Raw genomic sequence first — 55,889 nt, 5'->3', positions numbered from 1 at the left:
CGCCGGCGCGGGCCGGCCAGCGGCTGTCGGAATTGGCGGTCGATTTTCGTCGCCCGGGGCATGGCATCGGACCTGACCAGTACGAGACGCTGCAGGACAGCGTGCTGACGCGCGACTTGCCCGCCGGCCACTTGTTGGCCTGGGATGATCTCAAGCATGGCTAGACTGGCGCTGATCCCGGCGCGGGGCGGCTCCAAGAGGCTGCCGCGCAAGAATGCGCTGCCGTTTCTCGGGCGGCCGATGCTGGCCTACAGCGTGGAGGCGGCGTTGAGGTCGGGTTGTTTCGAGCGGGTGCTGGTGTCCACCGACGACGACGAAATCGCCCGGCTGGCGGTTGGCTGCGGCGCGGAGGTGGATCGCCGCCCGCCAGAATTGGGCAACGACACCGCCAGCGTGGCCGAGGTATGCCTGGAACTGCTGGACCGCGAGGCCGCTGCCGGACGCGCATACCAGCAATTGTGCGTGTTGTACGCGACCGCGCCCCTGCGCGGCGCCGATGACATCCGCGCGGTGATGGCGCTGCTGGAGCCGGGGTGTTGCGATTTCGCGATCGCGGCGACGACGTACACCCATTATCCATATCAGGCGTTGAAGTATGGTGAGGATGGCGCGGCGAGTCCGCTGTGGCCGGACTTGTGCAACCGCCCCAGCCAAGAGTTCGGCGCGCTGGTGGCCGGCAACGGCAGCACCTATGCCGTCGATGTTGCGGCTTTCCGCCGCGAGCGCGAATTCTATGGACCAGGCATGCGTGCCCACCTGATGCCGTTTGCGCGTTCGGTGGACATCGACACGCTGGACGATTTCCGTTTGGCGGAATGCCTGGCGCGGGGGCTGATGGGATATGCGCCGGATATTGCTGCGGGTTGATGCCGGCCTGGCTGTGGGCGGCGGGCATTTGATGCGATGCCTGGCTTTGCTTGCCCCCCGGCTCAAGGAGGGCGCCGAAGTGGCGCTGGCCAGCCGGGCGTTGCCGTCTGCGTGGCGAGCGGTGGCGGAGAAGGCGGGGTGCCGGGTATTGGACCTGGGCGAGGCAATGGATGCCGGGGCCTGTTTGGAGTGGGTGCGAGCCGGGGGCGAGTGCGGCGTGGTGGTCGACCATTACGGTCTGGACGCCGAGTGGGAGAAGGCGCTGCGGCCCGAGGCCGTTTGGCTGCTGGCATTGGATGATATGGCCGATCGCAGCCATGACTGCGATTTGCTGCTCGACCAGAATGATTGCGGGCTGGGCGGCGGGCGCTATGTAGGCAAGGTGCCGGCGGATTGCGCGTTGCTGCTGGGGCCGCGCTACGCCTTGCTCCGCCCCGAATTTGCCGAGCAGCGGGCCTATTGCGGCCTCCGGCGGAGCCTGCGCCGCGCGCTGGTGTTTTTCAGCAGCAGCGATGTCGGCGACGAAACCGGCAAGGCGCTTCGCGGAATCGCGAAGTCGGGCCTGGCGCTGCGGGTGGATGTGGTGACCGGCGACGGCCATCCTGATTTGGCCGCCATTGATCGCTTGTGCGCCGAGAAGGGATGGGCGCATCACCACCAGATCGACTACATGGCCAGTTTGATGCGCGAGGCGGATGTCTGCATCGGAGGCGCGGGATCGGCCAGCTGGGAGCGATGCGCCTTGGGGTTGCCCGCGTTGGTGGCGCAATTGGCTGATAATCAGGCCGAAGTGTGCCGGGCGTTGGAGCATGCCGGCACCGCCAGAATTTTGGGCCTCTCCGAGCAATTGGAGGAAAGCGATTATGCCCAGGCTCTGCTTTCTTTGCAGGCCGTTGACCTGAGCCGCATGTCGGAAGCCGCATTCGGTCTGGTCGATGGCCTGGGGGCGCAGCGGGCGTGGGATGTCATATCCGAATGGGAATGAGCGATGGATAGACGATTGAAGATAGGATCGCGCTGGGTGGGCGAGGGCGAGCCGGCCTTTTGCATCGCGGAAGTCGGGATCAATCACAACGGTGACTTGCAACGGGCGCTGGACATGATAGACGCGGCCAAGGCCATGGGCGCGGACGCCGTCAAGTTTCAGACTTTCAAAGCGGAAGAGTTCTGCGGCGATCCGGCGCAAACCTATACCTACCAATCGCAGGGCGGCAGCGTGACCGAACCCATGCTGAGCATGTTCAAGCGGCATGAATTCAGCGTTGAGCAGTGGCGCGCCATCAAGCAGCACTGCGACCGGGCGGGAATATTGTTTCTGTCCACGCCGCAGAATATCGGCGATTTGCGGCTATTGCTGGAGCTGGGCATTCCCGCAGTGAAAATAGGGTCGGATGATTTCACCAATCTGCCCCAGATCCGCCGCTATCGCGAGGCGGGACTGCCCTTGCTGCTGTCTTGCGGCATGTCGGATATGGCCGAGGTGCATCAGGCGCTGGATGCCGCGGGTTGGTTCGATGGGCATCCGGTCGTGCTGTTGCTGTGCACCTCGCAGTATCCAACGCCGCCGCAGGATGTGAACGTCGCCAAGCTGAGAACCCTGCAGCAGGGTTTCCCCGGCCTGATCACGGGGTTTTCCGACCACTCGCAAGGGAAGGATGCCGCGATGTTGGCGCGCGCCTTGGGCGCTTGCGTATTCGAAAAGCATTTCACGCTGGACCATGATTTGCCTGGACCGGATCATTGGTTCTCGGAGGAGCCGCTCAGCTTGCGGGCATGGCTGGACGGCATTCGTCTCGCGGACGCGTTGCTGGGAGACCCGCGCGTGCGGCCGACGCCGGCCGAGCTCGAAATGCGGACGCTGGCCCGCCGCAGCGTCGTCGCCTTGCGGGATATCGCCGCCGGCGAAACCTTGGCCGAGAGCAATATTGGCTTGCGCCGGCCGGGTGGCGGATTGCCGCCCGACATGCTGGAGCAGGTGCTGGGCCTGGCGGCCGCCGCGCCGATCCGGGCGGGGCAGAAGCTGCGTCTGGGAGACATGATGGATGGAGGGGCGCGCGATGCAGGATAAGGACGCATTCAGGCAGGCGCTGAGCGAAGGCTTCAGCGAGCTGACGGATTTTCCCGCCAATCGTTTTCATCCGCTGGTGTGGATTCACGGCGAGCCGGAAATCGGCGAGCGGACCTTCATCGGCGCGATGTCCGAGGTCAATGCCAAGGGCGCCCGCGTGACGATAGGCTCGGACTGCGATATCGCTTCTTTCGTGGCGATAAACTGCGCCGACTCGCACAAGCGTTGCCTGGGGCTGCAGGAGCATATCGATCGCCGCGACATCGCGATAGGGCACCATGTGTTCATCGGCTCGCACAGCCTGATCAAAGGGGGGGCGTCGATCGGCAATTATTGCGTGATCGCGGCGGGTACGATTGTCGATGCGGGCGTGATCCCGGACTACTCCCTGGTATACGGCAATCCGATGCAGGTGAGGGCCGGCTATTATCGCGACAAGGTAGCCGGGTGACTCGGACGCTATCCGCCCATCAGCCGGCTTATCTGCCCTGGCTGGGATATTTCGACAAGATCGCGCGCGCCGACGTGTTTGTGTTTCTCGATACTGTGCAGTTCGAGCGCAACAGCTTCATCAACCGCAACCGGATCAAGGGGCCGGGCGGCGCGCAGTGGCTGACGATACCGATCAAGAAGAAAGGCCATTTGCAGTCGACTTTGGCGGAAACGGAGATGGACGATGCCCAGCCCTGGCGCGACAAGCATTTGCGCGCCATCGCGATGAACTACGCCAAGGCCCCGGATTTTCGCGCCAAGTTCGCGAGGTTGGAGCCGCTGTACCGGATGCCGGGGAGCAATTTGGCCGAGTTCTGCTGGAGCCAGTTGCGCTTCTGGATGGGGGAGCTGGGCATCGCAACGAGACTGGAGCGCGGCGGGGGATTGCCGCCGATGGGAAGGAAGTCGGATCTGGTGCTGGACCTATGCCGCTATTTCGAGGCCGATCATTATTTGTCAGGCGCGCTGGGGCGGGATTATCTGGATGAGGCCGCATTTTCGGCTGCCGGGGTTAGCGTGGAGTATCAATCCTTTGAACCATGGCGCTATCCTCAGCTGCATGGCGAGTTCACGCCCGGCTTGTCGGTGTTGGACTGGTGGATGAATTCGGATAGTCCAGCAAGTTGGCGCGGAAGCGGGGAGCAATGAGTTTTTCGACGGAGTGGGAAGCGCAGTTCGCCGCCGGGCGGCATCTGAGCCAATGGCCTTGGTCCGACTTGGTCAGCTTGTGCATGAGGCACAGGCATGCGTTGCCTGACCACGCCCGGGTGTTGGAGCTGGGATGCGGCGTGGGCGCCAACATTCCGTTCTTTCTGCAGCAAGGCTGGCGTTATTGCGCGGCTGAGGGCAGCGCCAGCGCGGCGCAGCGGGTGCTGGCCATGTATCCGGAATTGGCGGGAAAGGTGCGCGTTGCCGACTTCACCGTCGACTTGCCGTTCGATGGCCTATTCGATTTAGTCGTGGACCGGGCGGCGTTGACGCACAATCGCGAGCGCGACATCCGCCGAGCATTGGCGAGGGTTGGCGAGTCGCTGGCGCCGGGAGGGTTGTATGTCGGCGTGGATTGGTTTTCCACCGCGCATGGCGATTACGCAGAAGGGGAGCCGGGCGAGGATGTCTGGACCCGCGGAGGATATCGAGACGGCCCATTTGCAGGGGTGGGGCGCGTGCATTTCAGCGACGCAGATCATTTGCGGGACCTGTTTGCGGGCTGGGAGTGGCTGACGCTGGAAGAGAAAAAGATCGCGCGGCATATGCCGGAACAGCGGATGCTGGCGATGTGGAGCTTTGTGGTGCGGAAACCATGATGAAACGAAAAGTGCTGGTGGTGGCGGCCCATCCCGACGACGAGGTGCTGGGGTGCGGCGGGACGATGGCTGCGCATGCCGATATGGGGGACGAGGTGCATGTGCTGATTCTGGCCCAGGGCTTGAATAGCCGGGGGGAGGCTGGCGAAGAAGCGTTCGCCGCGCTGCATGCGGCCGCCGCGCAAGCGAATCGGCTGTTAGGCGTATCGTCGCTGGCCTTGCTTGACTTCCCCGACAACCGATTGGATGGCGTCGAGTTGCTGGATCTGGTCAAGGAGGTGGAGGCGCGGGTTTCCAGCCTGTGCCCTGACATCGTCTACACCCATTTCGCCAATGATTTGAACGTCGACCATCGCGTCACCCATAACGCGGTGGTGACGGCATGCCGTCCCTTGCCCGGCCATTGCGTGCGGACAATACTCTGCTTCGAAGTGCCGTCATCCACTGAGTGGTCCGGCTCGCCGTTCGCGCCCAACTGGTTCTCCGACATCGGTGGGCAATTGGAGAGAAAACAGGCGGCTCTGGCCGCTTATGCCGGAGAAATGCGGGCGTTTCCCCATCCCCGCTCGATAGAAGGCGCCGTCCATCTGGCTGCCTGGCGCGGCGCGAGCGCGGGATTTTCCGCCGCCGAGGCTTTCGTCCTGTTTCGCCATCGCGAGATTTGAATTCCCTGGAGACAACACATCATGAGTACGAGCGAGCAGGATTTGATCAGCTGGAAGACCGATGCCTGGAAGGACCGGAATATGGTGGCTTGGTATTCTCAGCGCATGGTGCAGAATGTGGACACCAACCGTTTGAAGAATATCGTCGAAATCGAGCTGTGCGAGCGCTTTTTGAGCGGGCAGGATGTGTTGGATGTTGGCATCGGCACCGGCCGCGCTTCGTTGCCGCTGATCGCCAAGGGGTATCGGTTATCCGGGACGGACAGCTCCCAGGCGATGCTGGACGAGTGCCAGCGGTTGGCCGGCGGCCAGCCCATCACGTTGAAGCAGGGCGATGTGCAGCAGTTGCCGTTTGACGATCAAAGCTTCGACAGCCTCATTTCCCTGAATGTCATGACCCATTTCCCGCATGTGGAGAAAGTGCTGAAGGAGTGGAAGCGGGTGGTGCGTCCGGGCGGACGGCTGATTTTCGACATCTATTCATTGGACCATCTGAGCTTCGCGCGCGGACGGAACGTGACGGTGGAGGAGCTGCTGGAGCAGGGGGCGAACGCTTTCAACATGCACTTGTCCGGCGAGCGCCTATGTTCGGCTGCCAATGAGGTGGGGTTGAAGATATTGGGCATCGTGCCGTATGGCAGTTTCATTTGCGGCGAGTATCGCCATCCCGCTTTCGCCATGCCGCTGCAGAACTCGGCGTGGTGGCGGAGGCAGATGACGTGGCTGGCCAACGATGACAGCCTGCTGGAAATGGCTGTTTTCATCGAGCAGCATTTCTTCGGCTGCTTGAGCGCCATCGCCACCGGCCGTTTCATGGTGGTGCTGGAAAACAGCCAGGACGAACCGGCCAATCAGCTGTGGCTGGACCAGGACCGGCAGTTGAGCGGCTACTTGCAGAGTGCATCGCCGATTCGCTTGGATGACCTGGCGCCCTGGCTCAACCTGCCGCCGGATGAGTGGCGGCAGACTTTCGACAGCTTGTTGTCCCGGGCGCGCAATCGCGGCATCGCCTACATGCTGATGTCCAGCTGCCTGGGGCGGCTTGACGCCCTCGATTGGCAGGACCTTGCTCCATCCAATGGCGCCCGGCTGAATGGTTGGAGCACGGGAGAGTTTTGGGATCGCAATATCCAGAGCTTCGTCAAGGAATGGCATCGTTCGGATGAAATGAAACCCTATTGCGAGCTGGATGGGGAGTCGTTGCCCGCCAGCCTGGAATATCAATTGCAAAGAAATCTGGTCGCGCTGTTGTCGCAGCCGCCAGCCGGAGACGCGGAATGAAGCCGACTGCCTTGATCTATGCGCTGTGGGAAAAGAACTTGCCGGTATTGAAGCAATATCTGCAAGGGCGCACCCGGGTGGTCCTCGTGCCGGACTATATGGTCAACGACAACCTGCGGCAGGCGGTTCAGGAGGCGGGCAGCGAGTTGATATCGCTGCCGGTCTCGGCCGACTTGGGCATGGCCGCGGAAATCCAGCCCTTGCTGGAGCGGGTTGAGCAGGATGGCTTTGTTTGCGAGCTGAGCCCGGGCGCGGCCGATCCCCGGGTGAAGGAGGCTTTGCTGCAAGCGCTGCGGCGGGATTTGCCGGCAGTACGCGGCTTGTTCAAAGTGCTGGATGACATCTCGGCGATGTGCGACATCGAGATCGCGCTGCTCAATGAGGACGTGCTGCGCGACGGCAAGTCGCTGGCGCTCTGGTCGCGGCGCAAGAAAATCCCCGTGCTGCAGGTCGTGCATGGCACGGGCATGGGGCGCGATTATATCGGCGAGGAGGTGGTGTCCGATCATCTGGCGCTGCCCAGCAATCGCAGCGTCGAGTATTTCCTGGATTTGGGCGTGCCGGCGGGCAATCTCTTCGTCGTCGGCGAGGCCGGCTGGGATGTGATCCCGGTGATGAGCGCCAAGCGAGATGAAATCCGGGCCAGCATCGCCGCTTCGTTCAATCTGCCGCAGGATGGGCAGTGGATAGTCTGGGGCTCCACCTGGAATGCGGGGCTGAGCTTTTTGGACGATCGCGACTCTCTGGCGCAGATGATGGAAGCCTGCTTCGCCATCAAGCAGTTGCGGGATGGCGGCTTCGACAATGCCTGGTTGGTGTACAAGGACCGGGTGACGGCGATGGCTGGGGCGGACCAGCTGCGGGACAGCTTCTTCGTCGTGGCGGAGAAACTGGGCGTCGGGGACTGCGTCCGCTACGCGGTCAGCGATTCCAAGTACTGGGCGGCGGCAGGCGACGCGGTGGTTTCCTATGATTCGAACTTGTCGATCGAGGCGGTGCTGGCCGGCACGCCGGCCATCAATGTGCTCAGCGATTTCGGCAGCGTGGCGGGAGGAAGCTTTGGCGCCAATGATGGCGTCTTGACGCTGGAGGCCCAAGAGGTGCCGCTGGCACTGGCCAAGCTGATCGGCGATGCGCAGTTCCGCCAGGGCCTGCTCGACGCGGCGGCCGCGCGGAGGGAATTCTTCAATGCCGGAGTCGACGGCAAGGCGGCCGCCAGGTTGGTTGATCTGATTGATCAGTTGGCGCTGCGGTTCCCGGAAAAGCAAGGCCAGTATGTCTGGCAGGAATATTTGAGCGTCGAGTCGCATGACGTGACGGCGGGTTATCACACCACCGGCCGCCAGGATTTGATCGACATGATAGGAAACCGGCCCAAACTGATGCTGGACATAGGCTGCGCCGGCGGCGCCAACGGCGCGCTGGCCAAGCAGCGGTTTCCGGATTGCCAGGTTTGGGGCATCGAAACCAACAAGGCCGCCGCCGAGTTGGCCAGCCGCAAGCTGGACAAGGTATTGGTGGGCATGTTTGAGGACTTTGACCTCGAGCGGGAAGGGATCGCCAAGGGCTCGCTGGATATGGTGTTGCTGGCCGATGTGCTGGAACACATGTACGACCCGTGGCGGGTGATGGTGAAACTGCGAGAATATCTGTCGGAAAAGGGACAGGTGGTGGTCAGCATTCCCAATGTGCGCAACCTGGTGTTGATCGGGGAGCTGATGAAGGGCAATTGGACTTATGCCCGGGAAGGCTTGCTTGATATCACCCACATCCGTTTCTTCACCGAAAAGGAAATCCAGAAGTTCTGCCGCGAGACGGGCTACCGGGTCCTGGCCAAGAAAAATGCGCTCGATACGCGCTTGCTGCCGCTGATGGAGCGCGCCCAGGGTTCGCTGCCGTGCAATATCGAGGTGGAGAAGATGGTGATCAAGAACGTCACCCATGAGGAAATGCAGGAAATGTGCACGCTGCAATTCTATTTGCTGTTGGAGAAAGCCTAGCAGGCGGCGCGTAGCCGTCCCCTTACCTTGCGCCCCATGGAGGGCGCATTTGCCATATGAGGCTGAACGGAATGCAAAAGAGAAAACCGCGGGTAGGCATCCTGTCTCGGGACTTTTTCGAGTTCGCGTGCTTCAAGCTGCGCATCGCCGATCCGCTGTCGCTGCTTGCGGGCGCGATCGATACCTATTTTTACAACAATATCGAGCGGACCCGCTTTCTTGGGGACTATGCCTTTGAGGACGATGAGCATTTCATCGCCTCGATGGATTTCTTCATCGTGCAGCGCTGGTTCATCACCCATCTGTCCAAGCCGTTGATCGAGCGGATACTGGAAGCAGGGAAGCCCATCGTGCTGGAAATGGACGACTGGCTGCCAGGCTTGCCGCCAAGCAATCCGATGTATGAGGACAATTACCAGTACATCGAAAACATCAACTGGCTGATGCCGCAGTGCCAGCTGGTGACGGTGAGCACCGAGCGGATGGCCGAGAAGGTCAGGCCGATCAATCCGCGGGTGGCGGTGTTGCGCAATGCGGTGAGCCGGCATCGCGTCGTCGAGCCGATGCCGGCGCAGGACGGGCTGGTGGTGATCGGCTTTGCTGGCACCAGCACCCACGCCAAGGATCTGAGCATGATCGCGCCGGCCCTGTCGCGCATCTACAGCTACTATGCCGGTCTGGTCAAATTCGTGTTCTGGGGCGATGTGCCCCAGGCGATGGTCGGCCGCAAGGGCGTGCGTTTCGTGCCGGATTCCGTGATGTACCACGAGTATTTCGGCCAATTGGCATCCTTGCGTCTGGATATCGCCTTGGCCCCCTTGAGCCGCGACGATTTCAACGATTGCAAGTCCAATATCAAGTGGTTGGACTATTCCATCGTCGGCGCGGCATCAGTGGTGTCCGATGCGCCGCCATACGAGGATTTGAAGGGAACGGGCCTGGCCAGGGTGGTCGAAAACAAGCCGGATGCCTGGTTCGACGCCATTTCCGAACTGATCGAGAACGAGGTCGAACGCAAGGAGATGGCCAAGCGCGCTCGCGAGCAGGCCATCGGCCCGAACACGTTGGAAAGCGTGATCGGCGACTATCTGGACGCGTGGAACAGCGTGCTGCCGCAAGAGTTGCGCCAGACCATGCCGATGAAGCTTGGCAAGCCGTTCCTTGGGCGCAGCAGCAACAACGACCAGAGCAGCCAGCTCAATTACATGCGCTGGCTGAAGAACCATAACTTCCGCGAGGTGCATGCCGAGCAATTGGCCGAACGGATGATGACCGTGTGGCAAAACCGGCCGCTGTTCAACCTGATCGTGCTGGCCCCCAAGGAAAAGCAGGCGCTGTTGGGGCACTCGATCACCGCGATGGAAAAGCAGCTGTATCCGCATTGGCGTCTGTTGGTGGTGGCGGATTGGGACGCGCCCGATCCGATATTTTCCAGCAGCGGCCAATTGGGCTGGGCGCGGGTGCCGGGCATGGACGACGCCAATGCGGTGGCCGCGGCGATCAACAGCTATATAGCAGACCGGCAAGCCGACTGGACCTGGCTGCTGCCGGCCGGGTTCCGGCTGCAACCGCAGACCTTGGTGCGCATGGGAGAGGAGATACACCAACATCCGGATAAGGTCATGGTGTATTGCGACAGCGATATCGTATCGCCGATGGGCGAGCGGTTCCTGCCGGCGTTCCGTCCGGACTTCTCCCCTGAATACTTGCGGTCGATGGATTACATCAGCCATGCCGGAGCCTTTGCCACCCAGGCCCTGATCCGGATCGGCGGCGTCCAGCCTTATCCGGAAGCCTACAGCTACGATCTGGCTTTGCGGTTGTTGGAAAACTATGGCCCGTCGATGGCGGGGCATATCGATGACATGCTGCTGTCTTTGCCCTGGGTCGATCCCGAGTTTGATCATCTTGGCCATGCTTCGCGGCAGGTGGCGCTGGAAAACCATGGCCAGCGTTGCGGCTACCCGGTGGCGGTCAGGCCGGGGCTGGTGACGGGAACCTACCATTATGAATACCAGCTGCAAGGCGAGCCGCTGGTTTCGATCGTGATTCCGAACCGGGACAAGCTGGAGTTGCTCGAGCCCTGCATCGAGGGGCTGTTCAACAAGACCGACTACCAGAATTTCGAACTGCTGGTGGTGGACAACCGGTCGGAGCAGCCTGAAACGCTGGAGTACTATCAGGATCTGCAACAGCGTCATCCGGACCGGGTGCGGATTCTGCCCTACGACGCGCCGTTCAATTTCTCAGCGCAATGCAATATGGGGGTGGCCCAGTCTCGCGGCGAATACGTGCTGCTGCTCAACAACGACACCGAAGTCGTGTTGGGCAACTGGCTGACTCGCATGCTGGCGACCGCGCAGCAACCGGGCGTGGGCGCGGTGGGCGCACGCCTGTTGTATCCGGAAATCGGCCAGGTGCAGCACGCCGGCATCGTGCTTGGCATGCCTGGCGCCTTGTTCGCGGTGGCGGCGCACGCGTTCGAGTCGCAGGACATCAATCTGCCAGGCTATATGAACCGCGCGCAGACGATGCAGAATTACTCCGCGGTGACCGCCGCCTGCTTATTGATCTCCAAAGCCGCTTACCAGCAGGTGGGCGGAATGGATGAGACCAATTTTCAGGTCTGGTTCAACGACGTCGATTTCTGCGTCAAGGTGCAGCAAGCCGGATGGCGCAATGTCTACAATCCTTACGTGGTGATGTACCACCACCATGGCAAGACGATCAAGAAAGTGACCCGCGACCCACGGGTGGCCTTGGAGGCCACGGTGCGCGAGCACGACGAAATGTTCACGGTCCTGGAGCGCTGGCTGCCGCTGCTCAAGCGCGATCCGGGCTATAACCGCCATTTGTCGCTGCGCACCCGAAAAATGGAGCCGGATGCCGACCGCCATGCCTCATGGGACCCATCGATTCCCGGCCGGAAACGGGTATTGGGCATGCCGGTGCCGGGCGGCAGCGGAGAATACCGTCTCAGCATGCCGTTGTCGGTGCTGCAAGAGAAAGGCAAGCTGGATGGAGAGATTTTGCAGCCGATGCGCGGGCTGCCCTCCATCGTTGAACTGGCCCGTCTGGCGCCTGATACCTTGCTCATGCATACCGCGATTACCGACGAGCTCCAGTTCGCCATGCAGAATTACCGCCGCTTCCTGCCGCAATTGCGGATCGTGTTCGGCATCGACGACATGGTGGGCGGCTTGCCGTTGAAGAGCGATTTGTACGATCTGTGGAAGTGGCAATTCCCGGATGCCAAGCAGCGCTTGCGCCAGTCGTTGAAGCATTGCGACGCGCTGGTGGTCTCCACCGAGCCATTGCAGCATTTCTGCAAGGGCATGATAGACCGGATCGAGGTGATACCGAACCGGCTGCGCAAGAGCATCTGGCAACAGCTGAAGTCTGAGCGCCGAGCGGGCGATAAACCGCGAGTGGGCTGGGTCGGCGCGTCACAGCACCGCGGCGATCTTGAATTGCTGCTGGAGGTGATGAAACAGACCCATCAAGAGGTGGATTGGGTCCTGATGGGCATGACGCTGCCGCAGTTCAAACCCTATGTGAAGGAGTTCCACCAGCCGGTGCCGTTCTCGCAGTATCCGGAGAAGATGGCCTCCCTCAATCTGGATCTGGCGGTGGCGCCATTGGAGGTCAATCCCTTCAACGAGGCCAAGAGCAATCTGCGGCTGCTGGAGTATGGCGTGCTGGGCTGGCCGGTGGTGTGCACCGACATCTACCCCTACCAGAGCAACCAGGCGCCGGTTTGCCGCGTGCCCAACCGCGCCGAGGCCTGGGTGGAGGCGATACGCGCGCGTGTCCACGATCTGGATGCGCTGGCGAAGGAGGGAGACCGTTTGCGGGCCTGGGTCGGACGCGACTACTGGCTGGACGATCACCACGAGGATTGGCTGCGCGTGCTGCACGGCTGACCTATTCGGCAGACCCAGGGCTACCGGCCGCTCCGTCTAAATGGATGGAGGTGGCCGGTTTTTCATTCCAACTGATCCTAGAATATGAGTTGTTTATTGCTTGTAAGAATGATTAGCACCGCTCATTTTTGGTAATAATACCGTTTTCATAACAAATTCCTCCTGTCGGCCGATCTTGTCTTCAACAGGCAAGAAAATTCGATGGCCCTGTGGGCCGATAAGGGGAATGAAATGGCAATTACCGTCAACACCAACCTGTCCTCGCTGCAGGCGCAACTGAACCTCAACAACTCCAGCATGGGTCTGAACCAGTCGCTGCAGCGTCTGTCTTCCGGCTTTCGCATCAACAGCGGCAAAGACGATGCCGCCGGTTTGGCCATCTCCCAGACCCTGACCTCCGCCATCCGCGGCAACAACCAAGCGATGCGCAACGCCAACGACGGCGTGTCCGTCGGCCAGACCGCGGAAGGCGCGATGGGCCAGATCGCCAACAACCTGCAGCGCATCCGCGAAATCGCGGTGCAGGCGTCCAACGGCGGCGTCAGCGACAAGAACCGTTCGCAGCTGCAGAACGAAGTCGACCAGCTGACCCAGGAAATCTCCCGCACCATTCAGACCACCGAGTTCAACGGCACCAAGCTGCTGGCCGGCGGCGCCACGCTGACCTTCCAGGTTGGCTCCAAGGGCGCGGCGGATAACCAGATCAACATCCAGACCGTGGATTTGACCCAGTCGACCCCGAATACCCTTTCCGGCTCCACCGCAGACCTGACCAAGGCCGCTGCCGACGCCAAGACTGCGGCGACTGCCGCGGACACGGCATATCAAGCCGTTGTCGATGCGACTACCGGTAATCCGAAGCCTGGCGTGACCCAGGCGACTGCCGACGAAATGAAGCGCAAGTCGCTGAATGCGCAAAAATCCTATCTGGATCTCGATCTCGCCGCCAAGGGCAAGGCGGTGGACGATGCCGACAAAGCTTGGCAGGCGGCGGATGCCGCAGGCAAGGCGGCTGCCAAGACAGCGCTGGATAATGCCCGGACGGCGATGGATACCGCCAAGGATGCCCAGACCACGTTCAGCAACGCCAATCCGGCTATCGGCGCCAGCGGCGGCCTGCATTCCTTCAATGCTAATCTGTTGGCGGTGAAAACCGTGGATGTGACCTCGCAGGATGGCGCGGCCAAGGCGCTGAACCTGTTGGACGAAGACATCGCCAAGATTTCGGACATGCGTTCCACCTTCGGCTCGGTGATGAACCGCTTCGACGCGGTGGTGGCCAACCTGGGCAACTACACCCAGAACCTGACCGCGGCCAACAGCCGCATCATGGACGTCGACTTCGCGTCGGAAACCGCCAACCTGACCAAGGGCCAGATTCTGCAGCAGGCCGGCGGCTCCATCCTGAAGCAGGCCAACTCGTTGCCTCAGGCCGCGTTGTCCCTGTTGCAATAACAAAGGCGAAGGCGACCGGGTTGCTTAAATGGCCTGGTCGCCAAGCGGATGCGTAGGAAAGATCGAACAGGAGCGGCAGGATGAGATAAGCGGGATTTTGGTGTTGATGGCGTGTCAAGTGTGAAAATTCACACCTTCACCATAAAGTTCGGAATGCGCTAGCCGATAAGCAGTGTAAGCAAGCCTCTTTGCCCACACTGAGTATCAGGAGAGTCATCATGGCCATTACCGTCAACACCAACGTATCCTCGCTGCAAGCGCAGCTAAACCTGAACCATTCGGAGATGGCGCTGACCAAGTCGCTGCAACGTCTGTCCTCTGGCTTGCGCATCAACAGCGCCAAGGACGACGCGGCCGGTCTGGCGATTTCGCAGACGCTGACGGCTGCGATCCGCGGCAACAACCAAGCGGTCAACAACGCCAACGACGGCATTTCCGTCGGGCAAACCGCTGAAGGCGCGCTGGGTCAGATCGCCAACAACCTGCAGCGTATCCGTGAAATCGCGGTTCAGTCCGCCAACGGCTCGGTCAGCAACACTAACCGTTCGCAGCTGCAAAACGAAGTGGACCAGCTGACTCAGGAAATTTCGCGTATCGTTCAGACCACGCAGTTCAACGGCACCCAGTTGCTGTCCGGTGGCGGCAGCCTGACCTTCCAGGTAGGCTCTTCCGGCGCGGCCAATAACCAGGTGTCGATCTCCTCGGTGGACTTGACCTCCGGTGGCGTGCTGTGTAGCTACAACTCCTCGCTGAGCGCTACCGGCACCATCAGCGTGACGACGCAGTCCGGCGCGTCCGGCGTGCTGTCGGCTCTGGATTCGGATATCGCGGAAATTTCGACCGTGCGTTCCACTTGGGGTGCGGTGCAGAACCGGTTTGACGCTGTCGTGGCGAACCTGCAAAACTACGTGCAAAACCTGACTGCAGCCAACAGCCGCATCGTGGATGTGGACTTTGCGTCGGAAACGGCTAACCTGACTAAGAACCAGATTCTGCAGCAGGCGGGTGCTTCCATCCTGAAACAAGCGAATACCCTGCCCCAAGCAGCCCTGACTTTGCTGCAGTAACAGTAGTAGACTGATGGTATAGCCAGTCGCAGCTCCGGTTGGGCAGCCGGAGCTGCGGTCACGAGGAGCGTGATCATGCAAATCCCTTCCATCTTATCGCCTTCCGTCCCGACGGCATCCGCTCCAGTACAGCGTCAGCAACTGGTCGAGCTGGCGCAAGCTCCTGCGACTGATCAAAGCCAGCCGGTGTTGGCGGACACGACCCAAGCTGTTGCCGCGGTTGGGCAGAACCAGCAGCAACAAGCGACGGGGGATTCGGAGCAAAAACAGCAATCTTTGACCAAGCAGCTGGAAGATTCGGTCAAGCAGTTGAACAACACGGCTTCGTTGTATAACAGCTCCTTGCTGTTCTCTGTCGACAAGGAGACTGGCGCCACTGTGGTCAAGGTCGTCGACAAAGAGAACAACAAGGTTATTCGTCAGATTCCGTCCGAAGAAGCATTGCGCATCGCCAAGGCGATAGGCGACTTCAAGGGCCTTTTGCTGAAGGACAAAGCCTGATCCCTTTGTCCTGATGCGGCTAAACATGGGGATGACATGGCAGCCATTACCAGTTCCGTGGGTGCATTGGATGTACAAGGCATTGTCAGCCAATTGATGTCGATAGAGCGCAGGCCGCTCAATGAAAGCCTGCAGCGCGCTGATCAATACAACACCCAGCTCAGTACCGTGGGCAAGCTCAGCTCTTCGCTATCCGCTTTGCAGACGGCGTTGACTGGTTTGTCGTCTGGCCGCTTTTTGCAGGTGTTCAAGGCCACTGTCAGCGATGCTTCGATGGGGTCGGTTTCTACGACCAGCGGAGGCAGTTCCGGCACCTATCAGGTGAATGTCGACAACTTGGCGACGAGCCGCCAGTTGGTGTTCGATCATGTCGGAGCTTTGAGTCCTACGGACACGAAACCGAATATCAAGGACCCGAAGGAGAAGATCGACTCAGCGCCGGATTCCATTTCCTTTCTGGTTAATGGCAAGACGCAGACAGTCACTTTGCGAAGCAAGCCTGACGAGGCCGTGTCTTTGCAGACCATCAACGACAAGATCAATGCCGCTGGCATCGGGGTGAACGCCTCAATCGTTCAGAACAACGGCACGTACAAATTGGTGCTGAATTCAGTGGAATCCGGTACCGACAATCAATTCAAGATCGTCAGCGGTACGGGGAGCAGCGATTCTGGCAAGCCAGGCGGCTCCATGCTGGCCGGCCTGTCGCAAACCGACACGGCTGCCACCGAGTCTCAGGACGCGGCCGATGCCAAACTGACAGTGAATGGCGTGGCCATCACCGCCGGCAGCAACAAGGTGACCAGCGCGGTGCCGGGGGTGGAGATTGACCTCTATAAAAAAGGCTCGTTCACGGTTTCGATGTCGCCGGACAGCGCAGGCGTGTCCAAGAATCTGCAGTCGTTCATCGATGCCTACAACCAGATCGTCAGCGATGTCAAGGCCGCGCGTAGTGGCGCGATGAAGGGCAATGCTTCGATCCTGGATATCCAGAACAAGCTGCAACAGGTGTTGTCTACTCCTGTCGCAGGCGTTGATCCGGTCAATTCATTCGCCTATTTGTCGCAGGCAGGCATTTCGCTGCAAAAAGACGGCACATTGAAGTTGGATCAGACCGCGTTCAATGACGCGATGAAAAAAGACAAGCAGGCGGTGACGAATCTGTTTGGCAATTCCGCGAACACTGGCTTTGCCCAGAGGTTCAACACTGCTATCAATGGCATGCTGGATCCCAAAGGCGTGATTGAAACCAGTAAGGCGACAATCAAGTCGAAGGCGAGCACGGAAACCCAGCTGCAGAGTTCGTTGCAGTCCAGGCTGGACTCGAAGCAGGCGCAGTTGGTCAGGCAATATACGGCTTTGAACAAGACATTGGCAGAGATGCAGTCAGGCTCCGCGAGCTTGTTCAACCTGATTTCCAGCAGGTAAAGTTGCAGGCCGGACGGCGAGGGGCTGTCCGGTTGTTTCAGAAATGATGGTGAGCCATGCTGAATTCCCGAATGCTCAAGCAGTTTAATCAGGCATATGCTAACGATGCCTTGAAAGCTGCCGTTTATGGCGCTAGTCCCGTGGGCATTGTCGTGATGCTTTATGAAGGGGCGATCAAGGCGCTGCATGCCGCAGGCACGGCCATAGATAATGGCCGTTTCGATGAGAAGGCCAGAATGATCACCAAGACGGTTGATATTCTGGAGGGCTTGAGGATCGCTTTGGATTTGGAGCAAGGCTCGGAAGCGTCTGCCAACCTCAATGATTTGTACCTTTACATGAAGTTGAGGTTGGCGAAAGCCAGCTTGAAGAACGACAAGGACATTCTGGCGGAAGTTCGAAACTTGCTGGAGACCATTCTTCCCGCTTGGCAGCAGGTCGATCGGGCCAGCTCCGCGCAAACTGCGGATGCCGTAAGGCCGGCGGGGGGCTAGTTTCAAGGATGAAGCCGAAAGCCAAGAACGCCGCATTGGCCAGTCTGATTGAAGAGCTGGAGCCGTTGACCAGGCAACTGCTGGAGGCTGCGAATCTGCGTGATCGTCCGCGTTTTTCCCAGCTCTATGGCCAGAGCGAAGCCAGTGTGCAGCGCTTGCTGAAGGAGCTGGAGCAAGGGGGGCGCGATAGCTTGAGCGAAGAGCAAAGGGAGACCTTGCGCAGAGTGCTTATCGTCAGAGAGGAAACTCAATTGCAATTGTCGGGTTGGGCCCATCAGGTCAAAGATGAGCTGCGCTCCTTGACTCAGAGCTCCAAGCTTCATCGTCAGTACAAGGGCTGAGTGGCCGGCGAGTTTTCACGCCTGGTTTTGGCTTGGGTTGCGCCATATTTCACCATACACTTAAGTCAGTGCGGATTTCTTCCTGGGGGCAACTTCCATGTCCGGCGCCTTCTTCCCTTATCTGATGGTCTTGTTATGGCTCGTGCTGGCGGCGGCGGTTGTCTATGTGTACAGCCGGCTGCAGAGACTGGAAAGCAAGCGCGACAGCGTCACCTCTCTGTATCTGGATCAGCTGCAGCAGCAGATCAGCGCTTTGCAGCGCGATGTCTCCCGTCTGCAATCGAGAGCGGAGAGCCGCAATCAGGGCGATCCCGGACTGAGCCCGTATAATCAGGCGATAGAAATGATCCGCCAGGGCCTGACCGCCTCCGAAGTCGCTTCGCGTTGCGGCATCTCCCGCAGCGAGGCGGAATTGATCGTATCCCTTTACCGCAACAGTCCGACTTCATGATTCCATCGCTGCCCACCAACCTTCCCGTCAGCACGCAGGGATCGGCGCCAACCGCCAATCAGCCGAGGACTTCGATAGACGGCTCCCGGCTGCTGGAGGCGCTCAGCCAGCCGTCCAAGCTGCCGTCGTTGATGGTGGGAGAGCTGCTGACCGCTAAGGTGGCCGATCAGCTGGGCAATAATCAGCTGGCGGTGCTGATCAAGAACGCGCTGTTCACGCTCAGCCTCCCGCAAGGTGCCAACCCTTCCGGGGATACCCTCAATCTGCGGGTGGTGTCGCTGCAGCCATCGCTGACCTTTGCCTTGCTGGACAGCGGCAAGGATGGTGCCGCCGCCGCGCCGCAGGACGGTTCGGTCGCGGTCAAGCTCAGCCAGGCGTCGCGTTACCTGACCGCGCTGCTTACGTCTTCCGAGTCCGCAACGCCGGATGCGGCAGGCGCCTCCGCACGGGCTGCCGGCAAGCCCTTGCAGCTGGATGTTGCCCAGCAGCAGCCTGCCCAGGTAGCCAGGCAGCTGCAGCAGGACGTCAAGCAGAGCGGTCTGTTTTACGAGTCCCATCTGAAGGATTTCAGCAATGGCCAGCACCCGCTGGAGCATCTGAAGCTTGAGCCGCAAGCCAAGCTGAGCGTGCCGTTGCACATTCTGGACGATGACCAGAAAAGCAGCCAGTTCAAGCCGCAGATGCAGGAGCTGGGCAGCTTGGTGCAGCGCCAGCTGGATGGCCTGGAAAACCGGACGATGCAGTTTCAGGGCCTGGCTTGGGCGGGGCAGCCGATGCAACTGCAGATCGAGCAGGAAAAAGCCGAGAACGAGAGGCAAGGCAGCGGGGAGGAGGAGATTCCCGTGTGGAACACCAGCCTGTCGCTGGTGTTGCCGTCTTTGGGCGGCATGGGGGTCCGGTTGAGGATGGTGGGGCAGTCGGTGCAAGTGATGTTCAGCGCCGACGAAGGCGAAACCGGGCAGATGATACAGCGCAACGCGGCCCGCTTGCAGAGCGGCATGGCCGCCGCGGGTCTGAATCTGGCCAGCCTGGTAGTGAAGCAGCATGAATCAGCAGAATGACGACAAACGCCGCTCGGCGGTCGCCCTGTCCTATCGGGAGGGCCAGCATTCGCCGCGGGTGGTGGCCAAGGGGTACGGCCAGATGGCCCAGCGCATCATCGATTGCGCGCAGGATGCAGGCGTATTCGTCCACGATTCGCCTGAGCTGGTATCGCTGCTGATGCAGGTCGACCTGGACAAGCATATTCCTCCCGAGCTGTACCGCGCCGTCGCCGAGATCCTGGCTTTCATTTATTACCTGGAGCGCCAGGCCGGCGGCAAGGACACGGCGTTCGAAGACTGGTCGGCCGGACGCCGCGAGCCCGCAGGCAATCCCTGAGCGCCTCTGGCGCCGTCATCGACAATCCCCTATCCTCGTCCGATCGCTGTTTTTCTATCGGAGAGCGGAATGCGCATCGGTTATATCGGTCTGGGCATCATGGGGCGTCCCTGCGTCCTCAATCTGTTGAAGGCGGGTTTTGACGTCAGCGTGTGGGCGCGCAAGCGGCAGAGCGCGGAGGAGGTGTTGGCGGCCGGCGCAGTCTGGGCGGCTAGCCCGGCCGAGCTGGCTGGCCAGGTGGACGTGCTGGTGACCAATGTGTCGGACACTGCTGATGTCGAGGCGGTGCTGCTAGGGGAGCAGGGCGTGGCGCATGGCGCCCGGCCTGGCCTGGTATGCGTCGACATGAGCACTATCGCGCCCAACGGCGCGCGCCGCATCGCCGCCGCGCTTGAGAAAAAGGGCATCGACTTCTTGGATTGCCCGGTGTCGGGCGGCGAGGTCGGCGCGATCAACGGCACGCTGACCATCATGGTCGGGGGGAGCGCCGAGGCGTTGGATAAGGCGCGGCCGGCGCTGCAGGCGATGGGCCAGACCATTACCCACATCGGCGCCAGCGGCGCCGGCCAGGTGGCCAAGGCCTGCAATCAGATCGCGGTGGCAGTGGGGGTGGCGGCGGTTGCCGAGATCGTCAAGCTGGCGAAGGCCTGCGACGTGGATCCCGCCCCAGTGCGGGCGGCGTTGATGGGTGGTTTCGCCCAGAGCAGGGTGCTGGATGTGCATGGCCAGCGGATGATAGACGACAACTACGCGCCGGGCTTCAAGGCCAAGCTGCACGCCAAGGACATGCATATCGTGATCGATACCGCGCGCGAGCAGGGCATCCGCCTGCCGGCGGCGGAGCGCACGATGCAACTGATAGACCAGTTGGTGGCGCAAGGCGACGGCGAGCTGGACTCTTCCGCCATCGCCAGATTGATCTGGCAGCAGAACTGAGTTTTACGCCTTCAAGCAAAAGGGCCGCGATATCGCGGCCCTTTTTCATATCCGGCTCATGCGCGCATCAGGCGATGCGGTCTTTCAGCTGCTTGCTGGCGACGAAGGAAACCTTGCGCTTGGCGGCGATCTGGATGGTTTCGCCGGTCTTCGGGTTGCGGCCAGTGCGGGCGGAGGTTTCCTTGACCTTGAATTTGCCGGCCACGATGCTGATCTCGCCGTTGCTGGCCAGGGTATCCAGCAGCACTTCGTCGAAAGCGCCCAGAACGCGCAGCACATCGGCTTTGGTCAGGCCGGACTTGTCGGAGAGTAGGGCAATCAGTTCGGCTTTGGTCATGGCGATGATTCTTTCAAGAGGAGTAAAACCTCATTTTCTGCGATTTTACGCTGCGAATAAAGGTAAAAAAGAAGGGCCGGCTTGTAAATGCCCATCCCATATCCTTGACCGTGGCATGGCGGCCGCAAGAAACGGAGCGTTTCTATCTGATTTTCCATGGATTATCATGCTCGAGATAGTTTGGTTAAGTTTTGAATGCCGCCTTCGCGGCATCGAATCTCAAGGAGCGTGAATGTTGGCAGCAGCGAGAGTCGCCGTGTTGGCGGCGGTATTGGCCTTATCCTGGCAACCGGCGATGGCCAAGCGAGTGGCGGGGGCCAGCAATCTGGTGACCGAAGACAGCTACGTCAATCATGATGGCGCGCGGGTGCATAAACCCATTCACGCCAAGAGCAGGCCGGCCAACGCGACCGCCCGCTGCCGCGATGGCAGTTACAGCTTCAGCCTCCATCATCGCGGCGCCTGTTCCGGACATCGCGGCGTGGCTCAGTGGTACCGCTGACGGCTGGCGATCGAGACTAGCCCGCGGTTCTCGCGGCCATTCATTCCGGCCAGGGATGTTTGTGCGGCGGCGCGGGCAGGGCGCGGAGCCATGTCCGCGCCCTGCTTGCCAGACCGGCTTTTACAGCCTGAAGCGGGCGGTGACATGCTGCAGGTTCTGCGACAGGGCGTTGAGCTCGCTGGAGGTGGTGGCGAGCTCCTCCACCGTGGCGCTGTTCTGTTCCGCCATCTGCGACACCTGTTCCATGTTTTGCGCCAGGGTCAGGCTGGCCGCCCGTTGCTCCGCCAGGCTGGATGTGATGCTGGCGATGGTGCCGACGATGGATTGGGTGCTGCTCTCTATTTCCTGCATCGAACTGCTCGCCTCGTTGGCGCTGCCCGAGACCGCTTCCACGCTGGTCAGGCTGCCCGCCATGCTGTCCACCACCCGGTGGGCGTTCTGCTGGATCGCGCCTATCATTTGGGTGATTTCCTGAGCCGAACTGGTGGTGCGCTCCGCAAGCTTCCGAACCTCGTCCGCTACTACGGCGAAGCCGCGGCCCATTTCTCCGGCGCGGGCGGCTTCGATCGCCGCGTTCAGAGCCAATAGATTGGTCTGGTCGGCGACGTCGCGGATCACGGTGACGATATTGCCGATGCGTTGCACTTCGTCGGTCAGCGACCGCATCTGCTCCGAAGTGCTGGAGACCGACCGCGTCACGGTGCCGATCTGGCCGACGGAGGCCTGCACATTGTGGCCGCCTCGGCTGGCCAGCTCGCCGGCGGCGCGCGCCTGGCCGGATGCCTGGTCGGCGTTGTCGGCGACGTGGTTGATGCTGACCGTCAATTGCTCGATGGTCGCGGCCGCGGAAGTGGTGGCCTCGGATTGGCGCTGCGCGCCGCCGGCCACTTCTTCCGACATGCTGGCCAGTTCGCGCGCGGCGTTGGACACGTTGTGTGCGTTTTGCTGGATGTTGGACACGACCTCTCGCAGTCCCTTGCGCATTTCCTGGATGTCGCGGGCGATGGTGATCGCCTCGTCGCGCGCGACCGGCAGCGGCTCGTCGGCGCCGGACAGGTCTCCTTGTTTGATCTGCTGCACCAGTTGCGCCGACCGGTGCAGCGGCATGGTGATCAGGCGGGAGATGAACCAAGCGGCCATCGCGCCCAGCGCCAGCGCCAGCAGCGCCACCGTCGCCATCAGGTTGCGCGCCTGGTCATAGCTGTTCTGGCCGTCCTGAACCGCTTGCTGCATGCGTTCTTCCTGGTATTGGGCCAGTTCGCGCAACGTCGCCATGAAGGCGTTGTTGGCCGGAGCGAAATGCTGTTTCAGAAAAACATAGGCTTCGCCGTTTTTATTCGAGCGGGCCAGTTGATACAAAGGCGCGTATTGCTGGCCCAGCACGGTGCGCGCCTGCTTTACCTTCTCCATCAGCTCACGGCCCTTCGGCGTTACCACGACCTTGTCCAGATTGCTCAGGTTTTCGGTATTTTTCGCGCGCAGACTTTCTACCTGAGCGATTTCCGATTCGATCGTTTGCGGCTCGGTGGTGATGATGGCATTGCGCACGCTGCGGCCGATATCCAAGGTAGTGATCGTGATGCGATCGATCAGCATCACTTTGGGATAGCGATTTTCGATGATGTCCCGCGATTTCTGCTGAATGCCGTCCATTTTGAACATCGCTACGATCACCACGGCCAACAGCATCATCAGTACTGAGCCAAAGCCGATGAAGAGCTTTTGCCGGACTGTCAGTTGATAAAGCATTGTCCTTCTCCTGCATGAGGATGTAAAAAGCCATTCTTATATTAGGCGCTGAACGCCAGGGCAGCAGGTTTCAGGCATCTGCGGGTGTCTGGGGGATGGCTTGGTTGCCCGGCCCCCCTTCTGCAAAACCGTAGCGGCGAAAAGTAGAGATTTCTGGAAGATTTAAGCCCATCTGGGCAGGATGTCTGGAGAAAACAGGATTCTCCGCTCAGCCGCGGTACGACTCGAAATGAATAAAGCCCCGGCTGGCGGGGCTTTTGTGGTTTCGCTGACACGCCGTGACGCGTCATGCAAGCTTACTCGATGTTGGATCTGATTATTGAGTAGATGGCTCAAATCCTTTCCTGTAAAGGATCGAGCTATTCGCGTTTTTCTTATGGGTACACCCATGGGTACACGGAAAATGGGAGTGCTCCCTTCGAAGATGGACCTTGCTCCAGTATCTAACATCGGTATGCTGTCTGCATTTCCCAATAAGGAGATGGAAATGAGTAGGAGCCTTGTTTCGCGCGATACCTTGCTGCAAATGATCAATGAGTATCTTGGTGGTCTGCATGAATGTAGAAATTTACGAGTAACGACAGTCTTGCATGACCCTGACCGGGTACATGGTGCGAACTGGGTGACTGGTGCTATTCGAAGATCAGGTGATGATCACGATGAGGTGGCCTGTGGGGATGCAATTCGCGCCTTCATGCTGGATCTGCAGCAGAGATTTGATATTGAGCTGTAGGGGGAGAGGGATGATCCTAGGACGGGGCAGGCCCTTCCTGAGGGTATTTTCGAAAAGCAGCTGCCCCTTCGCGCGCCTGCGCGTACTGCTCCCGAAATCCCCCTTTTTTTATGGACTCAAAAAACTCGGGATGAGCTCCTTCATGGGGTTTGTTTTCGCCACAGAGGAATGAGCCAGCCAGGACGCGAGAAAGCCCGCACGCGGCGGGCTGGGCGGTAACAGGTCCACGTGGCCTTACTTCATCAGGTCGGCATAGATCCTGGCCGCCTCCATGGGGTCGATGGTGTTGACGGTCACGCTCTGCAGCGGGCCGCCGTTCTTGCCGGTCAGCTCCTGCTTGACGCGATCGGCGTACTTCTCTGGATCGCGCGCCTTCAGCAGGAAGATCAGCAGCGTGTCGCTGTACTCGCGGACGGTGCCGACCTTCTCGCCCTTGTAGAACACAGGCTTCAGCGTGCCATCCTTGGCGCGCCGGACGGCTTCGTCTTCAAGGGCTGCGGTGCCTAGGGCTATGGCCTCCTGCCAGGCGGCGGCCAAGTCCTCGTTATCTTTGCGCAGCCGGTACATGTGACGGCGGGAGATGCCGACCTTCTTTGCCGCCGCGCTGACGTTGGCGGTATCCGCCAGCACCAGCAGGAATTGCTCCAGTTTTTCAGGTGTGACATTTGAGACATTTGCCATGGGTTTCTCCTGAGAAGGGGGCGCGGGCTTCCTCAAGCCGCGCGCTCCTGAATGTGCGCCGGTTGGAAGGCGCATTGCCCGATGAAGTGCCACCGGGTGTAATCGGCCTCGCTGGCCATGTTGGAGATGCGCCACGGTCGGTATCGGGCGCCGCACATCCCTTGTGTTGAGTTCCCGCGGTGCGGTGACTGCAGGCCCACCATCTGCGCCGCGCGCTGGCGTGCATCCGGGACGGTAGCTTCTCCCTTCCAGTGGCGGCAGGCCATGCAGTCGTTCGCCATCTTGGCGCGACGCTCGGCCTCGGCACGGGGCAAGCCACCGTCGTGTTCCATGATCGCGGCTCGTTCCTCGATCGCTTCCCGGTCGTCGTCAGCTCCCACACCAGCATGATGGCGCGCGAGGTGGGCATCCAGCGCGGCCACCAGCTCCGCCACCGGCACCCCGTCGCGCTCGATCTGTGTGCGCAGCATCCCCAGCCACTCGGCACGGTCGGCGCTCTGCCAGCGCTCCAGGTTGCAGATCAGGTTGACCCGCTCCAGCAGATCGGCGGGCAGGGCGGCCGGCGGCATCGGCTGCCTCATCACCAGCGCGGTGACGATGCCGGCGGCAAAATCACCGGCCGAAGGGATACCGCCCCCCTCCAGAGGGAGGCTTGAGAGCGTTTTCTGGGGTGACTGTTTTTCGGTGGGAACAACTTCCTGAAACCCTTGCGGGGTAAGGCTTTCCGGTGTTCCCGTTTTTTGTTCCCACGTTCCCGTGTTCCCACTTTTGGCCTCTTCTGGGCTGCTTTTTCCTGACTGGTGGATGGTGGCATTGAGCCATTGCGGCAGGTTCATTCTTCGCCCTCCAGTACCGTGCTGGTCAGCACGTAGACGTTCACGGTTGCGGAATCCAGCGCCTTGATCCGCTTCTTGCGGGTGTGGCGCCGCGTGTTGCCTTCGGTGTCGCCGGCGAGCAGCCAGCCGGCGCGCAGCAGCGAGCGGGCGGCGATCAGCGGGGTGTAGCCGCGGCACAGCTCCTTCTTGAAGGGTTCGGACAACACCCAGAATTGCTGTGTGCCTTGCTCGTCTATGAAGGTGAAGCCGGCGCGGTTCAGGTAGCGGGCCAGCACTTCCGGCGCGGCGTCATGCGGCGGAAAGCGGGTGGAGCTGTGGGTCTGCATGAAACCGCTGACCTGGGCGAACAGCGCGCGGTCGTCGGCGGCCATGCCGGTATGGTTCTCGGCCAGCCATTCGCGGAAGCAGCGCCGGGCCGCCTGTACCGCCTCGCCGGGTTTCCAGCCGGTGACGCCGTAGCGCGTGGCCAGCTCGCCGGCGAAGGCCACCAGCGCGAAGCGTGCGGCCACGCGGCCCACCTCCTGCGCGGCGCCAGCCGGTACGCCCAGATACTCGATCAGGCCGGTGACCCCGTCTTTGATGTCGCGTCGGATCTCATCCATGCATTCCGGAGGTGTCAGCGCGGCGAGGAAGGCCGGGCCGGCGGTGCCGTAGTACTGGCGGGAGTAGGCCTTCATGGCGTCGGCGAAGGCCTGGCCGCCGGGGTGCTGGTGTAGCTGCTCCAGGGTGCCCATGCCGGCGCCGGCATCGGCGGGGATGGCGGGCAAGCGGGCGATCTGGCCGCCCTTGGCGCTCTTGCCGGCTTCGGCCATGTGCTGGGCCAGGTCGATCTCGCCGGCCGACAGCAGCATCACGCGCCAGGTGTGCGCCGGTCGGTTGCCACCCTCCTTGGTCATGCGCGCCTTGGCCTGGCCGTTGGCGATCAGGTAGGCGGCGCCGCCGGCGTCGGCCGGGGCGATCTGGGCCAGCTCGTCCAGGATCAGCAGATTGTCGTTGCGGCCCAGGCATAGGCCCTCGAGCCCGTTCTGGGTGGTGCGCCACTTCTTGGCGAACTGGTCGGGATTGCCCCAAACGCTGGCGGCCGGATCCAGCAAGGTGGATGTCTTACCCTTGCTGGTGGTGCCGACGAAGTGGAAACCGCCGCCCGACTCGCCGGCCATGTCTGCCAGCACGCCAGCGAAGGCCACCGAGATGGCGAACACGATGCGGCTGTTACCGGCCGCGGCGGCGGCGATGTGGGTTTGCCACTGCTGCAGCGTGCCGGAGCGGTCAAAGTCGCCGCTGTCGGCACCCTGGTAGATGACACCTTCGCCATCCTGCTCGCCGTGGACCTCCCCGGGTAGCACATAGCGCACGTTGTGCCAGCCAATGCGGGAGACGCAGCGCAGGCGCGTCGCTGCGGCCTTGCGGTGGCTCAGCACGTAGTCCACCAGCTTTTGCCTGGCCTTCGGGCTGGTCGACATGGTCAGCCCGCCGCGCACCAGTTCGCGTCGGAACTCGGCGGTGTCGCTGGCGGCCAGGATCTCCACCGGGCAGGCCCAGCGGTGCGGGTGGCCATCGTTGTCGCGCCACTCCAGCAGCCGGCCCCAATTCGATTGGCTGGCATCGCGGGTCTCGGCCAGGACGTGCAGCGGCGAGCACAGCCACCACGGTGTGGCCGGGTCTTTGCCATCCTCCGCCGGCGGCAACCAATACACGCCGTCGCGCTGGCCGGGAATGCCTTCCACCACGAAAAAAGGGGAGCCGTCAGCCGGTGCTGGCGGGGTATTTTCGGGGAAAAAGTGGGAACACTCTGAAGTGGGAACGGAAATGTGGGAACGGCTGGAATCCTTATCTGGCGCTGGTTTTAGCGGTTCTGTTCCCACTGTTCCCAGTGTTCCCACTGTTTTTGAGTCATCCTGAAAAACGCTATCGGTGACGGCTTTGAGGCCGGCGAGCTGGTGCAGGTCGTTGAAGTCGGACGGCAGTTTGTCGTCGTGCTGTTGGCGGTAGGCGGCCACCTGCTCGGCGGTGAACACCGGCACGACGGAGCGGCCCCGCGGCTGGAGCAACTGGGCGGCGCGGCCGGCGGCCTGCTGGCCGGTGAGGCTGGTGTCGCTGTCGCCGCCGAAGATCACCTCCACCGCCGGCGGCAGGGTGGCGGCCAAGCGCTCTGCAATCGTCACCAGGTTGTGGGCATTGAAGGCGACGACGACGGGCAGGCCTGTCGCCTGGTGCAGGCTGCAGCCGGTGGCCCAGCCCTCGCATAGCAGCACTTGGGCGGCGTCGCGCAGCTTTCCCAGCACCAGCGATGCGCCCTTGACCTGGCCGCCGGTCTGGAAGCGTTTGCTGCCGTCTGCGCTGATGATCTGCAGGTTGACCAGCTCGCCGCCGGCGCGCAGCGGGATCAGTAGCATGTCGCGTAGCTGGGCGGCGCCGGCCGGCACAATACCCTTGCAGGCCAAGTATCCATGCTCGGCGCTGATGCTGTGGCCGCGCTCCCACAAGCGGCCGGCCTTGGTCCTGGCCTGCTGGCGTTGCTGCTCGGCCAGCGCTTCGGCTTCGGCCTGGGCCACGGCGCGCTCGGTTTCCAGCTTGGCCCGCTCCTCCGGGCTAGGGGCTTGGTAGGGCTGCTCGGGCCGGTATCCTTGCTGGATGGCCAGTGCGAACAGGCTGGAGATGGTGACGCGGCCGGCGGGCTTGATCGACTTCCAGACGCTGCGCGCGGCCTTGGCCTGGTAGTTCTTTGCCGTCTGGCTCCAGTCGTCCCAGATTGGGAAGCCGGCCTCGCCCAGTTCGGACTTGATCGCCATCGCCATGGCCACCCAGGTTTCCCGCTCGTGCGCATCGATGTGTGCCAGCGCGGCGCGGATATGCTCAGATGTGTTGCTCATTGCGTACCCTTTGGGCGTAGTTTGCCCAGCCCATGGCGGTCCGTGGACGGCCATGGGCTGGCAGGTTCAGAGAGGAGGGTTTAGCTGGCCTGGCGAACTAGCTGCGCGTGTCGGTCGAGCTGGTCATCAGTAAGCTGTGCAGTTGCGTTGGCTAGTTCGAGGCCCCCGCCCAAGACACGTAGCAGGCTGCCAATTTGTGGGAGCAGCTCGGCCTCGTTGCCTATGTCTCTGGGGTAGCTGGTAAGTAGCTGTCCCAAGCATTGCAGGCCGTAGGCCACGTCGGTTTGCGTGATCTCGGCGCAGCTTTGGGAGAAGTGGGCGTCATCTTCTGGCAGGGTGGGCATGCAGCATCCAGCGGTGGCATTCCACGTCGAGGGGGCGTTGAGGGCGTGCAGGCTGGCGGCCATGCTGCCGATCAGGTTGCTGGGGTTCATGCGCGGGCCTCCTGTTCTACCTGGATGCCGGCCTCATGGATCAGGCGTCCCATGCATTGGGCAAGGGCATTTTGCAGCGGCTGGCCGGGGTTTTCAAAGATGGCTTCGGTTACGCCGTTGTCAAACAGGTGTACGGTGATGGTGCCAATGCGTTTGACGGGGGGCATGGGGAGGCTCTGGCTCATTTCCGGCCCCCTTTCTTCCCCGGCAGCGCGCGCGCCATGGCGATCAAGGCGGCTTCATCTCTGGCGAAGCGGCCGACGGCGCCCAGCAAGCGCATGGTCACGCTCAGGTGCTGCAGTACAGCGTCGTCTACGCCGACGTCCCGGGGGTAGTTGGTCAGCAGCTCGCCCAGCAGCGTTACCGCGGCGGTAACCTCCATTTGCAGGGCTTCGGCATGCGACCCGGCCAGCAGGCAAAGCGCGTTATCGGCAGTGTGTTCGTTGAAGGCCGCATGATTGTCTGCCAGGAACTGGATGGAGTTCTCGAGCTGGATCATGACCGCACCTCCTGCACCAGATAGCCGGAGTTGGCGGGTAGGATCACTGCGCGGCGGCCTTGCGACACCAACAGGCGCGTGAGTGCAGCGGCTTCGGCCCGGCTGGGCGTCGTGGCGATGGATACGGAATATGCGGGGAGTAGGGCGCGGAGCGCGCGCAGGGTGATGCGTGGCATGGGGTGCCTCCTTATGTCGTGAAGGCCCACCGTTCGCCGCCAAGCGAGGGTGGTGGGCGCAAGGTAAGGTTGGCGGACCGGCCATAAGGAAACCGGCGCGTGCAAGCACGCCCCTACCAAGGCCCACCATAGAAAATGGCGCACCAAGGCTGGTGACGGACGTAAAAATAGCCGCTAGGCGGCTGTCCGCCTTATGGTTCGGGCCGCCAAGCCCGACGCTGGGATTGACCAGCGCAAGGGAATTATGGCGCGGCTGGTGTGGGGTGGCAAGCGTCATTGCGTGTCACCTCATGCCGCGCGGTTCTGGCTGTCCAGCCACTCGCGCACGTCCTCGGCTTTCCAGGCGGTAACGCGATCGGATAGCTTGATGGGCGCGGGAAAGGTGCCGGCGCGAATGCGGCGCCAGAGGGTGGATGCAGAGAAAGGCAGAACGCCGGGCTTGCCGGATTTGGCTTCGCCGATCAGTAGTGGCAAGCGAACAAAGCCGGTTTGGGGAAGGGTGATGATTTGCTGCTGTCGCATATAGACTCCTTTTTCGCCTTACAAAAAAAAAGAAATCTCACGCGGACATTTATATTGAGCCGCTACGTGGCCTTACGTGTCAAGAAGTGCGATTTTGTGGATGGAGTGTGTGCCGCCGCCAAACGCACTCAGACGCAATAAGTAACAAGTTTCGAGGTTTTCCGTGAGGGTTCGGGTGGGTTCAGGTGGGTTCAGACGGGTTTGGGCGGGATCATCGATTACGCTGAGCGGGGCTTTTATGATTGTGTGGCCGTTTTACGACAATGGTCGTACACCTGACTAAAAATCAGAGAGCTGGCTGGGTGTGGATCTGCCAGGTATCAGCCCGACTTCTTCCGGCCCTTGGTAATCGGCGTCACGTTGTAGGCCTCGCCCTTGTCCAGGGCATCGAGCAACCCGGCCCACTTGTTCAGGGCGTCCCGGCGCTCGTTGAGGTAGTCGTGGCGGTTGTAGATGCCTTCCACGCCCTTGATCTTGTGATTGAGGCAGCGCTCGGCCACTACCGGGTCGACGCCCAATTCCGCCAGGTGGGTGCGCGCGGTGCGGCGTAGATCGTGGATGGTGAAGGCCGCCACGTCCGGCATGTGCGGCTTGACCTTGCCCAGCGCTGTGCCGATGGTGCCCTCGTGGATGTGCGGCACCATGCGGTGCTGCATCTTGCGGGCCGGCAGCAGCCAGTCGCTGGGGCCGGCCAGGTCGAACAGCTGCTGCAGCCATTCCACCGCCAGAGCGGGCAGGGGGATGTCGATAGGCTTGCCGGTCTTGCTGCGCTCGCCGGGCAGGTGCCAGACGCTGGCCGGCAAGTCGAACTCTTCCTTGCGCGCGGCGCACAGCTCCATCTTGCGGACGCACAGCAGCAACAGCAGGCGGATGGAGAGGTCATTCTCCACGCTGAAGCCGCGGGCCAGCTTCATGGCCTGGAACAGCTTGGCCAGTTCGTCGCGGCCCAGCGCGCGCTCGCGGGCCTCTTCCTTGCCGCCGGCGTCGCCCAGGTCAAAGGCGCTGGCCGGATTGATCTCGATGATGTGGCGCTTGATGGCGTAGTCGAACATGCGGCGGGTCCAGCGCAGCACGTCGTTGGCGATGGTGGGCGCGCCGCGCTTGACGATGGTCTGCAGCATGTCGTCGATGTGGCGGGGCTTGATGTCCTCCACCTTCATCTTGCCCAGCATGGGGCCGATGTCTTTGTCGATCCGGCGCCGTACGATGTCCGGGTGCTTCCAGCGGCCCAGGATCATCCTCTCGTAGTACTCGTTGGCCAGCGCCAGCATGGTGACGGCGTTCTTCTCTTCCTCGATCTTGGCGAGGGCCGCGGACTTCTTCTCCTGTTTCTCCGCGGCGACATCGTGGCCCAGCGCCACGCGAGCGGTGAGAGCTTTGGACGCTTCCCGGGCTTTGGCGAGCGACAGCTCGGCGTAGCTGCCGATCTGCATGGTGCGGGACTTGCCGGCGAATTTGTAGCGGTAGCGCCAGACCGGCACCTTGTCGTTCTCTCGAAAGCGCAGCCAGAGTCCATCACCATCGCCGCGGCCCTCGAATCGCTCCCCGGCCTTGATCCAGGCCTTGATCTGCATGTCGGTCAGCTTGCCCATGTCCACACCTCGAATACTGAGTAGCCCCCTCAAAGCCGCGCCGCTGCTGGATCGGGAAAATTCAGAACAGCGAATAAGGGGGGTGTACCCAAACGACCCCGCGAAAAGTGCTATGGGTACACCCTTGGGTACACGGAAAGTATGCGCTTTGTTGACACGTAATGACACGACTTGAAATGAATAAAGCCCCGGCTGGCGGGGCTTGTGTGGTTTCGCTGACACGCCGTGACGCGTCGTGAAAGATTACTCGATGTTTTGGATCTGCTCGCGCATCTGCTCGATCAGCACCTTCAGCTCCACCGAGGCCTGGGTCGTGTCGGTGGACACCGACTTGGAGCCCAGCGTGTTGGCCTCGCGGTTCAGTTCCTGCATCAGGAAATCCAGTCGCTTGCCGGACTGGCCGCCAGACTTGAGGATGCGGCGCACTTCAGAAAGGTGGGTGGTCAGGCGCGACAGCTCCTCGTCCACGTCTATCTTCTGCGCGAACAGCGCGAACTCCTGCTTCAGCCGATCCTCGTCCACGCTGCCCAGCGCTTCCTGGAGGCGGCCGGACAGCTTGGCCATGTAGTTTTCCAGAATCTGCGGCAGCTTGGGCTTGATGGCGGCGACGATGGCGTCCATCCCCTCGATGCGCTCGATCAGCACCTCTTTCAGTTTTTCGCCTTCGCGCGAGCGGGAGGCGTTGAAGTCGGCGAGCGCGGTCTGCAGCGCGTCCAGGCACAGCTGGTGCAGCACTTCCGGCGCCAGCTCATTGCTTTTGAGCACGCCGGGCCAGCGCATCAGTTCGCCGACCGACAGGCCCTTGCTTTCGCCGTTCTGCTTTTGCACCTCGCGCGAGACTTCCAGCAGGCGGCTCAGGAACGCCTGGTTCAATTCCAGCGTCGGCGCGGCGCTGTCCACCTGATTGAGGCCGACGCGGCATTCCAGCTTGCCGCGGGTGACGCGGGCGGCAATGTGTTCGCGCAATTGCGGTTCGATGATCCGCAGCTCTTCCGGCAGGCGCATCTGGATGTCCAGGTAGCGGTGATTGACGGCGCGGATTTCCAGGCTCAACATCCCGCCAGGGAATTCCCGGGTGGCGGCGGCGAAGCCAGTCATGCTCAATATCATGCGGAGCTCCTGTATCGGTATTTTCGAATGCTGGGCCCGAATTGCTTTGCTAAGCTCAATTCAGGGCCAGTGGACACTATAACAACTGCCATTCGATGACTCAATCCAGCAAGCAGACTCCGCTTCCGGCAGGCTATCGGCTCGCCGAGTACACGATTGTGCGCCAACTATCGGTGGGCGGCTTCAGCATCGTTTATCTGGCTTTGGATGATGACGATCGCAAGTTCGCCATCAAGGAATATCTGCCCCGCAACCTGGCGGAGCGCAGGCAGGACCGCGCGATAACGGTGCCGCACGAACTGGATCGCGACGCGTTCAATCTGGGGCTGAAGTGCTTTTTTGAGGAGGGTCGCTTGCTGTCGGGCATCTCCCACCCGGCGGTGGTGAGGGTGAGCAACTTCTTCCGGGCGAACCAGACGGTCTACATGGTGATGGAGTATGCCGACGGCCGCTCGCTCGGGCGGGAGCTGGAATTGGTTGGCGGGCGGATGGAGGAGAGGCTGATCCGCAAGTGGTTCGCCGCGCTGTTGTCAGGGTTGCGGGAGGTGCATAGCCAGCGGCTGCTGCATCTGGACATCAAGCCGGCCAATATCTACCTGCGGCGCAGCGGCGTGCCGTTGCTGCTGGATTTCGGCGCCTCGCGGCAGACGCTGTCGCGCAAGGACAAGCATTTCGCCGCGATGTACACGCCGGGCTTCGCCGCGCCGGAGCAGTACGAGAAAGACCAGCCGCTGGGGCCATGGACCGATATTTACGGGATAGGCGCCTGTCTGTACGTCTGCATGGGCGGTGAGACGCCGCAGGCCGCCAGAGAGCGGCGAGAACAGGATTTGCTGGTGCCGGCCAGCCAGGCTTTCCGTAGCCAGTATTCACGCGAGCTGACCGTCTTGTGCGACCGTTGCCTGTCCCTGGAGCCGAACCAGCGGCCGGCATCGGTGCTGGAGATTCAGAAGATCCTGCAGCAGACGGAGTACAGCCAACCGGAGCGCCTGGCCGCGGGAGAGGGCAATCGCCTGGTGGGCTGGATAAAAGGCCTGGCCGGCGGCCGGCATAAAGAGGGACAGGAATGAAGCTTTCTATCTTTCAGGAAAGCCGGGTGGGGGGACGCAGCTACAATCAGGACCGGCTGGCCATCGCGCATTCTCAGGAAACGGTGATGCTGGTGATGGCCGACGGCATGGGCGGACACATGCGCGGCGAGGTCGCCGCGCAGATCACGGTGGATCTGCTGTGCGAGTTGTTCTATCAGCAGGCGGCGCCGACGCTCAGCCATCCCAACCGCTTCCTGGTGAACGCCATCAGCTCGGTGCATCAGGTGATCCTGGAATACGCGGCCGATCACCGGCTGCCCGACGTGCCCAGCACCACGGTGGTGGTGGCCATTTTGCAGCACGGCTATCTGTATTGGTGCCATGTCGGCGACTCCCGGCTGTATCTGCTTGATGGCGGAGGACTGCGTCTGCGCTCGCGCGACCATTCCCAGGTGCAGCGGCTGATCGACCAGGGCCTGCTGACAGAGGAGGCTGCCAAGAATCATCCCGACCGCAACAAGATCTACAATTGCCTGGGGGCCTCGGGCGAGCCGGACATCGACATTGGCGAGCGGCAGGAAATCGGCCCGGGCTGCTCCATCATGCTCTGCACCGACGGCCTTTGGTCGCAGGTGCAGGACGCCGAGCTGGAAAAAGTGTTCTCCGGCCGCAGCGTCAACCAGGTGATGCCGGCGCTGATCAATGTCGCCGAGCGCCGCGCGGGCAACGGCGGCGACAATCTGTCGGCGGTGGCGGTGACGCTGCTGGAAGACGGTTTGGCGCTGGGCGAGCGCGACGATGTGCTGGACACGGAAAAGACGCCGCCGCAGAAGGGCGGCCGGCTGATCCTGGAGTCCAATCTGGCGACCATGCACCAGGAAATACTGGCCAGCCAGGTGGGCAAGGACAGCTGAGCGCGCGCGGCTGCTATAATCGCCACCGATATTTCTTCCTCCAAAGGCCATCATGCGACCTTCCGAACGTAGTGCCGACGCGATGCGCGTCGTGCGTCTGACCCGTTCCTATACCAAGCACGCCGAAGGTTCGGTGCTGGTGGAGTTCGGCGACACCAAGGTGATCTGCACCGCCAGCGTCGAGGAAACGGTGCCGTCTTTTCTCAAGGGCAAGGGGCAGGGCTGGGTGACCGCCGAGTACGGCATGCTGCCGCGCTCCACCGGCAGCCGGATGCGCCGCGAGTCCGCCGCCGGCAAGCAATCCGGCCGCACCCAGGAGATCCAGCGCCTGATCGGCCGCTCCTTGCGCGCGGTAACGGATCTGGCCAAGCTGGGCGAGCGCCAGATCGTCATCGATTGCGACGTGATCCAGGCAGACGGCGGCACCCGCACCGCCAGCATCACCGGCGCCTATGTGGCGCTGGCCGACGCGATCCAGGGCTTGATCGGTGCCGGCAAACTGAGCGTCAATCCCTTGCGCGACCAGGTGGCGGCGGTATCGGTCGGCGTATACCGGGGACAGCCGGTGCTGGATCTCGACTATCTGGAGGATTCGGACTGCGAAACCGATATGAACGTGGTGATGACCGGCAGCGGCCGCTTCGTTGAAGTGCAGGGCACCGCCGAGGGCGAGCCGTTCAGCGAGGAGGAGATGGCGGCGATGCTGGCGCTGGCGCGCAACGGCATTACCGAGCTGCTGGAGCATCAGCGGCAGGCATTGAAAGCTTGAAGCCCGCGGCCTGACATCCGCTGGACAGAGAAAAGCCGCCCTTGGGCGGCTTTTTCATTTCTTGGCCGATTTGGCGATGAAGGCCTGCAGCGCTTTCTGGAACACCGGCGCGGATACGCTCATATTGTCTTCCAGCTTGCGGCGGGCGGCAGGCGGCGCCGAGCTTTGCACGGCGACGATGGTGGCCTGGCCCTTGGCGTCGACGACGAAGATCGGCGAGCCGCTATTGCCTTCCAGGGTGTCGCAGCGGTGGGTCAGGCGGCCGTCGTCGCGCAGCGCGGTGGCCTTGCAGCCATGGTGGACCCGCAGGTGGCGCTGATCGTCCACCGGGTAGCCGCCCTGGGTGATAGTCCAGCGCTGCGAGGCCAGCAGCGTTTTCAATGCCTGGGCGTCGCCGGAGAACACCGGCGCCGTGCCCTGGCTGTTGCCCAGCGGCGTGGCCAGCCGCACGAAGGCGAAATCGCGCGGCGCGATGCGCGGCGGGATGTAGAGGCCGTCGCGCTTGCGGATCAGCCCTTTGAGGAAGGTCTTGTCCACCTGCACTTCCTTGATGCGGCTGAGCGCCGTGTACTCGTCGCCCCACAGACCGACGGTGAAGCTGGTGGCGGGATCGAAACGGCCTTTCTCGTCGATGAAGCAGTGGCCGGCGGTCAGCACCACGTCGGGCGCCACCAGGGTGCCGGTGCAGATGGTGCGGGAGCGGGTTTCCAGCTGGCCGACGCTGCGCCAGGGCGCGCGTTCGGGTTTTTCCAGCACGCGGTCGTCCTTGCCGAAGAACAGGATCTTGTGCTCTTTGCTCAACGGAGCGGATTGGGCGAGGGCGGGGATCAGGGCGAGGCAGAGGGCAATGCGCGGCAGCTTCATCGTGGTGGCACCTGGAAATGGAAACGGGGCGCCGAAGCGCCCCGTGCAATGCTATGCCGCCGAGTGATCAGACGGCGTCGGCACTGGAATTACTTGGCAGCGGAAGCGGCCTTCTTCTTGCCGGCTTTCTTGGCCGGAGCGGAAGCTTCTTTCTTGGCAGCTTGAGCTTTTTGAGCAGCGGAAGCTTCTTTCTTGGCTACGTGCTTCTTGGCGTGCTTGTGGGCAGCCTTTTTAGCCGGAGCGGAAGCGTCGGCCTTAGCGGCTTGGGCTTTCTGAGCAGCGGAAGCTTCTTTCTTGGCAGCGTGCTTCTTAGCGTGGTGCTTGTGAGCCTTCTTGGCCTTCGGAGCGGAAGCGTCGGCCTTGGCGGCTTGGGCTTTCTGAGCAGCGGAGGCTTCTTTCTTGGCTACGTGCTTCTTGGCGTGCTTGTGGGCAGCCTTTTTAGCCGGAGCGGAAGCGTCGGCCTTAGCGGCTTGGGCTTTCTGAGCAGCGGAAGCTTCTTTCTTGGCAGCGTGCTTCTTAGCGTGGTGCTTGTGAGCCTTCTTGGCCTTCGGAGCGGAAGCGTCGGCCTTGGCGGCTTGGGCTTTCTGAGCAGCGGAGGCTTCTTTCTTGGCTACGTGCTTCTTGGCGTGCTTGTGGGCAGCCTTTTTAGCCGGAGCGGAAGCGTCGGCCTTAGCGGCTTGGGCTTTCTGAGCAGCGGAAGCTTCTTTCTTGGCAGCGTGCTTCTTAGCGTGGTGCTTGTGAGCCTTCTTGGCCTTCGGAGCGGAAGCGTCGGCCTTGGCGGCTTGGGCTTTCTGAGCAGCGGAGGCTTCTTTCTTGGCTACGTGCTTCTTGGCGTGCTTGTGGGCAGCCTTTTTAGCCGGAGCGGAAGCGTCGGCCTTAGCGGCTTGGGCTTTCTGAGCAGCGGAAGCTTCTTTCTTGGCAGCGTGCTTCTTAGCGTGGTGCTTGTGAGCCTTCTTGGCCTTCGGAGCGGAAGCGTCGGCCTTGGCGGCTTGGGCTTTCTGAGCGGAGGCTTCTTTCTTGGCTACGTGCTTCTTGGCCTTCTTGGCTTTCGGAGCGGAAGCGTCGGCCTTGGCGGCTTGGGCTTTTTGAGCAGCGGAAGCTTCTTTCTTGGCAGCGTGCTTCTTAGCAGCGTGCTTGTGAGCCTTCTTGGCCTTCGGAGCGGAAGCGTCGGCCTTGGCGGCTTGAGCCTTCTGAGCGGAAGCGTCCTTCTTGGCTACGTGCTTCTTGGCCTTCTTGGCCTTCGGAGCGGAAGCGTCAGCCTTGGCGGCTTGAGCCTTTTGAGCGGAAGCTACTTTTTTCTTTTCGGCCTTCTTGGCCTTGTGGATTGCCGGAGCGGAAGCGGCGGCCTTTTCAGCGGCGAAGCCGTTAGCGGACACCAGGCTGAAAGCAGCGGTCAGGGCGAGCAGAGCCAGCTTTTTCATTTACGAAACTCCTAAGTTTCTTTCGATTGGGTTGAAACGGACCCGATGAAGTCCTAATTCAGGGCGAATGCTATCGGTGGCAAGATGTAGCGTCTAGGGCAGGCATGTATCTCAATGTTACAAAATGTACATCAGGCTGTCGGCCAGCGAAGCAAAAAGCGCGCGCCGCCCATCGGCGAGCTTTCCACCTTGATGCTGCCCCGGTGGGCGCGGGCGATGCCGGCGACGATGGCCAGCCCCAAGCCGTGGCCGCCGGATTTGCGGCCGCGGCTTTCATCCAGGCGAATGAAGGGGTCGAACACCCGTTCGCGGTCCGCCTCCGGGATGCCGGGGCCATCGTCGTCGACGATGATGCAGCATTGCTGCTTGTCGACCAGGATGTGGGTGGCGACGACGGCGTTGGCGTGGCGGCGGGCATTGGACAGCAGGTTGTCCAGCGCGCGGGTGATCAGGTGTTCGTCGGCGGTGATGGTGAGTTCCTCGCCGGCCGGCTCTATCCAGTGGATTTCCTGCGCCAGCGCCGCCTGGCCGGCGATGCGGTCGCGCGCCCAGGGCAGCGCGTTGAAGCTGCTCAGCGTCAGCGGCGCCTCGGGCCGATCCAGCCGGGCGTGGAACAACAACTCCTCCACCAGCTTGTCGATGGCGGTGAGGTCGCGCTCGATGGCTTGCCGCTCCGGCGCCTCTTCATCGCCCTCCAGCAGCGCCAGCCGGTAGCGCAGCCGCGCCAACGGCGTGCGCAGCTCGTGGGCGACAGCGTTGGTCAGCGTCTTCTTGCTGTTGATCAGCGCGCCGATATTGTCGGCCATGTGGTTGAAGGCGACCCCCAGGTGGTGGACGCCGGAATGCGGCGGCAGGTCGACGCGGGCGGCCAGGTCGCCGTTGGCCAGCCGGCCGGCGGTGCGTTCCAGCGCCACCAGGTCGCGCCAGTGCGGCCGCATCCACAGGAACACCGGTATCGCCAGCGACAGCCCCAGCAGGGCGAGCAGCGCGTAGTCCACCCATTTGAGCTGGTGCAGGAAGAACAGGTAGCGCAGCGGGCCGGCCACCAGCAGGTAGTTGCTGTCCTGCAGCTTCTGCAGGAACAGGTACTTGTCTTCCAGCATCACGATCTCGCCGCGGTCGAGCGCCTCTCTCGACTCTTCGTCGAGGATGTAGTTGCTCATCTTCTCCACCTTCACGCGGAAGGTGAAGCCGTAGTCGGCGTTGGCCAGCGTCTCGCTCCAGCGGTCCTCCGGCACGCCGCGCAGATCGGCCTCGATCAGCGACAGCGTGGTGCGCAAGAGGTCGGACAGGTAGCGTTCGCCCTTCTCGTTGGACGCTTGCTTGTACACCAGGCCGACCATGATGACGGCCACCAGGAAGCAGGCCATCAGCAGCAGGTAGAACTGGACGAAAAGGCGGCGCATCCGCGCTTACTCCCAGCCGGACAGCGAGAACAGGTAACCGCGGTTGCGCACGGTCTTGATGCGGAACGGCTCGCTGGGGTTGTCGCCCAGCTTCTTGCGCAGCCGCGAGATGGCCACGTCTATGCTGCGGTCCAGGCCGTCGTAGTCGACGCCGCGCATTTGCTTCAGCAGCAGGTCGCGGTTCAGCGTTTCGCCGGCGTGGCTGGCCAAGAGCCAGAGCAGGTCGAAGTCGGAAGTGGACAGCGGGATCTTTTCGCCGGCCAGCACCACGTCGCGGCTGACCGGATCGATGGACAGCTGGCCGAACACCGCCTTGCGCGAGCCCTTGGCCGGCTGCGCCTCGGCGGGCTGGGCCGGGCGCAGATTGCGCAGCTGCGCGCGCAGCCGGGCCACCAGCACCGACGGCGGCGTGGTTTTCAGGATGTAGTCGTTCGCGCCCAGCTCCAGCCCCAGGATCTGGTTCATGTCGCTGTCCAGCGAGGTCAGCATGATGATGGGGCCGTCGAACTTGGGCCGCAGCTCGCGGCAGATCGACAGGCCGTCCTTGCCCGGCAGCATGATGTCCAGCAGCACCATGTCCGGCGCTTCGCGGGCGATGGTGTCCAGCGCGGTGTCGCCGCGCGGTTCGATCACCACTTCCATTTCGTGGCGGGACAGGAAATCGCTGATCAGTTCGGCGAGGTCGGCGTCGTCTTCGACGAATACGATGCGATGGGTCATGCGGGTATCCATGCGGTTGATTGGCGGTTTGCCGGCAAGTATCTCGCGCCGGGGGCCGCGGCTCAAGTGCGGATGGCCGCTCAGACGGACTCCCGGCCGGGCAGGAACAGCGGATTGAAGCCGATGCGCGCGAAGCCGGCCTCGCCGGCCAGCAGGTCCAGCGCCAGGCTGGCCAGGTCGTCGGCGCCGGCCTCCGCGCCGGCGTCCAGCAGCAGGGAGATCTGCTTGAGCGCGCCATGGCACTCGCCGCAGGCTTCCACTTCGCGCGCGCCGCGTTCCTGGTGGGGCTGCTGATGGTCGGGGGCGGCGGGGACATGGTCCTGCGCCGCCAGCGAGTAGTAATGCAGATCCCGGCTGTTGCCGCAGGCCAGGCAGCGCACCCGGCCCACCGGCCAGGCGTGGCTGCACATCGAGCACATCACGTAGCGCTGGGCGTGGCCGCTGTCGCCGCGCAGCAGCAGCGAGGCCAGCGGCAGGCCGCCGCAGCATGGGCAGCGCGAGTCCTGGCTTTGCGGCTCCGGCAGCGGCCGTTGGCGGATGCTGCGGGTGGCTTGCGCCTGCAGCGCGGCGCCCAGCAGCGGCAGCGCGGCGAACAAGGGGCCGTCGGCCGGATAGTCGCCATTGATCAGATGCTCGGCCAGCCGGCTGAGCGCGGCGGCGTCCTGCGCCAGCAAGGGCTCCAACGCGGCCTGAACCGGGGCCGGAAGCTGCGGCTCCAGCGCCTGGGCCAGTTTCTCCAGCGCGGCGCGGGGATCGAGCCGGGACGCGTCGTGCAATGCCTGCTGCTGCTGGCAGATGGCGGCGCACAGCCGCAGAAAATCGGCCATCGCGTGGCTGTCGGCCAGTTGCAGCAGCCGCGCGGCGCGGCGGGCGAAGATGTCGGCCGGCGGCCGCAGCACGGCCGGGCTCATCAGCGGGGCGTCGCCGGCGCGGATCTGCTCGGCGGGGAGGATGGGTTGGGTGGGTGTCATGGTTGATATTGAGGCTTTGAGATTGTTTGCCATTTACATCGTAAGAAATCGATCTTTATCGACGCTAGGATCGAGTCGACGTGGCTGATTCCCCATCAGCGCAAGCCGGCTCCAAAGCCATTTCTAAGGTTTTAAGACGCCGGTTGTTCGACGCGGGGCGACGTTAGCGCCCCGCTAGTTCCGGCGGCTCCTTGGGAATGGGTTTGGGGCTGGGGTTTCGCCGCGCTGTTGGGGCGGCCTGGGATTGCCAAGGGGCTGGCCGCTCAGCCCCTGGCCCGTCTGCCGGGCGGAACCGGCACCTAAACATGTCGTCCGCGCAGCGGACACTCGCTATTTCTTCCCCGTCATTTCCTTATACCAGCCCGGATGATGCTTCTTGGCCCAGGCATGGGTGACCACGCCCTCCACCATCGCCCGTATCGTGCCCTTCACCCACAGCGCGGCGTAGACGTGGACGATGATGCTGGCGATCAGAAGGGTGGCGGCCCAGGCGTGCAGCAGCAGCGCCACGCGGACCACCGGGATCGGGAAATAGCCGGAAAAGTACTGGCGCCAGGCGATGATGCCGGTGACCAGCATGGTGGCCACGCACAGGGTCATGATCCAGAACATCGCCTTCTGGCCGCCGTTGTACTTGCCGACTTCCACCGTCTCATGGCCGCGCAGCACGTCCTTCACTGCCAGCATCCACTTGATGTCCTGGCCGTTGACCAGATTGCGCCGCCAGTAGCGGAAAAACTGGATGAAAAAGCCGACGAACATCAGCACGCCGACAAAGGGGTGCACCATCCGCGCCAGCTGCGGCGTGCCGAACACGCCGGTCAGCCAGAAGAAGGCCGGGTAGAACAGCGCCAGGCCGGACAGCGCCAGCAGCACGAAGCAGATGGCGACGATCCAGTGATTGATCCGTTCGGCGGCGCTGTAGCGTTGCAGCAGTTTTTCCTTCATCGCTTGTCCTCCTCGCGCGTTTCGGTTTCTTCATCGCCATCGGCGCGGTTGGGGCCGACGGTGATGTAGTGCAGGAAGCCGAACAGGCCGGCGGCGGCGATGCCTATCGTCGCCAGCGGCTTGAGCAAGCCCTTCCACAACTGCACGGTGGGGCTGATTTCGGGGTTGCCCGGTAGGCCGGAGTACTGCTCCGGCTTGTCGGCGTGGTGCAGCACGTACATCACGTGAGTGCCGCCGACGCCTTGCGGGTCGTACAGGCCGGCATGTTGATAGCCGCGCCGCTGCAGGTCGGCCACCCGTTCCGCCGCCACTTCCTTCATGTCTTCCTTGGAGCCGAACTGGATGGCTCCGGTGGGACAGGTCTTGACGCAGGCCGGCTCCAGGCCGACGGCGACGCGGTCGGAGCACAGCGTGCACTTGTAGGCCTTGTTGTCTTCCTTGCTGATGCGCGGGATGTCGAACGGACAGCCGGCGATGCAGTAGCCGCAGCCGATGCAGTTTTCCTGGTGGAAATCGACGATGCCGTTGCTGTACTGCACGATGGCGCCCGGCGATGGACAGGCTTTCAGACAGCCGGGGTCGGCGCAGTGCATGCAGCCGTCCTTGCGGATCAGCCATTCCAGCTTGCCGTTGCTTTCCTCCTCGGCGAAGCGCATCACCGTCCAGGCCTTGGCCGACAGGTCGGTGGGGTTGTCGTAGACGCCGATGTTGTGGCCGACTTCCTCGCGGATGTCGTTCCACTCGGAACAGGCCACCTGGCAGGCCTTGCAGCCGATGCAGGTGGAGGTGTCGATCAGCTTGGCCACTTCCAGCGTCTGGCGGACCTTGGGGCTTTCGGTCGGGCTGGCGGAGCGACGCTTGATATCCAGGGATTGCAATGGCATGGCGGCGGCTCCTTACAGTTTTTCCAGTTTGACCAGGAAGGCCTTGTACTCGGGCGTCTGGGTGTTGCAGTCGCCGACCGCGGGCGGCAGCGCATTGGTCAGGTAGCCCGGCCGCGCCACGCCCTCCCAGCCCCAGTGCAGCGGGATGCCGATCTGGTGCACGGTCTGGCCGTTGACCTTCAGCGCCATCAGCCGCTTGGTGACCACCGCCTTGGCCTTGACGAAGCCGCGGTTGGAGCTGACCTTGACCATGTCGCCCTGAACGATGCCTTTCTCCTTGGCTAGCGCCTCGCCGATCTCGACGAACTGTTCGGGCTGGGCGATGGCGCTCAAGAGCACCGACTTGGTCCAGAACTGGAAGTGCTCGGTCAGCCGGTAAGTGGTCCCGACGTAGGGGAAGTCTTTATGCGTGCCCAGCCGCTTCTTGTCGCTGTCGAACAGCCGCACCGCCGGGCTGGACACCACCTTGGGGTGCAGCGGATTGGTGCCGATCGGGCTTTCCATCGGCTCGTAGTGCTCGGGGAAGGGGCCGTCCACCAGCTTGTCGGCGCAGAACAGCCGGCCCACGCCCTCGGGGTTCATGATGAAGGGCAGCATGCCGGAGTCCGGCGCGGCGTCGGCCTTGAAGTCCGGCACGTCGCCGCCCACCCATTTGTCGCCGTTCCAGCTGATCAGCTTGCGCGCGGGGTCCCACGGCTTGCCGGCCGGATCGCAGGAGGCGCGGTTGTACAGGATGCGGCGGTTGGCCGGCCACGACCACGACCAGCCCGGCGTGTTGCCGAGGCCGGTGTCGGTGTTGTCGCGGCGCGCCATCTGGTTGCCGGCCTGCGGCCAGCAGCCGGAGAAGATCCAGCAGGCGCAGGCGGTGCGGCCGTCGTCCTGCAGCACGGCGAAGCCGGGAATCTGCTCGCCCTTCTTCACCAGTATCTTGCCGGGGTCGGCCGGGTCCGGCAGGTCGGCCAGCGCCTTGCCGTTCATTTCCATCGCCAGTTCGCTCGGCGTCGGGGCTTTGGGATCGCGGTAGGCCCAGCTGGTCTTGAAGATGGGCTCGGCCAGCTTGCCGCCTTCCTTGCGGTAAAGGTCGCGGATGGCGACGAACAGCTCGCCGATGATCTCGTTGTCGCCCCTGGCCTCGCCCGGCGGCTCGGCGCCTTTCCAGTGCCACTGCAGCCAGCGCGCGGAGTTGACGATGGAGCCGTCCTCCTCGGCGAAACAGGTGGACGGCAGCCGGAACACCGTGGTCTGGATCTTGGATGGGTCGACGTCGTGCGCTTCGCCGTGGTTCTGCCAGAAAGTGGAGGTCTCGGTGGCGATCGGGTCGATGATCACCATGTACTTGAGCTTGGAGAAGGCCTCGGTCACCTTGGCGGCATCGGGGAAGCTGGCCAGCGGGTTGAAGCCCTGCACGATGAAGCCGTTCATCTTGCCCTGGTACATCAGCTCGGCCATGTGCAGCACGTCGTACATCTTGTCCCACTTGGGCAGCCAGTCGTAGCCCCAGTCGTTTTCCTTGCTCGCGTTGTCGCCCCACATCCATTTCATCAGGCTGACGAAGAATTTGGGGGTGTTGCTCCAGTAGTTGAATTGGTTGGCCTGCAGGGTCTTGGGCGTGGTTTTGGCCAGATACGTCGCCAGGTCGGGGTGGTCGGCTTCGCTCGGCAGCGTCAGGTAGCCGGGCAGGCTGGTGGACAGCAGGCCCAGGTCGGACAGGCCCTGGATGTTGGAGTGGCCGCGCAGCGCGTTGACGCCGCCGCCGGGCATGCCGATGTTGCCGAGCAAGAGCTGGATCATCGCCATGGTGCGGATGTTCTGCGAGCCGGTGGTGTGCTGGGTCCAGCCCAGCGCGTACAGGATGGTGCCGGCCCGGTCCGGGCGGGCGGTTTCGCCCAGTTCCTTGCACACCTGCAAAAAGCCGTTCACAGGCGTGCCGCAGATGGTGTTGACCATTTCCGGCGTATAGCGCGAGTAGTGCTGCTTCAACAGCTGCCAGACGCAGCGCGGGTGTTGCAGCGTGGGGTCGGTCTTGGCGTAGCCGTCGTCGCCCAGCTCGTAGTTCCAGCTGCTCTTGTCGTACTTGCCCTTGGCGGCGTCGTAGCCGGAGAACAGGCCTTCGTCGAAGCGGTAATCGTCGCGCACGATCAGCGCGGCGTTGGTGTAAGCCTTGACGTAGTTCCAGTGGATCTTGTCGTGCGTGATCAGCCAGTTGATCACGCCGCCGAGGAAGGCGATGTCAGAACCGACGCGGATCGGCAGGTAGAGGTCGGACACCGAGGCGGTGCGGTTGTAGCGCGGGTCGACCACGATCAGCCGCGTGCCGCGGGTCTTCTTCGCCTCTATCGCCCACTTGAAGCCCACCGGGTGCGCCTCGGCGGCGTTGCCGCCCATCACCAGGATGAAGTCGGCGTTCTTGATGTCCACCCAGCTGTTGGTCATCGCGCCGCGGCCGAAGGTGGAGGCCAGCGCCGACACCGTCGGGCCGTGGCAGACGCGGGCCTGGGCGTCGGTGGCGACGATGCCCAGGCTGCGGATGAATTTCTGCGAGATGATGCCGGTTTCGTTGGAGCCGGCCGACGCGGTCAGCATCGCGGTGGACAGCCAGCGGTTGATCGGCACGCCGGCGGCGTTTTTCTCGACGATGTGGGCGTCGCGGTCGTCCTTCATCAGCCGGGCGATGCGGGAAATCGCCTCATCCCAGCTGATTCGCTTCCACTCGCCGCTGCCGGCCTCGCGCACTTCCGGGTATTTCAGCCGCTTGGGGCTGTGGATGAAATCGAGCAGGCCGGCGCCCTTGGGACAAAGCGAGCCGCGGCTGACCGGATGATCCGGATCGCCCTCGATATGGTAGATCTCGCCGTGCGTGTTTTTGGCGCCGTCGCCCAGCCCGTACAGGATCAGGCCGCAGCCGACGGAACAGTAGGTACAGGTATTGCGGGTTTCGCGCGCGCCCATCAGTTTGAACTGCCTCACTTCGGCCAATGCCAGCTGAGGGGCGAAGCCCATGGCGACCAGGCTGGATGCGCCCAGCTGCGCGGCGGTCAGCTTGAACAGCTGGCGTCGGGTGACTTGCATCGTCTTTCCTCCAGAGTATCCGCGCTGCAGGAGGCGAACGGATAGTCCAAGTGGATTTTATTTCTGAATCTTTATTCTTTTATGCTACTCCGATGAGGAGGTAATGACCACCTTATTGACATGGCTTTTGCGGGGCAAGCCGGAGCCTGGGGCGCGGAGGCTGGGCGTTGCAGGGCGCGAATGCAACCAGACCGTTGCGGCAAACCGGCAGGCGGCGGAGCTGAGCCCGCCGGCCCGTTCTGTTATTTGTAGCAGTTTTATTGCTATATGCAGTTTATTGATTAGCACTATCTGTCGGGCGAATCGACATGCCCGTCTCCGCCCAGCGCCTTGAGCGGACCAAGGCTGGCGGCGTCGGCCTTATCCTGGTGGCGCGCCGCCTGCGGCGCCGTTCGGCGGCAGCCGCCAGCGGGGAGGGCGCGCGCATCGGCTTAGTCTCCACGGGCCGGGGCGACAACGCTGACCGGCTGGCCGTCGTTGATCGAATCCGGCGGATTGACGATCACCCGGTCGTTCGGCTTCAGGCCGGCGCGGATTTCCACCTCGTGGCCGTAGTCGGTGCCGACTGCCACCGGCTGCAGATGGACTTTGCCGTCGGCGCCGACCAGCGCCACCCGGCTGCCCTCGGCGCCGAACTGCAGCGTGTTGGTGGGCAGGGTCAGGCTGTCGCCGGCGGGCAACTTGAACGAGGCGTCGACGTACTGGCCGGGCATCAGGCCGTGGCCGGAATTGGCCACCACCACCTCCACCTGCAGCGTGCGGGTGGACGGGTCGATGGCGCCGGCGGTGCGAGCCACCTTGCCGGAAACCGGATGGCCTGGCGCTTCCTGGCGCGAGAGGCGCACGGTGTCGCCGACGCGGATGTCGGCGGCGCGCGACTGCGGCACGTAGGCGTACAGGTGGAGCTTGTCGATCTGCGCGGTGGCGAACAGCGCTTGCGCGCTGCCGCCGTTGCCGGCGTTGACCAGGCTGCCGGTGTCGACATTGCGGCGGGTGACGATGCCGTCGAACGGCGCGACGATGCGGGCGAAGTCCTGCTGGTCGCGCAGCCGTTTCAGCTCTGCCTCGGTCTGCCGGTAGGCGGCCTGCTTTTCGTCGAACTCCTGCTGCGACACCGCGTTCTGCGCGCGCAGCGTCTTCCAGCGCAGGTAGGCGGTTTTGGCCAGGCCGAAATTGGCCTGGGCTTCCTGCACTTGCTTGTCGATGTCGGGGATGTCCAGTTCGGCCAGCAGCTCGCCCTTCCTCACCCGCTGGCCGATGTCCTTGTGCCAGCGCTTGATGTAGCCGTTGGTGCGGGCGTAGATCTGCGCTTCGGCCATGCCTTGCAGCGTGGCGGGCAGCGTCAGCATGGCCTCGCCGTGTCCCTGGCGCGGCGTGACCACGCTGACGGTGAGCGCGGCATGGCGGGCGGCTTCGCGGACCAGCGCCTCGGCGTCGGCGCGGCGCACCAGCAGCGTGCGGGTGAGGCCGGCCAGCAGCAGCGCGACGGCGATGATGGCGGCGACGCGCGCCTTGCGCGCCACCTCGCCGCGGCGGGTGCGGCGCAAGTCGAGTTCCGGCAGGCCCTGGCGGGCGTGGCGTGGGTCGGTCATGTCAAGCGTCCTGCGCGGGGACGGCTGCCGCGTCCGCCGCGTGTTGTTTGCGTTGCGCCAGGCAGCGGTGGAAGCTGGCGAACACCACCGGCACGAACAGCAGGGTGGAGACGGTGGCGAACAGCAGGCCGCCGATCACGGCGCGGCCGAGCGGCGCGTTCTGTTCCGAGCCTGCGCCGATGCCGATCGCCATCGGGATCATGCCGATGATCATCGCCAGCGCCGTCATCAGCACCGGCCGCAGCCGGGTGGCGCCGGCCTCCAGCGCGGCCGACAGCGGCGGCAGGCCGTCCCGCAGCCGATGCCGCGCGAACGACACCACCAGGATGCTGTTGGCGGTGGCCACGCCCATGGTCATGATGGCGCCGGTCAGCGCCGGCACCGACAGGTCGGTGCCGGTGACGATCAGCATCCAGGCGATGCCGGCCAGCGCCGCGGGCAGGGCGCTGATGATGATGAAGGGGTCGAGCCAGGACTGGAAATTCACCACGATCAGCAGGTAGGCCAGCACGACGGCGCCGAGAATGCCGACGCCGAGGCCGATGTAAGACGAGCGCATCGTCTCCGCCTGGCCTCGCAGCGCGACATGGCTGCCCTTGGGCAGATGCGGCTCTTCCTCATGGATCGCCTGCTGGATCGCGGCGGCCACCGAGCCCAGGTCCCGGCCGCGCGCGCTGGCGTAGATGTCTATCGACGGCAGGATGTTGTAGCGGGTGACGATGGCGGCTTCGCGGCCGGGCGCGGCGCTGACCAGATTGCCCAGCGTCTGCGCGCCGGCGCCGCGGCTGCCCGGCGCGTTAACCGGCAGTTGCAGCAGCTGGTCAAGCGTGGAGATCCGGTACTGCGGCGTTTGCGCTTGCAGGTTGTAGACGATGCCGTTGGCCGGGTTGAGCCAGAACGCCGGCTGGGTCTGCTGGCTGCCGGACAGCGGCAGCAGCAGGTTCTGCGCGACGTCGAACGGCGCGATGCCCATGCCCTGCAGCCGGGTCCGGTCCATGTCCAGCCGGATCGACGGCGCGTCCAGCCGCTGGTGGACGTGGACGTCGGCGGCGCCCGGAATCGCCTGGATGCGGCGCAGCAGCCGGCCGGCGAAGGCGGCGTTGTCGGCCTGGCTTTTGCCGGCGATTTGCACGTCGATGGCGGCCGGCGAGCCGAAGTTGAGGATCTGGGTGATGATGTCGGCCGGCTGGAAGAAGAATTCCACGCCGGGGAAGCGGCGCTCCAGCCTGGTCGGCAGCGCGGCGACATAGCCGGCGCTCGGTTGGTGGCCGTGCTTGAGCGAGATCAGCGCGTCGGTGTCCAGCGTGCCTATGGTGCCGGAATTGCTGTACGACAGGTTGATGCCGCTGTAGGGCAGGCCGATGTTGTCGATGATGGCGTCCAGGTCTTCCGGCGGGATCGCCTTGCGGATTTCGGCATCCACCTGGTCGGCCAGGATGGCGGTGTCCTCGATGCGGATGCCGGTGGGGGCGCGCACGTGCAGCTTGATCTGGCCGGTGTCCACCTCGGGGAACAGGTCGCGGCCCAACAGCAGGTACAGGCCGCAGGAGGCCAGGCAGAAGCCGAGAAAAACGGCGACGAAGCGCTTGCGGCGGGTCAGCAGGTGGCTGAGCAGGCGCACGTACCACTCGCGCAGCCGCTCGAAGCGGGCGTTGAAACCCCGGTGCGCGCGGTGTATCCACGCCGACGCGCGGCCATCGTGGCGGCGATGGCCCATCAGCAGCAGCGCCAGCGTCGGCACCAGCGTCCGCGACAGCACGTAGGAGGCCAGCATCGCGAACACCACCGCCTCGGCCATCGGCACGAACAGATAGCGCGCCACCCCTTCCAGGAAGAACATCGGCACGAACACGATGCAGATGCACAGCGTGGAGACGAAGGCCGGCACGGCGATCTCGCCGGCGCCGTCCAGGATGGCGGTGTACAGCGGCGAGCCCATGTGCAGGTGGCGTTCGATGTTCTCGATGGTCACCGTGGCGTCGTCCACCAGGATGCCCACCGCCAGCGCCAGGCCGCCCAGCGTCATCACGTTGATGGTCTCGCCCGCCATGTGCAGCGCGACGATGGACGAAAAGATGGACAGCGGGATGGAGACGGCGATGATGGAGGTGGTGCGCCAGTTGCCGAGGAACAGCAGCAGCATGGCCGCGGTCAGCGCGGCGGCCAGCAGCGCCTCGTGGATCACGCCTTGCACCGCCGTCTTGACGAAGACGGACTGGTCGGCCAGCAGGCTGACATGCAGATCCTTGGGCAGCAGCGGCAGCAGGCCCGGCAGTTTTTCCTTCAGGTGCCCCACCACGTCCAGCGTCGACGCGCCGCCGTTCTTGTAGATCGACATCATCAGGCCGCGCTGGCCGTTCTGCTTGACGATATTGGTCTGCGGCGAGAAGCCGTCGCGCACGTGGGCCACCTCGCGCAGGAACACCGTGGCGCCGTTGGCCGAGCGCACCGGGATGTCGTTCAGCCCGGCGATGGTGTCCGGCGAGCCGTTCAGCTCGACGTTGTATTCGGTGCCGCCGATCTTGGCGGTGCCGGAGGGTAGCGCCAGGTTCTGGCTGTTGACCGCGTTGATCACGTCGGCCGGGGTCAGGCCCTTGGCGGCGATGGCGCGGGTGTCGAGATCCACCGACAGCAGCCGCACCTTGCCGCCGTAGGGATAGGGGATGGCGATGCCCGGTATCGTCACCAGCTGCGGTCTGAGCGTGTTGATCGCGGCGTCGAACACGTCCTGTTCCGACATCGATTTGCTGGCCATGCCGATCTGGATCACCGGCACGCTGGACGCGGTGTACTTGATCACCAGCGGCGGCGTGGCGCCGGGCGGCATCTGCTTGACCACCGCTTGCGACACCGACACCACCTGGGCGATGGCGGTCTGGATGTTGACGCCCGGCTGGAAGAAGATCTTGATGATGGCGATGCCGGCCAGCGACTGCGACTCGATGTGCTCGATGTCGTTGACGGTGGTGGTCAGCACCCGCTCGTGGGTCTGGGTGATGCGGTCGGCCATCTGCTGCGGCGCCAGGCCGCCGTAGCCCCAGATCACGCTGATCACCGGGATGTCGATCTCCGGCAGCACGTCCACCGGCGTGCGCATGATCGCCAGCGGGGTGGCCAGCAGGATGGCGATGGCCATCACGATGAAGGTATAGGGCCGTTTCAGGGCCGTTTCGACGATCCACATATTGAACGGCGCGTCCTCTCCTCAGCTTGCCGCATCCGGGCGGCGTAGCCCCGGCGCAGATATCCCGGTCCGGGCGTCTCGGCGGCGCGGTCGTTGCGCTCCGCGCCATGCCTTGTTGCAGCTTATGTCAGTCCGAAGGCGTTCTGCGGCCGGGTGATGCCTGCTTGCGCTCGGGTTTTGTTAATGAGTGATGCGAGGACGCCGCGCGCAGCGCATCGGCATATTTCGCGTCCGGACAGTGCTAAACGGCCAGGCGGCGATGGCTTTGACGTTTTTCGGCTGGCTAATGAAAAAATAATCTACTTTACTGTTTTAGCCAGTAGAAACCCCGCCGCGTGCGAGGCGGGGCGGGGTTGGGGCGAGCGTGAGGCGCGGTCAGGCGTGATGCTTGCGCGCGTAGCTGTTGAGCGAAACCACCCGGGTCTTGCCGATGCGGTGGCGGTAGATCTCGCGCAGGTAGCACACCGCTTTCTGCACATGCTCGCGGGTCAGCCGGATGTCGTTGATCGACACGAACTTCTTGCTGTCGCGGATCAGCTCGCGGTACTTCTTCTCGTACATCGGCTTGATCGCGAACCAGTTGGTGTCGAGGATCTTGGCCGGGTTCTCGTACTCGTTCAGCAAGCGTTCCAGCACCGTCTCGTCGAAGGTGTCGGCGGTGATCAGGTCCAGAATCACGTTGTCCAGGCTGTCGTCGAAGCGGTGGTTGCCGTGGGCGAAGCAGCGCTTGATGTAGGCGACGATCAGGGTCAGGAAGTCGTCGCTCAGGCAGGGGCTCTTGGCGACCAGCGTGGTCAGCGACAGGTTGGTGGACGCGCCGATCACCAGCGCGTAGCGCTTCAGCGTGGTGCTGGGGAACAGGTCGTTCAGGTGGCGCTTCAGCCGGTTCAGGTCCAGGTAGGACAGCTTGTAGCCCTTGGGCAGCGACAGGATGGCCACCACCGACGAGCAGTTCTGGAAGAAGAACAGCTGGTTCAGCTTGTCGGCCGAGTAGCCGGACTGCTTGTAGTCTGCCAGCGCCGCGCGGTAATTGGCCGATTCGATCGGCAGCAGGCTGATGCCCTCTATCGCCTGGGTCTGCTGGTTGAAGTGCGGCAGGTCGATCGAGCGGTAGAACAGATCGTCGATGTCCAGCTTGTTGACGAAGCCGTCCGAGCCCAGCGGATCGGACACCACCGACTCGGCGTAGGCCACCGCCACCGGGCCGGCCAGGCTCATGAACAGGTCGTTGGCGTCCAGCCGTATCGTCTCGCCCATGTCGATGCCGGCGCGCAGGAAGTAGTTCTCGTCGTAGTCGCTGGTGACGGCCTGCGCGGTCAGGATGTTGAAGATCTGTTGCGAGATGTACTGGTTGGCGTGGCGCTCCATCGCGTTGACGTCGAGATGCTCGATGTTGCCGCCTTCGCTCTCCTCGGCGTAGCGCATGATGTCGTTGGAGATCAGCATCATCGCGTTCCACGGCCGGATGCGGCGCATCACGCTCTCGGCGCCGGCCTCCTCGTTGTCGAAGTTGTAGGAGAAGTCCCACTCTTCGGACAGGTATTTGCACAGCAGCCGGCCGGCGTTGATGTGCAGCGCCTCCGAGCCCTCGGCGTGCTGGCCGGAGATGTTGGGCAGGATGCAGATGCCGCTGGTGAAGATGGGCTCGAACACGAAGCCGTAGTCGTCGCCCGGATCCCCCTTGCCTTCGTTGCGGGTTTCGAAGGTCTTGCTCATGTAGGCGTACTGCTGGGCCAGGCCGAACTCGGACGCCATGCCGGAGCCGGTGCCGCCGCCGGCGCTGAAGATGTAGAAGTACAGCCGCGACTGGTTGGCCTTGATGCCGCAGGAGTCCACCAGGTAGGAGTGGATCAGCGTCCAGTCCGGGTCGGAGAAGCTCAGCGTGTCCTTGTTGAGGATGATCTTGGCCAAATACTGGCCGAGGATGGGCGCGTTGCCGGCGCCGCCGGCGTGGACCTCGGCCAGGTCCATGATCTTCAGCTTGTTGTAGTTGTTGATGAAGTCGCCCTGCTCGCCGCGGCGGGAGAAGCGGATGCGGCCCTTGATGTCCTTGTCCAGATCGCCCAGCATCACCATCGGCTCGATCAGGAAGGCCGGCTTGGCCTCCTTGTGCTGCGACAGCAGGTTGCGGCGTATCCAGCGCCGCGGCCGTTGCTCCTGCTCGGGCGCGCTCTTGTCGTCCTGGTTGAATTCGTTCAGGTAGAACTTGCGGGCGTTGTACACCAGCGTGGCCACGTCCAGCGCGATATTGGAACCGCAGCGGCCCAGGCCGATCAGGCAGACCGAGGGAAACGGCTTCTCGGTGGGGCCGCTCTGGCCGTCTTCGGCGTCGCGGGTGAAGGCCATGCCGCGCAGCGTGTCCAGGTGCTGCAGGATGCGGTTGGTGTCGTGCTCGATGAAGTATTGATACAACCCGTTCTGGCCGCGCTCGTTGAGGTTAAGCAACTGGCGCGTGGTGGCCGCCTGCGGGGCGGCGGGAGCCGGTTCGTCGGGGGTTGTCGGGGGATTCGAGGACTGGTCGTACATAGATTGCATGATCATCCATTCTCTCTTCAAGGTTACCCTTGGCTCGGGCGGTCGGGCCGGAGCGGCCGGCCGTTCCTGTCAGCAGCGTGCTTATGGTGTTTTGGTGTTATTCACATTCCATTGTCAGGTCCAATTGGCATTTTGACCACTAAATTCTGTGTAATGGATGGCGGGGGAAAGGCAAGGTGCGGCTAACTTGCCGCAATGGCGGGGCGTGGACGGCGGGCGGAAAGAAAAACGCCGCCTGGGGGGGCGGCGCGGAGGGATGCGGCGTGGATGGCGGTCAGATGCGGCGCGCCAGTTCCTCGGCCTTGCCCAGGTAGTTGGACGGGGTCAGCTCCAGCAGGCTGGCCTTGACCGCGTCCGGCAGCTCCAGGCTCTTGATGAAGGCGTGCAGCGTTTCGCGGGTGATGCCGCCCTTGCCGCGGGTCAGCTCTTTCAGCTGCTCGTACGGATTGGCGATGCCGTAGCGGCGCATCACGGTCTGCACCGGCTCGGCCAGCAGCTCCCAGGCTGCGTCCAGCTCGGAGGCGATCAGGGCCGGGTTGATCTCCAGCTTGTTCAGCCCCTTCAGGCAGGACTTCAGGCCCAGGATGGTGTAGCCGAAGCCGACGCCCATATTGCGCAGCACGGTGGAGTCGGTCAGGTCGCGCTGCCAGCGTGAGATCGGCAGCTTTTCCGCCAGGTGGCCCATGATGGCGTTGGCCATGCCCAGGTTGCCTTCGGAGTTCTCGAAGTCGATCGGGTTGACCTTGTGCGGCATGGTGGAGCTGCCCACTTCGTCCTTCTTCACCTTCTGCTTGAAGTAGCCCAGCGAGATGTAGCCCCAGATGTCGCGGTTCAGGTCGATCAGGATGGTGTTGACGCGCATCGCCACCTGGTACAGCTCGGCCATGTAATCGTGAGGCTCGATCTGGATGGTGTACGGATTGAAGGTGATGCCGAGGCCGGTGACGAAGCGGCCGCACAGGCTTTCCCAGTCGATGTCGGGATAGGCGGCCAGGTGGGCGTTGTAGTTGCCGACCGCGCCGTTGATCTTGCCCAGGATTTCCTGGTGCACCAGCTGCTCGCGCTGGCGCTTCAGGCGGTAGACGGCGTTGGCCAGTTCCTTGCCCATCGTCGACGGCGTGGCCGGCTGGCCGTGGGTGCGGCACATCATCGGCACGTCGGCCAGTTCGTGGGACAGCTTCTGCAGCTTGTGGATCACCTCGTCCAGCATCGGCAGCAGCACGGTGTTGCGCGCGGTCTTCAGCATCAGCGCGTGGCTGAGGTTGTTGATGTCCTCGGAGGTGCAGGCGAAGTGGATGAACTCGCTGGCGGCCATCACTTCAGGATTGCCCGACAGGCGCTCCTTCAGCCAGTACTCGATCGCCTTGACGTCGTGGTTGGTGCGCACTTCGATCGCCTTCACCTCTTCGCCGTGCTCGACGCTGAAGTTGGCGATCACGTCGTCGATCTCGCGGATGGTGGCGTCGGAGAACGGCTTGACCTCTTCGATGCCCGGCTCGGCGGCCAGCATCTTCAGCCATTCCAGTTCCACCTTGACGCGGCACTTCATCAAGCCGAATTCGGAGAACAGGTTGCGCAGGCCTTCCACTTGGGCGGCGTAGCGGCCATCCAGCGGGGAGAGGGCGGTCAACGTAGTCAGATTCATGCTGAGTATTTCCAAACGTGGTTTGCCAAACTGCGGCGGGTTGCTAGTACAGATTCGTTTCAGGCCGCGCTGTCCGCCAGCCTGCGCCTGAGGCCGGCGGCCAATAGGCCGGCCGCTTCGGGGCGGAAGCGGAAGAACAGCTCGGGTTCTATCATTTCCAGCTCCATGACGGCGAGGCGGCCTTGTCCGTCGCGGACCAGGTCGACGCGCGCGTACAGCACGTCGAACGGCACCGCGCGCACGGCGGCTTCGGCGAAGGCGATCTCCTCGGCGCTGGCCTGGTGCGGATGCACGCTGCCGCCGTGGTCGTCCTGGACGCGGAAGTCGCCGGGCTTGGGCGTCTTGCGTATCGCGTGGCTGTAGCGGCCGTCCACCACCATCAGCGACAGCTCGCCTTGTTCCAGCACCTGGCGCTGGAAGGGCTGCAACAGCATCGCTTCGCGCTCGACCAAATCGCCGAACGCGCACTCCAGGCGCTGGCCGTCGCCGGCGTCGAAACGGTAGGTGTGGCGCGCGTTGCCGGACACCGCCGGCTTGAGGATCAGCTCATTCCAGCCGCTGGCGCCGGCCAGTTGCGCCAGGGGGCGCCGCTCGCCTTTTTCAATGTAGAGGGTGGGCACCACGGCCACGCCCTTATTTTGCAGTTCGACGAGGTAGCGCTTGTCCAGATTCCAGCGGATCAGCTCGGCGGCGTTGAACAGCCGGCACTGCCGCGACACGCGCGACAGCCAGGGCGAGAATTCGCCGAAGCGCTCGAAATAGTCCCAGGTAGTGCGGAACAGCAGCGAGCGGGCCTGGCGCCAGTCGAAACCGGCGTCGTCCCAGGCGAGGCGGCAAACCTTCAGGCCGGCGTCGCGCAGCGCGTCCAGCACCAAGCCATCCTCATGATGCACCTGGCGGCTGTACCAATCCTCAGGCTTGTGTTCCAGCAGGCGGCTGTCTGTCAGCACCGCGACGTCGAACAACATGTCTTTATCTCAAAAGAAACGGGCGACTGGCGCCCGTTTGTTTTTGCTTACATGCCGGGCATCATGCCCTTCATGCCTCGCATCATCTTCATCATCCCGCCCTTGGACGAGAACTGCTTCATCATCTTCTGCATCTGCTCGAACTGGTTCAGCAGGCGGTTCACCTCCTGCACCGTGACGCCGGAGCCGGCGGCGATGCGGCGCTTGCGGCTGGCCTTGAGCAGTTCGGGCTTGCGGCGCTCTTCCATGGTCATCGAGTTGATGATGC

General features: G+C 63.0%; 53 protein-coding genes (2 of these 53 cut by a window edge). 27 read left to right on the top strand and 26 right to left on the bottom strand.

The window, feature by feature from the left end; genetic code table 11:
• From ACY3GB_RS10180 to ACY3GB_RS10080, 21 genes are all read left to right on the top strand, one after another.
• Positions 1-164 carry the end of an N-acetylneuraminate synthase family protein gene (locus ACY3GB_RS10180; RefSeq protein ID WP_463088623.1) on the top strand. Its footprint begins 907 nt before the window's first position, so the window shows 164 of its 1,071 coding nt (coding positions 908-1,071); its start codon lies beyond the left edge, outside the window; the stop codon is at positions 162-164.
• Positions 157-867 carry an acylneuraminate cytidylyltransferase family protein gene (locus ACY3GB_RS10175; protein WP_463088622.1) on the top strand — a complete coding sequence of 237 codons (711 nt, stop codon included), beginning with the start codon at positions 157-159 and terminating at the stop codon, positions 865-867. The genes ACY3GB_RS10180 and ACY3GB_RS10175 overlap by 8 nt, the downstream gene beginning before the upstream one ends.
• A complete protein-coding gene (gene pseG, locus ACY3GB_RS10170) occupies positions 842-1,852 on the top strand; it encodes a UDP-2,4-diacetamido-2,4,6-trideoxy-beta-L-altropyranose hydrolase (protein WP_463088621.1) in 1,011 nt (336 codons plus the stop codon). Before ACY3GB_RS10175 ends, pseG begins: the two co-directional genes overlap by 26 nt.
• A 3-nt stretch (positions 1,853-1,855) precedes the next feature.
• Positions 1,856-2,935, top strand: a complete 1,080-nt coding sequence (locus tag ACY3GB_RS10165; protein ID WP_463088620.1) for an N-acetylneuraminate synthase family protein — start codon at positions 1,856-1,858, stop codon at positions 2,933-2,935.
• Positions 2,910-3,386 (top strand): acyltransferase, encoded by a 477-nt coding sequence (locus tag ACY3GB_RS10160; protein WP_463088619.1) that lies wholly within the window; start codon positions 2,910-2,912, stop codon positions 3,384-3,386. Before ACY3GB_RS10165 ends, ACY3GB_RS10160 begins: the two co-directional genes overlap by 26 nt.
• On the top strand, positions 3,383-4,075 hold the full coding sequence (locus ACY3GB_RS10155) for a WbqC family protein (RefSeq protein WP_463088618.1): 693 nt from the start codon (positions 3,383-3,385) through the stop codon (positions 4,073-4,075). The genes ACY3GB_RS10160 and ACY3GB_RS10155 overlap by 4 nt, the downstream gene beginning before the upstream one ends.
• Positions 4,076-4,158: 83 nt before the next feature.
• Positions 4,159-4,734 (top strand): class I SAM-dependent methyltransferase, encoded by a 576-nt coding sequence (locus tag ACY3GB_RS10150; RefSeq protein ID WP_463088617.1) that lies wholly within the window; start codon positions 4,159-4,161, stop codon positions 4,732-4,734.
• Positions 4,731-5,399, top strand: coding sequence for a PIG-L deacetylase family protein (locus ACY3GB_RS10145; protein WP_463088616.1), 669 nt, complete (start codon positions 4,731-4,733; stop codon positions 5,397-5,399). The genes ACY3GB_RS10150 and ACY3GB_RS10145 overlap by 4 nt, the downstream gene beginning before the upstream one ends.
• A gap of 21 nt (positions 5,400-5,420) precedes the next feature.
• Positions 5,421-6,680, top strand: coding sequence for a class I SAM-dependent methyltransferase (locus ACY3GB_RS10140; RefSeq protein ID WP_463088615.1), 1,260 nt, complete (start codon positions 5,421-5,423; stop codon positions 6,678-6,680).
• The gene (locus ACY3GB_RS10135) at positions 6,677-8,680 is read left to right on the top strand and encodes a class I SAM-dependent methyltransferase (RefSeq protein WP_463088614.1); all 2,004 of its coding nucleotides are present in this window, start codon (positions 6,677-6,679) and stop codon (positions 8,678-8,680) included. The genes ACY3GB_RS10140 and ACY3GB_RS10135 overlap by 4 nt, the downstream gene beginning before the upstream one ends.
• Before the next feature lie 71 nt (positions 8,681-8,751).
• The gene (locus ACY3GB_RS10130) at positions 8,752-12,603 is read left to right on the top strand and encodes a glycosyltransferase (RefSeq protein WP_463088613.1); all 3,852 of its coding nucleotides are present in this window, start codon (positions 8,752-8,754) and stop codon (positions 12,601-12,603) included.
• 231 nt (positions 12,604-12,834) lie between these two features.
• The gene (locus ACY3GB_RS10125; protein WP_463088612.1) at positions 12,835-14,058 is read left to right on the top strand and encodes a flagellin N-terminal helical domain-containing protein; all 1,224 of its coding nucleotides are present in this window, start codon (positions 12,835-12,837) and stop codon (positions 14,056-14,058) included.
• 218 nt (positions 14,059-14,276) lie between these two features.
• Positions 14,277-15,125, top strand: a complete 849-nt coding sequence (locus ACY3GB_RS10120; protein ID WP_463088611.1) for a flagellin N-terminal helical domain-containing protein — start codon at positions 14,277-14,279, stop codon at positions 15,123-15,125.
• A gap of 75 nt (positions 15,126-15,200) precedes the next feature.
• Positions 15,201-15,626: a flagellar protein FlaG gene (locus ACY3GB_RS10115; protein ID WP_463088610.1), complete on the top strand. Its 426-nt coding sequence runs from the start codon at positions 15,201-15,203 to the stop codon at positions 15,624-15,626.
• 36 nt (positions 15,627-15,662) lie between these two features.
• Complete coding sequence (fliD, locus tag ACY3GB_RS10110; RefSeq protein ID WP_463088609.1) at positions 15,663-17,054, top strand: flagellar filament capping protein FliD; 1,392 nt, start codon at positions 15,663-15,665, stop codon at positions 17,052-17,054.
• 56 nt (positions 17,055-17,110) lie between these two features.
• On the top strand, positions 17,111-17,548 hold the full coding sequence (gene fliS / locus ACY3GB_RS10105) for a flagellar export chaperone FliS (RefSeq protein ID WP_463088608.1): 438 nt from the start codon (positions 17,111-17,113) through the stop codon (positions 17,546-17,548).
• Positions 17,549-17,556: 8 nt separating this feature from the next.
• Complete coding sequence (locus ACY3GB_RS10100; RefSeq protein WP_463088607.1) at positions 17,557-17,889, top strand: flagellar protein FliT; 333 nt, start codon at positions 17,557-17,559, stop codon at positions 17,887-17,889.
• Between the two features lie 97 nt (positions 17,890-17,986).
• Positions 17,987-18,340 (top strand): DUF2802 domain-containing protein, encoded by a 354-nt coding sequence (locus ACY3GB_RS10095; RefSeq protein WP_463088606.1) that lies wholly within the window; start codon positions 17,987-17,989, stop codon positions 18,338-18,340.
• Complete coding sequence (gene fliK, locus ACY3GB_RS10090) at positions 18,337-19,401, top strand: flagellar hook-length control protein FliK (RefSeq protein WP_463088605.1); 1,065 nt, start codon at positions 18,337-18,339, stop codon at positions 19,399-19,401. The genes ACY3GB_RS10095 and fliK overlap by 4 nt, the downstream gene beginning before the upstream one ends.
• Complete coding sequence (locus ACY3GB_RS10085; protein ID WP_046168351.1) at positions 19,385-19,720, top strand: EscU/YscU/HrcU family type III secretion system export apparatus switch protein; 336 nt, start codon at positions 19,385-19,387, stop codon at positions 19,718-19,720. The genes fliK and ACY3GB_RS10085 overlap by 17 nt, the downstream gene beginning before the upstream one ends.
• Before the next feature lie 69 nt (positions 19,721-19,789).
• Positions 19,790-20,656: an NAD(P)-dependent oxidoreductase gene (locus ACY3GB_RS10080; protein ID WP_463088604.1), complete on the top strand. Its 867-nt coding sequence runs from the start codon at positions 19,790-19,792 to the stop codon at positions 20,654-20,656.
• Positions 20,657-20,723: 67 nt separating this feature from the next.
• Here ACY3GB_RS10080 and ACY3GB_RS10075 read toward each other — a convergent pair whose 3' ends face one another.
• Complete coding sequence (locus ACY3GB_RS10075; RefSeq protein ID WP_021475323.1) at positions 20,724-20,993, bottom strand: HU family DNA-binding protein; 270 nt, start codon at positions 20,991-20,993, stop codon at positions 20,724-20,726.
• Between ACY3GB_RS10075 and ACY3GB_RS10070 the strand changes: the two genes are divergently transcribed.
• Both ACY3GB_RS10070 and ACY3GB_RS10065 read left to right on the top strand, forming a co-directional pair.
• Complete coding sequence (locus tag ACY3GB_RS10070; protein WP_463088603.1) at positions 20,992-21,225, top strand: hypothetical protein; 234 nt, start codon at positions 20,992-20,994, stop codon at positions 21,223-21,225. The two genes, ACY3GB_RS10075 and ACY3GB_RS10070, sit on opposite strands and share 2 nt — an antisense overlap.
• Positions 21,226-21,495, top strand: a complete 270-nt coding sequence (locus ACY3GB_RS10065) for a DUF3761 domain-containing protein (RefSeq protein WP_463088602.1) — start codon at positions 21,226-21,228, stop codon at positions 21,493-21,495.
• Between the two features lie 120 nt (positions 21,496-21,615).
• On the opposite strand, the gene ACY3GB_RS10060 is transcribed toward ACY3GB_RS10065, so the two are convergent.
• Positions 21,616-23,244, bottom strand: coding sequence for a methyl-accepting chemotaxis protein (locus ACY3GB_RS10060; protein WP_463088601.1), 1,629 nt, complete (start codon positions 23,242-23,244; stop codon positions 21,616-21,618).
• Between the two features lie 487 nt (positions 23,245-23,731).
• Here ACY3GB_RS10060 and ACY3GB_RS10055 point away from each other — a divergent pair, with 487 nt between their 5' ends.
• Entirely contained in the window at positions 23,732-23,977 is a 246-nt protein-coding gene (locus ACY3GB_RS10055) for a hypothetical protein (protein ID WP_463088600.1), read from the top strand.
• A 234-nt stretch (positions 23,978-24,211) separates the two neighbouring features.
• On the opposite strand, the gene ACY3GB_RS10050 is transcribed toward ACY3GB_RS10055, so the two are convergent.
• The 10 genes from ACY3GB_RS10050 to ACY3GB_RS10005 all read right to left on the bottom strand — a co-directional run bounded on the left by ACY3GB_RS10050 (position 24,212) and on the right by ACY3GB_RS10005 (position 32,700).
• Positions 24,212-24,658 (bottom strand): hypothetical protein, encoded by a 447-nt coding sequence (locus ACY3GB_RS10050; RefSeq protein ID WP_463088599.1) that lies wholly within the window; start codon positions 24,656-24,658, stop codon positions 24,212-24,214.
• A 32-nt stretch (positions 24,659-24,690) separates the two neighbouring features.
• Entirely contained in the window at positions 24,691-25,494 is an 804-nt protein-coding gene (locus ACY3GB_RS10045; RefSeq protein WP_463088598.1) for a hypothetical protein, read from the bottom strand.
• Entirely contained in the window at positions 25,491-28,367 is a 2,877-nt protein-coding gene (locus ACY3GB_RS10040) for a DUF927 domain-containing protein (protein ID WP_463088597.1), read from the bottom strand. The genes ACY3GB_RS10045 and ACY3GB_RS10040 overlap by 4 nt, the downstream gene beginning before the upstream one ends.
• An 80-nt stretch (positions 28,368-28,447) precedes the next feature.
• Positions 28,448-28,801, bottom strand: coding sequence for a hypothetical protein (locus tag ACY3GB_RS10035; RefSeq protein ID WP_463088596.1), 354 nt, complete (start codon positions 28,799-28,801; stop codon positions 28,448-28,450).
• The gene (locus tag ACY3GB_RS10030) at positions 28,798-28,986 is read right to left on the bottom strand and encodes a hypothetical protein (RefSeq protein WP_463088595.1); all 189 of its coding nucleotides are present in this window, start codon (positions 28,984-28,986) and stop codon (positions 28,798-28,800) included. Before ACY3GB_RS10030 ends, ACY3GB_RS10035 begins: the two co-directional genes overlap by 4 nt.
• Positions 28,983-29,300, bottom strand: a complete 318-nt coding sequence (locus ACY3GB_RS10025) for a hypothetical protein (protein WP_463088594.1) — start codon at positions 29,298-29,300, stop codon at positions 28,983-28,985. The genes ACY3GB_RS10030 and ACY3GB_RS10025 overlap by 4 nt, the downstream gene beginning before the upstream one ends.
• The gene (locus tag ACY3GB_RS10020; protein WP_463088593.1) at positions 29,297-29,476 is read right to left on the bottom strand and encodes a hypothetical protein; all 180 of its coding nucleotides are present in this window, start codon (positions 29,474-29,476) and stop codon (positions 29,297-29,299) included. The genes ACY3GB_RS10025 and ACY3GB_RS10020 overlap by 4 nt, the downstream gene beginning before the upstream one ends.
• A 288-nt stretch (positions 29,477-29,764) precedes the next feature.
• The gene (locus ACY3GB_RS10015) at positions 29,765-29,998 is read right to left on the bottom strand and encodes a helix-turn-helix transcriptional regulator (RefSeq protein WP_463088592.1); all 234 of its coding nucleotides are present in this window, start codon (positions 29,996-29,998) and stop codon (positions 29,765-29,767) included.
• 320 nt (positions 29,999-30,318) lie between these two features.
• Entirely contained in the window at positions 30,319-31,590 is a 1,272-nt protein-coding gene (locus tag ACY3GB_RS10010) for a tyrosine-type recombinase/integrase (RefSeq protein ID WP_463088591.1), read from the bottom strand.
• Between the two features lie 243 nt (positions 31,591-31,833).
• Positions 31,834-32,700, bottom strand: a complete 867-nt coding sequence (locus tag ACY3GB_RS10005) for a YicC/YloC family endoribonuclease (protein ID WP_463088590.1) — start codon at positions 32,698-32,700, stop codon at positions 31,834-31,836.
• Positions 32,701-32,795: 95 nt separating this feature from the next.
• Here ACY3GB_RS10005 and ACY3GB_RS10000 point away from each other — a divergent pair, with 95 nt between their 5' ends.
• Genes ACY3GB_RS10000 through rph form a run of 3 tightly spaced genes read left to right on the top strand, consistent with a single transcriptional unit; the run spans position 32,796 to position 35,414 of the window.
• Positions 32,796-33,770 (top strand): serine/threonine protein kinase, encoded by a 975-nt coding sequence (locus ACY3GB_RS10000; protein WP_463088589.1) that lies wholly within the window; start codon positions 32,796-32,798, stop codon positions 33,768-33,770.
• Positions 33,767-34,645 (top strand): PP2C family protein-serine/threonine phosphatase, encoded by an 879-nt coding sequence (locus tag ACY3GB_RS09995; protein WP_463088588.1) that lies wholly within the window; start codon positions 33,767-33,769, stop codon positions 34,643-34,645. The genes ACY3GB_RS10000 and ACY3GB_RS09995 overlap by 4 nt, the downstream gene beginning before the upstream one ends.
• Before the next feature lie 52 nt (positions 34,646-34,697).
• On the top strand, positions 34,698-35,414 hold the full coding sequence (rph, locus tag ACY3GB_RS09990) for a ribonuclease PH (protein ID WP_463088587.1): 717 nt from the start codon (positions 34,698-34,700) through the stop codon (positions 35,412-35,414).
• Between the two features lie 54 nt (positions 35,415-35,468).
• Here rph and ACY3GB_RS09985 read toward each other — a convergent pair whose 3' ends face one another.
• From ACY3GB_RS09985 to ffh, 14 genes are all read right to left on the bottom strand, one after another.
• The gene (locus ACY3GB_RS09985; RefSeq protein ID WP_463088586.1) at positions 35,469-36,278 is read right to left on the bottom strand and encodes a trypsin-like serine peptidase; all 810 of its coding nucleotides are present in this window, start codon (positions 36,276-36,278) and stop codon (positions 35,469-35,471) included.
• 89 nt (positions 36,279-36,367) lie between these two features.
• Positions 36,368-37,699: a hypothetical protein gene (locus ACY3GB_RS09980; protein WP_463088585.1), complete on the bottom strand. Its 1,332-nt coding sequence runs from the start codon at positions 37,697-37,699 to the stop codon at positions 36,368-36,370.
• Between the two features lie 131 nt (positions 37,700-37,830).
• Complete coding sequence (gene rstB, locus ACY3GB_RS09975) at positions 37,831-39,105, bottom strand: two-component system sensor histidine kinase RstB (protein WP_463088584.1); 1,275 nt, start codon at positions 39,103-39,105, stop codon at positions 37,831-37,833.
• Positions 39,106-39,111: 6 nt separating this feature from the next.
• Complete coding sequence (gene rstA, locus ACY3GB_RS09970; protein WP_463088583.1) at positions 39,112-39,825, bottom strand: two-component system response regulator RstA; 714 nt, start codon at positions 39,823-39,825, stop codon at positions 39,112-39,114.
• An 80-nt stretch (positions 39,826-39,905) separates the two neighbouring features.
• Positions 39,906-40,796 (bottom strand): formate dehydrogenase accessory protein FdhE domain-containing protein, encoded by an 891-nt coding sequence (gene fdhE / locus ACY3GB_RS09965; RefSeq protein WP_463088582.1) that lies wholly within the window; start codon positions 40,794-40,796, stop codon positions 39,906-39,908.
• Positions 40,797-41,126: 330 nt separating this feature from the next.
• Entirely contained in the window at positions 41,127-41,744 is a 618-nt protein-coding gene (locus ACY3GB_RS09960) for a formate dehydrogenase subunit gamma (RefSeq protein ID WP_463088581.1), read from the bottom strand.
• Positions 41,741-42,628: a formate dehydrogenase subunit beta gene (gene fdxH, locus ACY3GB_RS09955; protein WP_463088580.1), complete on the bottom strand. Its 888-nt coding sequence runs from the start codon at positions 42,626-42,628 to the stop codon at positions 41,741-41,743. Before fdxH ends, ACY3GB_RS09960 begins: the two co-directional genes overlap by 4 nt.
• Before the next feature lie 12 nt (positions 42,629-42,640).
• Entirely contained in the window at positions 42,641-45,697 is a 3,057-nt protein-coding gene (gene fdnG, locus ACY3GB_RS09950) for a formate dehydrogenase-N subunit alpha (RefSeq protein WP_463088579.1), read from the bottom strand.
• A gap of 431 nt (positions 45,698-46,128) precedes the next feature.
• A complete protein-coding gene (locus ACY3GB_RS09945; RefSeq protein ID WP_463088578.1) occupies positions 46,129-47,289 on the bottom strand; it encodes an efflux RND transporter periplasmic adaptor subunit in 1,161 nt (386 codons plus the stop codon).
• Position 47,290: 1 nt separating this feature from the next.
• The gene (locus tag ACY3GB_RS09940; RefSeq protein ID WP_463088577.1) at positions 47,291-50,473 is read right to left on the bottom strand and encodes an efflux RND transporter permease subunit; all 3,183 of its coding nucleotides are present in this window, start codon (positions 50,471-50,473) and stop codon (positions 47,291-47,293) included.
• A 375-nt stretch (positions 50,474-50,848) separates the two neighbouring features.
• Positions 50,849-53,014 carry a hypothetical protein gene (locus tag ACY3GB_RS09935; protein WP_463088576.1) on the bottom strand — a complete coding sequence of 722 codons (2,166 nt, stop codon included), beginning with the start codon at positions 53,012-53,014 and terminating at the stop codon, positions 50,849-50,851.
• A gap of 268 nt (positions 53,015-53,282) precedes the next feature.
• On the bottom strand, positions 53,283-54,653 hold the full coding sequence (purB, locus tag ACY3GB_RS09930; protein ID WP_463088575.1) for an adenylosuccinate lyase: 1,371 nt from the start codon (positions 54,651-54,653) through the stop codon (positions 53,283-53,285).
• Positions 54,654-54,712: 59 nt separating this feature from the next.
• On the bottom strand, positions 54,713-55,621 hold the full coding sequence (locus tag ACY3GB_RS09925) for an ATP-grasp domain-containing protein (RefSeq protein WP_463088574.1): 909 nt from the start codon (positions 55,619-55,621) through the stop codon (positions 54,713-54,715).
• Positions 55,622-55,668: 47 nt separating this feature from the next.
• A protein-coding gene (ffh, locus tag ACY3GB_RS09920) for a signal recognition particle protein (RefSeq protein ID WP_463088573.1) crosses the window boundary here: on the bottom strand, positions 55,669-55,889 show its 3' end. The gene runs 1,135 nt beyond the window's last position; only the last 221 of its 1,356 coding nucleotides appear in the window; the start codon falls outside the window, past its right edge — the gene reads right to left on this strand; it ends in the stop codon at positions 55,669-55,671.

This window comes from Chromobacterium sp. Ag138 (assembly GCF_055181315.1).
The sequence above is the reverse complement of the archived record's forward strand: the minus strand, read 5'-3'. Positions and strand labels throughout refer to the sequence as shown.

What these genes read in the sequence shown, in the direction of transcription:
- ACY3GB_RS10175 (WP_463088622.1), top strand. Translation starts at nt 157, where the DNA reads ATGGCTAGACTGGCGCTGATCCCGGCGCGGGGCGGCTCCAAGAGGCTG.
- pseG (WP_463088621.1), top strand. Translation starts at nt 842, where the DNA reads ATGCGCCGGATATTGCTGCGGGTTGATGCCGGCCTGGCTGTGGGCGGC.
- ACY3GB_RS10165 (WP_463088620.1), top strand. Translation starts at nt 1,856, where the DNA reads ATGGATAGACGATTGAAGATAGGATCGCGCTGGGTGGGCGAGGGCGAG.
- ACY3GB_RS10160 (WP_463088619.1), top strand. Translation starts at nt 2,910, where the DNA reads ATGGAGGGGCGCGCGATGCAGGATAAGGACGCATTCAGGCAGGCGCTG.
- ACY3GB_RS10150 (WP_463088617.1), top strand. Translation starts at nt 4,159, where the DNA reads ATGAGGCACAGGCATGCGTTGCCTGACCACGCCCGGGTGTTGGAGCTG.
- ACY3GB_RS10145 (WP_463088616.1), top strand. Translation starts at nt 4,731, where the DNA reads ATGATGAAACGAAAAGTGCTGGTGGTGGCGGCCCATCCCGACGACGAG.
- ACY3GB_RS10140 (WP_463088615.1), top strand. Translation starts at nt 5,421, where the DNA reads ATGAGTACGAGCGAGCAGGATTTGATCAGCTGGAAGACCGATGCCTGG.
- ACY3GB_RS10135 (WP_463088614.1), top strand. Translation starts at nt 6,677, where the DNA reads ATGAAGCCGACTGCCTTGATCTATGCGCTGTGGGAAAAGAACTTGCCG.
- ACY3GB_RS10130 (WP_463088613.1), top strand. Translation starts at nt 8,752, where the DNA reads ATGCAAAAGAGAAAACCGCGGGTAGGCATCCTGTCTCGGGACTTTTTC.
- ACY3GB_RS10125 (WP_463088612.1), top strand. Translation starts at nt 12,835, where the DNA reads ATGGCAATTACCGTCAACACCAACCTGTCCTCGCTGCAGGCGCAACTG.
- ACY3GB_RS10120 (WP_463088611.1), top strand. Translation starts at nt 14,277, where the DNA reads ATGGCCATTACCGTCAACACCAACGTATCCTCGCTGCAAGCGCAGCTA.
- ACY3GB_RS10115 (WP_463088610.1), top strand. Translation starts at nt 15,201, where the DNA reads ATGCAAATCCCTTCCATCTTATCGCCTTCCGTCCCGACGGCATCCGCT.
- fliD (WP_463088609.1), top strand. Translation starts at nt 15,663, where the DNA reads ATGGCAGCCATTACCAGTTCCGTGGGTGCATTGGATGTACAAGGCATT.
- fliS (WP_463088608.1), top strand. Translation starts at nt 17,111, where the DNA reads ATGCTGAATTCCCGAATGCTCAAGCAGTTTAATCAGGCATATGCTAAC.
- ACY3GB_RS10100 (WP_463088607.1), top strand. Translation starts at nt 17,557, where the DNA reads ATGAAGCCGAAAGCCAAGAACGCCGCATTGGCCAGTCTGATTGAAGAG.
- ACY3GB_RS10095 (WP_463088606.1), top strand. Translation starts at nt 17,987, where the DNA reads ATGTCCGGCGCCTTCTTCCCTTATCTGATGGTCTTGTTATGGCTCGTG.
- fliK (WP_463088605.1), top strand. Translation starts at nt 18,337, where the DNA reads ATGATTCCATCGCTGCCCACCAACCTTCCCGTCAGCACGCAGGGATCG.
- ACY3GB_RS10085 (WP_046168351.1), top strand. Translation starts at nt 19,385, where the DNA reads ATGAATCAGCAGAATGACGACAAACGCCGCTCGGCGGTCGCCCTGTCC.
- ACY3GB_RS10080 (WP_463088604.1), top strand. Translation starts at nt 19,790, where the DNA reads ATGCGCATCGGTTATATCGGTCTGGGCATCATGGGGCGTCCCTGCGTC.
- ACY3GB_RS10070 (WP_463088603.1), top strand. Translation starts at nt 20,992, where the DNA reads ATGGCGATGATTCTTTCAAGAGGAGTAAAACCTCATTTTCTGCGATTT.
- ACY3GB_RS10075 (WP_021475323.1), bottom strand. Translation starts at nt 20,993, where the DNA reads ATGACCAAAGCCGAACTGATTGCCCTACTCTCCGACAAGTCCGGCCTG.
- ACY3GB_RS10065 (WP_463088602.1), top strand. Translation starts at nt 21,226, where the DNA reads ATGTTGGCAGCAGCGAGAGTCGCCGTGTTGGCGGCGGTATTGGCCTTA.
- ACY3GB_RS10060 (WP_463088601.1), bottom strand. Translation starts at nt 23,244, where the DNA reads ATGCTTTATCAACTGACAGTCCGGCAAAAGCTCTTCATCGGCTTTGGC.
- ACY3GB_RS10055 (WP_463088600.1), top strand. Translation starts at nt 23,732, where the DNA reads ATGAGTAGGAGCCTTGTTTCGCGCGATACCTTGCTGCAAATGATCAAT.
- ACY3GB_RS10050 (WP_463088599.1), bottom strand. Translation starts at nt 24,658, where the DNA reads ATGGCAAATGTCTCAAATGTCACACCTGAAAAACTGGAGCAATTCCTG.
- ACY3GB_RS10045 (WP_463088598.1), bottom strand. Translation starts at nt 25,494, where the DNA reads ATGAACCTGCCGCAATGGCTCAATGCCACCATCCACCAGTCAGGAAAA.
- ACY3GB_RS10040 (WP_463088597.1), bottom strand. Translation starts at nt 28,367, where the DNA reads ATGAGCAACACATCTGAGCATATCCGCGCCGCGCTGGCACACATCGAT.
- ACY3GB_RS10035 (WP_463088596.1), bottom strand. Translation starts at nt 28,801, where the DNA reads ATGAACCCCAGCAACCTGATCGGCAGCATGGCCGCCAGCCTGCACGCC.
- ACY3GB_RS10030 (WP_463088595.1), bottom strand. Translation starts at nt 28,986, where the DNA reads ATGAGCCAGAGCCTCCCCATGCCCCCCGTCAAACGCATTGGCACCATC.
- ACY3GB_RS10025 (WP_463088594.1), bottom strand. Translation starts at nt 29,300, where the DNA reads ATGATCCAGCTCGAGAACTCCATCCAGTTCCTGGCAGACAATCATGCG.
- ACY3GB_RS10020 (WP_463088593.1), bottom strand. Translation starts at nt 29,476, where the DNA reads ATGCCACGCATCACCCTGCGCGCGCTCCGCGCCCTACTCCCCGCATAT.
- ACY3GB_RS10015 (WP_463088592.1), bottom strand. Translation starts at nt 29,998, where the DNA reads ATGCGACAGCAGCAAATCATCACCCTTCCCCAAACCGGCTTTGTTCGC.
- ACY3GB_RS10010 (WP_463088591.1), bottom strand. Translation starts at nt 31,590, where the DNA reads ATGGGCAAGCTGACCGACATGCAGATCAAGGCCTGGATCAAGGCCGGG.
- ACY3GB_RS10005 (WP_463088590.1), bottom strand. Translation starts at nt 32,700, where the DNA reads ATGATATTGAGCATGACTGGCTTCGCCGCCGCCACCCGGGAATTCCCT.
- ACY3GB_RS10000 (WP_463088589.1), top strand. Translation starts at nt 32,796, where the DNA reads ATGACTCAATCCAGCAAGCAGACTCCGCTTCCGGCAGGCTATCGGCTC.
- ACY3GB_RS09995 (WP_463088588.1), top strand. Translation starts at nt 33,767, where the DNA reads ATGAAGCTTTCTATCTTTCAGGAAAGCCGGGTGGGGGGACGCAGCTAC.
- rph (WP_463088587.1), top strand. Translation starts at nt 34,698, where the DNA reads ATGCGACCTTCCGAACGTAGTGCCGACGCGATGCGCGTCGTGCGTCTG.
- ACY3GB_RS09985 (WP_463088586.1), bottom strand. Translation starts at nt 36,278, where the DNA reads ATGAAGCTGCCGCGCATTGCCCTCTGCCTCGCCCTGATCCCCGCCCTC.
- ACY3GB_RS09980 (WP_463088585.1), bottom strand. Translation starts at nt 37,699, where the DNA reads ATGAAAAAGCTGGCTCTGCTCGCCCTGACCGCTGCTTTCAGCCTGGTG.
- rstB (WP_463088584.1), bottom strand. Translation starts at nt 39,105, where the DNA reads ATGCGCCGCCTTTTCGTCCAGTTCTACCTGCTGCTGATGGCCTGCTTC.
- rstA (WP_463088583.1), bottom strand. Translation starts at nt 39,825, where the DNA reads ATGACCCATCGCATCGTATTCGTCGAAGACGACGCCGACCTCGCCGAA.
- fdhE (WP_463088582.1), bottom strand. Translation starts at nt 40,796, where the DNA reads ATGACACCCACCCAACCCATCCTCCCCGCCGAGCAGATCCGCGCCGGC.
- ACY3GB_RS09960 (WP_463088581.1), bottom strand. Translation starts at nt 41,744, where the DNA reads ATGAAGGAAAAACTGCTGCAACGCTACAGCGCCGCCGAACGGATCAAT.
- fdxH (WP_463088580.1), bottom strand. Translation starts at nt 42,628, where the DNA reads ATGCCATTGCAATCCCTGGATATCAAGCGTCGCTCCGCCAGCCCGACC.
- fdnG (WP_463088579.1), bottom strand. Translation starts at nt 45,697, where the DNA reads ATGCAAGTCACCCGACGCCAGCTGTTCAAGCTGACCGCCGCGCAGCTG.
- ACY3GB_RS09945 (WP_463088578.1), bottom strand. Translation starts at nt 47,289, where the DNA reads ATGACCGACCCACGCCACGCCCGCCAGGGCCTGCCGGAACTCGACTTG.
- ACY3GB_RS09940 (WP_463088577.1), bottom strand. Translation starts at nt 50,473, where the DNA reads ATGTGGATCGTCGAAACGGCCCTGAAACGGCCCTATACCTTCATCGTG.
- ACY3GB_RS09935 (WP_463088576.1), bottom strand. Translation starts at nt 53,014, where the DNA reads ATGATCATGCAATCTATGTACGACCAGTCCTCGAATCCCCCGACAACC.
- purB (WP_463088575.1), bottom strand. Translation starts at nt 54,653, where the DNA reads ATGAATCTGACTACGTTGACCGCCCTCTCCCCGCTGGATGGCCGCTAC.
- ACY3GB_RS09925 (WP_463088574.1), bottom strand. Translation starts at nt 55,621, where the DNA reads ATGTTGTTCGACGTCGCGGTGCTGACAGACAGCCGCCTGCTGGAACAC.